We start from the raw sequence: 57,671 nt of genomic DNA on the forward strand, positions 1-57,671 counted from the left end.
CATATCCGCCTTTCAAAGGATTCTCCCTTTAAGACGGCGCAAAGATAGGTATAAATTCTGATTACACAAACCTTTTGCGAACTTTTTTATCCATCCACTTACTTATAGATCGCTTTCTTTCCCGCTAACAATGTGTTACGCATCAAAGAAATGATTGTCATAGGCCCTACGCCACCCGGAACCGGAGTGATATAGGAACATTTAGGAGCGACCTCGTTAAACAAGACATCTCCCGTTAACTTAAATCCGCTCTTGGTTACGCTGCTTGGCATACGGGTTGTTCCCACGTCAACGATCACGGCGCCTTCCTTCACCATATCCCCTTTCAAGAATTCAGGAACACCTAAAGCCACGATAATAATATCAGCAGACAAGCACATCTCCTTCAAGTTCTTAGAACGGCTATGGCATACGGTCACCGTACAATCGCCCGGATAAGATTTCTGCATCATCAAGGTAGCCATCGGCTTGCCGACAATATTGCTGCGTCCCAAAACCACGCAATGCTTTCCTTGCGTCTCGATATGATAACGCTTCAATAATTCCAAGATACCGGCAGGCGTAGCCGATACGAAACAAGGCAAACCGATAGACATACGTCCCACGTTAATCGGATGGAAACCGTCCACGTCTTTACGATAATCGATCGCCTCAATCACCTTCTGCTCGGATATATGTTTCGGAAGCGGAAGCTGTACGATAAAGCCATCCACATCCGGATCATTATTTAACTCATCGACCTTACGAAGCAATTCTTCCTCCGTAACATCCTCCTCAAAGCGAATTAAGGTAGACTTAAAACCAATCTCCTGACAAGTCTTGACTTTACTAGCCACATAAGTCTCGCTACCACCGTCATGGCCCACCAAAATAGCAGCCAAGTGAGGGATCTTACCTCCGGCAGCCTTGATCTGGGCTACCTCCTCAGCCATCTCCTTCTTCATCTGAGCGGAAACGGCCTTACCATCCAGCAATTGATAATGTTGTTCTTCCATATTATTGATTGTCTCCTGTTAATTAACGTCTGAACGAAGGCTTCATCGAAGGTAGCTTCATCTTCCCCGACTTTGCGGAAGTAAGCATACGCATCATCTTACGGGTCTCATCAAATTGCTTGATCAGCTTGTTCACCTCCTGGATGCTCGTACCGCTACCTTTAGCGATACGCTGACGGCGTGAGCCATTCAAGATAGCCGGGTTGCTGCGCTCATCCGGAGTCATCGAATAAATGATAGCCTCGATACTCTTGAACGCGTTATCATCGATATCCACATCTTTCAATGCCTTTCCTACACCCGGGATCATGGATGCCAACTCTTTCAAGTTACCCATCTTCTTGATCTGTTGGATCTGGGAGATAAAGTCGTTAAAATCGAACTGGTTCTTAGCGATCTTCTTCTGCAAACGTTTCGCTTCTTCCTCGTCATATTGCTCTTGCGCACGTTCCACCAAAGACACGATATCACCCATGCCTAAGATTCGATCCGCCATACGTTCTGGGTGGAAAATATCCAAGGCATCCATCTTCTCGCCCGTACCGACAAACTTAATCGGCTTATCAACAACCGTACGGATCGACAAAGCGGCACCACCACGGGTATCACCATCCAACTTCGTAAGTACGACGCCGTCGAAGTTCAGCCGCTCATTAAATTCCCTCGCGGTATTCACGGCATCCTGACCCGTCATGGCATCTACCACGAACAAGGTCTCATCCGGCTGGATAGCGCTCTTGATAGCGGCGATCTCGTTCATCATCTGCTCATCGATAGCCAAACGACCGGCGGTATCCACGATCACGACGTCATTGCCTTTAGCCCGTGCCTCGCGGATAGCGTTCATAGCGATCTCCACCGGATTCTTATTCTCCAATTCCATGTATACCGGAACACCTACCTGCTCTCCGACTACACGCAACTGCTCGATAGCTGCCGGACGATACACGTCGCAAGCGGCTAATAATGGTTTCTTATTTTTCTTGGTCTTTAATAAAGACGCTAGTTTACCAGTGAAAGTAGTCTTACCCGAACCTTGCAAACCGGACATCAATATAATGGCGGGATTTCCCTGCAAATTCACGTCGACTGCCGTACCTCCCATCAAGCTGGCCAACTCATCGTGAACAATCTTAACCATCAACTGACTAGGCTTAACCGATGTAAGCACGTTCTGTCCTAAAGCCTTCTCTTTTACCGTATCCGTAAAACTCTTGGCAACCTTATAATTGACGTCGGCATCCAACAACGCTTTACGCACATCCTTCAATGTTTCCGCCACATTGATCTCGGTAATCTTGCCTTCGCCCTTCAACAGTTTAAACGATCTGTCTAACCTTTCGCTTAAGTTCTCAAACATAATTCGTATGTGTATTTATATTATTTTCTACTGGATTAAGGGGCAAAGGTACGAAAAAGAGATGAGTATGCGATGAAAGCGATCTCGAAATTCTTCACTTCTCAACGTTTTAGTATACGGATCGAATTAAGAACCGCCAGCAAAGATACGCCTACATCCGCGAAAACAGCTTCCCAAAGCGTGGCAAAACCGAAGGCTCCCGCCACAAGGACTATCACCTTCACGCCAATAGATCCCACGATATTCTGACGGACGATATTCCGGGTAGCACGTCCGATAGAAATAGCTTCCGCTACTTTAGAGGGCTGGTCCGTTTGGATAACCACGTCCGCGCTCTCGATGGCCGCATCCGATCCCAATCCACCCATCGCAATACCGACATCACTTAAAGCCAGTACCGGCGCATCGTTCATCCCATCGCCCACAAAGGCAACCGACTTATCCGGCTCCGCCGTTAATCGCTCTATATAAGCGGCTTTATCCTCCGGCAGCAGATTACCATACGCTTTATCGACACCCAAACGCTCAGCGAATTGATTCACGATCTCTTGCTTATCCCCGGACAACAAGCAAATATCTTTAACATCCAGATCCTTTAACCGACGAATCGCATCCACGGCATCCTTCTTCAAGGTATCCGAAAGGAGAAGATGCCCCGCATATTTCCCATCGATCGCACAAACCACCACGGTAGAAACACTATCGGATAATTCCTTCGGGACAGGAATATCACGTTCGGCCAATAAACGAATGTTACCGACAAGCACCTGCCGACCGTTCACGATAGCCTCGACACCATGCCCTGCCAATTCCCGCATGTCAGTGATTTCCATCGGCACGCTATCTTGTTTTTCCGCATAGCGAACTACAGCCTGCGCTACCGGATGGGTACTTTTCCGCTCTACTGATAACAAAATACTCAAAAGATCAGAAACCGGGATCTCCGTGCTTTCCACCGTTGTGACCTCAAAACGCCCGGTAGTCAATGTACCGGTCTTATCGAACGCTACCGTATTTACCCGTGTGATCGCATCTAAATAATTACCGCCCTTAAATAATATCCCGGCACGAGAAGCGGCGCCTATACCACCGAAATACCCGAGCGGAACACTTATAACCAAGGCACAAGGACAAGAAATAACCAAGAAAACCAATCCCCTATATAACCAATCCGAGAAAACATACAGGAAAGAAGGCGTCACCATCCCTACCAAAGCAGGAACCGACACGATTAGAAACGACAGAAGAATCACGATTGGGGTATAAATCCGTGCGAAACGCCGAATAAACAATTCCGCCGGCGCTTTCCGCTCCGAGGCATCTTTCACCAAAGCCAAAATACGGGCCAAGGCACTTTGCTCGTACGGCCGATTCACTTGTATACGTACCGCCTGCCCCTGCACGATCATTCCGGCAAGCACCTCCTCACCCTCACGGATAGAACGAGGCATACTTTCCCCGGTTAATGCCGAGGTATCGAACTGTGCCTCGGCTTCCAATAAAACGCCATCCAAAGGCACACGTCCGCCGGGCTTCACCTCGATCCGCTCGCCTACTTTCACATCCTTCGGAGATACATTCATATATGTACCCGTCCGCCATACATCCGTTCGTTCCGGCCGGACATCTAATAAGTCACTGATATTCTTCGAGGCTTTATTCACGGCTAGAAGTTGCAACCTCTCTCCTACCGTATAGAAAAGCATCACGGCTACGGCCTCGGGATACTCCCCAATACAAAACGCCCCGATCGAGGCGATCGCCATTAACGAGAACTCACTAAAAAAGTCTTTCCGCAAAGCCGCTTCCCAAGCTTCTCGCATAACAGGAAGTCCTACCGGCAAAAAAGCGACCAGAAACCAAATGGCCTCTATCCAAGACTCAGCAAACCAACTTATCCCCGAGTACTTCCCGATAAGTCCTATCACCAACAAAACGAAAGAAACCGTCGGCATCCATAAACCGGAACTTCCGTGCGAATGGCAATGTTCGCATCCACATGTTGTACTCATAATCTTATCTATTTTAATTATTTACTTCTTGATTACGGTACAAAGGTAAGAGAAGGGAGTTGCAACTTGATTGCAAATTATCAGGGTTTCTGAAAACGTCGCTTATTACACAATGGGCAAACACCCTTTACCGTATAATTAATGGTATCCATTATATATCCTTCCGGCAATTGAGCGACCGGGATCTTGATATTATTTAAACAAGAGGTTTTACGGCATACCTCGCAGAAAAAATGAATATGCCTATCACCCACTGGGCATGTCTCCGAACGGCTCTGGCATATCTCATATTTTATAGAGCCACTACCATCTTCGAAAGAATGGATCGCATGATGTTCCAATAACAAGGCCAATGAACGGGAAATGGTCGATTTATCCAACGTCTCCAACTCCGCCTCCAATTCGAACAGGGAAGCCGGGCTGGTTCGTTCTGATAATTTTTGCAAGACAAGGATCCGTGCGGCAGTAGGCCGTACTCCTTTTCCTACCAACATATCTTCACATTGCTTCGTGGACATGAGTTACCTTTCTTATTTGATTACAATACAAAAATACGAACAATTTCCCAATATTCACAGTTCAAAAAAACACGTACATGTTTTTCAGAATTCACGTACGTGTTTTCGAAAAAAGACGTACGTGTTTTTTCCCCTCATATACTTATATTCTTTTATTTTGCCAAGAGGCTTTCTTTAAATAGATTACGCTAGCGACGAGCAATCCACTATAGTAAATAGCCTCTGTCAAGAAGCATACGGCTACCGGCAAACGCAAACGCATCCCCGCGACATATACAAAAAGCACATACAGAATCAATACCACCGCTTCCATAAAAAGCGCAGAACGTGTATTTCCCGTACCCGACACCCCGTTGAACGCCACATTAGCAACCGATCCGATCAATAAAGAACCGACAATCACGTAGACGGATGGAACCGAGGCCGCCACTAATGAAGCGTCATTCGTATAAACAGACACGACCCATCCCGGCATCAAACTGACAATAGCGGCAAACACGACCATAATGCCCAACGATAACTTACAGATCTTCCAGATAGTCGGTATAACTTGATTGATCGCTCCCGCCCCGATACTATTACTCACGAACGTGTTTGTCGTGGTCGCCAAGGAATTAACGGGAATCAACATCACGACGTAAATACTACGTACGATATTCGCCACCGCCAACTCCCGTTGCCCCAAATGCTCCACAGCGATAAAGAACATAAACCAAGTAGCGATAGACAAGAAATATTGCAGCATCGTGAACACGGAAATATCCAGCACCCGTTTCAACAAGCCAAAATCGAAAGAACGAATCTGATTAAGCGCATATTTACGTATATCTACGGTAAGTCTCGTGTAAACCACGAAAAAGAGAATCGATACCGCCTCGGCTATGACGGAAGCGATAGCCGCCCCTTGAATACCCATCTTTGGAAATCCGGCATGTCCGAAAATCAAAAGATAATCCAGTAAGACATTCGTCATTGCCATCAAGACAGCGTTCAATGTCAACACCTTTGTACGGGTAATACCAATAAAAAGAGCTCGGAACATCACGTTCACGAAAGAGAAGAAGAAGCCAAACACACGCCAATCCAAAAATTCCTCCGTGGCATTCAAGATAGCGTCCGAAGAAATCAATACACGCATCACGTCTCCCGCGAAAAAACGAGAAAACAAGAACAATATAGCAGCCAGCGACAATAGGAAGAAAACGCCTTGTATCATGACAGGCCCTATCTGGTCATAACGTCCCTCTCCGTTTCTACGGCCAATCACGATTTGAGATCCCGTACTAAAACCGAAGGCGATCGTAAAAGCGCAGATATAATAAAGTCCTCCCATAGCGGAAGCCCCCAACTCGACTTCACCAACCCTACCTAGAAAAGCCGTATCAGTCACGTTTATCACGTTTTGCGCCAACAAGCTCAAAAAGATCGGGTAGCTAACATTCCATATATTCCTGTTCGTGTACATAACTCGCTTATTACTTAAATTTATGAAGATAAAAAAAGCCCGCCGCATCCCGACGAGCTTTTCTTATGATTAGAGATCTCTACAAAGTCTAGTGTCTACTATATCAACTTATTTGTCGCCGTATCGGGAAATACCACGGAAGGCTTGAATGTTTTCGCCTCCTCGAAATCCATCATGGCATACGACATAACGATAATAATATCTCCGGGTTGAGCCTTACGGGCAGCCGCTCCGTTCAAGCAAACTACTCCCGAGCCACGTTCGCCCTTGATAATATACGTCTCAAAACGTTCTCCGTTATTATTATTCACGATCGAGACCTTCTCGTTCGCGATCAAATTAGCGGCGTCCAACAAATCCTCGTCGATAGTGATGCTACCGATATAGTTTAAGTTAGCTTCCGTTACCGTTACCCGGTGAATTTTTGACTTTACTACCTCTATAAACATGTATGACTTATAATTAGTATTTGATATTGTCGATCAAACGTACCTCTCCGCAATATACCGTGATGCAACCTACCGGATAATCGGTATCCGACCAGTTCTTGATAGACTCTAACGTATTGCCATCTACGATCTCGTAGTACTCAACTTCCATGACAGGATCGCTATTAATCGTATTGACAACATAGTCAATCACCTCTTGTACGCTTTTTTCGGGCACAAAGGTAGTACTTTCTTTTAACGTACGAGCAATTAACGGAGCTTTTTGACGTTGTTCCGGTGTCAAACGGGTATTCCGGCTACTCAAGGCCAAGCCATCGCCCTCACGAACGATCGGGCAAGCATTGATCGTTACAGGGATATTCAATTGTCTCACCATCGCCCGGATCACAGCGATCTGCTGGAAATCCTTTTCCCCGAAATAAGCGTTATCCGGCTCTACGATATAGAACAACTTACTTACTACCTGCGCTACACCGTTAAAATGCCCCGGACGCTTAGCGCCTTCCATTACCTCAGATACCGTTCCCAAATCAAACGTACGGGTATCTGGCTCCGGATACATCTCTTCTACAGAGGGAGCGAATACATAGTCACAACCGGCAGATTCTAATAACGCACAATCAGCCTCCAACGTACGGGGATACGTTTCCAAGTCGTGTTTGTCATTAAATTGGGTTGGATTTACAAAAACACTGACTACACATACATCATTGTTTTTCACGCAATGTTGTACCAAGCTAAGATGTCCATTATGCAGTGCTCCCATGGTAGGAACAAAGCCAATTTTCTTATTATCCTGCTTTGCCTCAGCAAGATAAGCCTTCAAATCTTTAATACTATTTACTATTTTCATCAGATAGATGCTTAATTGACGGTGCAAAGCAACTAAATAATTACCGTAAATAAAAGATTTTTCGTATCTTTGTAGCGTCTTTATAAAACTAGTTTACAGAATGGATGCAAAAAAAATCTTGTTTATAGCCCAAGAAATCACTCCCTACCTTCCCGAATCCGAGATCGCGACAATATGTAGAAATTTGCCGCAAGGAATTCAGGAGCGTGGTCGCGAAATCAGGACATTCATGCCAAAATTCGGAAATATCAACGAGCGCCGCAATCAGTTGCACGAGGTTATCCGTCTGTCTGGTATGAATCTTATTATTGACGACACGGACCATCCTCTGATCATTAAGGTAGCATCCATTCAATCGGCCCGGATGCAGGTTTACTTTATTGACAACGAGGATTTCTTCCAACGGAAATCCACGGTCAGCGATGAGAATGGAAATGAGTATGAAGATAATGACGATCGTTCGATCTTCTATGTACGCGGAGTATTGGAAACCGTAAAAAAATTGCGTTGGATTCCTGATGTAATCCATTGCCATGGCTGGATGTCAGCGTTAACGGCTCTTTACATCAAGAGAATGTATGCCGATGACCCGTGCCTGCGTAACGCGAAAATCGTTTATTCGATCTACAACGATGACTTCAAGAACCCGCTAAACAAAGATTTCGCGACAAAACTGAAGGCGGACGGAGCCAAAGAAGCTGACTTGAAGTTAATCAAGGCAGATACAAGTTTTGTGGGCCTAACCAAATTAGCGATTGATTTCGCTGATGGTGTAATCCAAGGTAGCGAGACGATCAATCAAGAAGTCCTTGATTATATCTCTGCCAAGAAAGATACTCCTTTCCTTCCCTATCAGTCACCGGAAACTTATATGGACGAGTTCAATAAGTTCTACGACGTGGTATTGGATTCTAACACGAAATAATAAATGTAGTAATGAAAATCAAGCTTTTAATACTTGGACTTGGCCTTGGTGCTAGCATTTTGGCCGGGTGTAATGATGATTTTAGTTCGATAGGAACAAGTATTCAGCCAGGCGACGATACAATTGCGGTATATATGGACACGTTCCAGATACAAGCCACTACGGTGCAATTAGATTCTATTTACGCAAGGTCTACTAGCGCCCAGTTGGGTGAACTCTACGATCCGCTGTATGGTAACCTTGTATCGGATTATATGTGCCAATTCTATTGTCCGAGTGATTTTCAATTTGCGCATACACCTTATGAGGGAAAAATTGATTCGGTGGAATTCAATATATATTATAATGGTTCCAATAAAAACGGTGTATGGGTAGGAGACTCCTTGGCGCCTATGCGTGCGGAGATCTTTAAAATTACAAGTCCGTTACAAAAGAATTTTTATACAAATATTGACCCTAAGCAATATTGCAATATGCAAGAGTCAATGGGTGCTCAAGCTTATACAGCTTATAACACAAGTATATCCGACTCCCTTAGAAACTCTGATGGTTACAGCCCTCATGTAAGCATTAAAATGCCTACTGAGTTCGGACAAAAATTTTATGATGAAACGATTAATAATCCGGGTACATTCAAGAATCAAGAAACTTTCAATGAGTTTTTCCCGGGGCTTTATGTAACAACTACCTTCGGTAGTGGTAATATATTGTCCGTGGCTAGCTCTGTCCTTAAGATATATTATAATTATGCGGTTAAAAGCACAGCAGGAAAAGACTCTTTAATAACCACGTGGGAAGCTTTCTCCGTCACTAAAGAGGTCATTCAGCTAAGTCGTTTCAAAAATACGGATATGAGTCAATTGCTACAACCGAACGACAGCTATGCATTCTTTAAGACTCCTGCCGGCGTTTGTACACGCATTGTTCTTCCGACAAAGGAAATCACTCCGATCATGAAAGAGCGTATCGTGAATAATTTACCACTCGAGTTAAAAGCGATGCCGCAAGAAGATTGGCAATATGCATTGGCTCCTCCTCCTTATCTATTAATATTGCCAGAGGATTCGGTAAAAAGTTTCTTTGAGGGTAGTCAGATTGACAATAATGTAACCTCGTTTCTATCCAATGCTTACGATGCGACTACTCGTACGTACTCATTCCCGAATCTTGCCAATTTATTAAAATATCAGATGGAGAATAATCCGGACAAAGATTTGAGTTTACTTCTTATCCCTGTTCAACGGACAACGACCACAGGCAACAGTTACGGTCAAAGTACAGTTGTTACAACAGCCATCACGAATTATCTAGCTCCCTCAGGTGTAAAGATACGAAAGGATGAAGAGGTGATGAAAATTGGTATTACATCATGTAAATATGTCAGATAGCAAAGAATCTATATAATAAAAAAGCGAGATGTTTTTCATCTCGCTTTTTTTATATCCGTATCTCTAAGGCAAAAAATAACGGGTCCCTAAAAGGACCCGTCACTCTCCAAAAATAGTCTAGTCAAATCAATTAACGACTTATTTCTTCGCCGCCTTCTTTTTTAATTTATCTAATTCTTTCTGTAGACTCTCGATTTCCTCTCCTTGATTCTTAATCGTAGAAAGCAATGAATTCAATTCCTCATTCTCTATATTCTCCGGGAATTCCGCATTCACACGAACAATGAAATCGGAAAGAACATTCATATAGTTATTAAATGCGTCATACGGATTATCGTAAGGGCTAAAGCCTCCCTGTCCCATATGCTTTGTACTCATATAATAGAAATGGTCACTGCTCTGCAGATAGTACCAGTCCTGACGGATACGACGAGTCTGAGACAAACGAACACGTTCACCGATCTCGTTAATCTTACGGAACGCTTCCTGCTGCAATACATTTCCTAACCAAGAACTACAATCTCTCTCCTCATCTACCCAAGAGATCGGATAAGGAACGGAGATAGAGTCTACCGGCTTGATCAATGTAAATACTTCCGATGGAGTAGAGAAACTAATCCCCTTATCCGCGGCAAAACGAGGCAAAGCCTTGAAGAACTCAAAAATACCGGTTGAAGCTGGATGCAAAGATCCCAGCACCTCATAATTCATAAACAAATTAATGATTTGCTCTGAATCCGGAGTAGCAGCAATCCATGACATATACTTATCGGCTGTCAAAGGATATTCATTCCAACTATAATCACTGAAACGGTTCGATAAATCCTCGCTGAAACGGTCATTCTTCAATAATAAGCTCAACTTCGGAGCTACGCAAGAAGAATACATATAGTTCGGACTCTTCCAACCTAAGATATGCTTAGCACCCTCCGTCAACATTCCCTTATAGCCCATCTCAGAAACCATAGCGGAAATATCATCCGAGTAAATCAACTCCGTATTACGGAACACTTTCGGTTTAACCCCGAATAAAGTCTTGATCTTATCTTCTTGTTTCTTTACTTGATGCTTGAACTCCTCCGGATCTCCCAAGGAAGAAAGAGAATGAGCATAAGTCTCAGACAAGAATTCCACATTCCCCGTAGCCGCCAATTCCTTAAAGCTATCGATCACTTCCGGAGTATAAATCTCCATCTGCTCCAACGCTACGCCGGAAATAGAGAACGCTACCTTAAACTTACCACCACTGGTCTTAATCATCTCCAAAATAGTCCGGTTAGCCGGCAAGTAACACTGTTCAGCTATACGATGGATAATCTCCTCATTCTGGAAATCATCGTAATAGTAATGGTCGTTACCTATATCGAAGAAGCGATATCTTTTTAAACGGAACGGCTGATGTATTTGAAAATAAAAGCAGATCGTTTTCATAATATTGTTTGTTTTATTTTTGTCTTGTCGTTAATTTATTTGTTACCTATCACATTGTCGTAAATACGACGAACCTTTTGTCCGGCATATTCCCATTTGATATTATCCACCTCTTTCTTACCTTCCACTTTCAAGAACTCATGCATGGCAGGATAAGTAATAATAGAATACATGGCATCCGCTAACGCCTCAATATCCCAATAATCCACCTTAATCGCATAATCCAAGATCTCGGCGCAACCGGATTGTTTAGAAATGATAGAGGGTACACCACATTGCATGGCTTCCAACGGAGAGATACCAAAAGGCTCAGAAACCGAAGGCATCACATATACGTCACTGGCTTTCAACACCTCATAGACCTGCTTGCCCTTCATAAATCCGGTAAAGTGGAAACGATCTGAAATATTACGTGCTGCGGCCAAACGAATCATTTGATCCATCATATCACCACTACCAGCCATCACGAAACGTGCATAAGGAGCCTTAGCCAAAACCTTGGCGGCAGCCTCAACGAAATATTCCGGCCCTTTCTGCATCGTGATACGACCTAAGAATGTAATAACCTTATCCTTTACACCCTTTTTATCTGGGATCGCTAAAATCTCAGGACTTAAAGGCTCTACGGCGTTATGTACGGTCGTTACCTTAGAGGGATCTTGATGATATTTCTCAATCACCGTCTGACGAGTCAAATTACTCACCGTTATGATATGGTCTGCATTGTCCATACCATTCTTCTCAATCGCATAGACATCCGGATTCACATTACCACGACTACGATCATAATCCGTAGCATGAACATGGATGACCAAAGGCTTACCACTCACATTTTTAGCGTGAATACCCGCCGGATAAGTTAACCAGTCGTGCGCATGGATGATATCATACTCTTCCGTACGAGCGATCACGCCTGCCACGATCGAATAGTTATTAATCTCTTCCAGCAAGTTATCCGGATAACGTCCGGAGAACTCAAGGCACCCTAAATCAGTCACATGACGATAACTGAAATCCGCATAAATATGATCCCTGTACTTATAATACTGGTCAGCGTTCATTCCCGCTTTGGAAACCCGTTGCTGCACATATTCACGGTCAACATCCTTCCAAACAATCGGAACTTGGTTGACACCCACTATCTTTAGAAAGCTCTGGTCTTCATCGCCCCAGGGCTTCGGTATACAAAAAGTAATATCCATATCGGGCTGCATTGCCATGCCTCGTGTCAAACCGAAACTGGCCGTTCCTAAACCGCCCAAGATATGAGGAGGAAATTCCCATCCAAACATTAATGCTTTCATAATGGTACTTAGTTTTATTCGGCGTTATACTTCTTCAACAAATCCACAACACGGAGGATAGCAGCAACGTTCATCGCAAATGAGACAGCTCCACGTCCGGTAAACGGCGGGTTACCATCAAACAATTCCGGGATCGTTCCTATACAATGCAATGACATCTCCTCCTCTAAGCTTATCAACATACGTTCAGCAAAAGCAACGCCACTCTTTCCAAATACACGCAAATAAGCTTCTAAATAGGCGCCTAACAACCACGGCCAAGCAGTACCTTGGTGATAAGCCAAATCACGTTCATATTGCGGCCCTACATAATACGGGCGATATCCTTCGCTCTTCGGACTCAAGGAACGCAAACCCTTCGGGGTAAGCAACTCTTTCGTCACGATATCCACCACGGCACGTTTCTGCATCCTCGTCAATGGGGAATAAGGCAATGCCACAGCGAAAATCATATTAGGCCGTACGCTCCAATCTACCGTAGAACCATTCACGGAATCGAACAAATAATTATACCCGTTCACAAAGGTTTCCGGGAACGATTTATCCATCGACTTGATAATCGGATCAATACCCTCGACAGGTACTCCCCCCATCAATTCCGTATAGAAACAAAGAGCATTATACCAAAGAGCGTTAAATTCCACTATATAACCGGAACGAGTTACGACAGGTTTTCCGTTTACGGTAGAATTCATCCAAGTAATCGCCTTATCTTTTCCATTAGCGAAAAGTAAACCATTCTCCATCAATTTCATATCGGGATGTTTCTGGTCCCGTATATAATCGATAACCTCTTTCACGAAATCGCCGTATAGCTCACGTGCCTTTTCAACGCCCTCATGTTTAGCATACTGTTGGATCGCCCAGATCGCCCATAAAAAGACATCCGGATGCTCGATCTCACGAATTACCGCATCGAAACGCCCATTCGCCATATACGCCCGCATCGCCGGCATCGCCGTATGCATGATCTTCTCAAAACGAACCGGATCATCGATAGACAACGTACTACCCGGAAGAGCTACGAACAAATCTCTCGCACGTACTTTAAACCATGGATAGCCCGCTAATAGATAAGCGTCGTCTTCCTTGGGACGAAAATAAAATTGCTGAGCGGAATTCTTCAAGCAATTGAAGAAGCTAGTACGAGGTGTACGAGCTACGACCTCATTCTCATACAGTGCCTTCAAGCGGGTAGTTGCCACTGCACTATCGCCAGCGCTGAAAATAATAGTCTCCCCTTTTTTGATAGGGACCTCGAAATATCCGGGAACATACAAATCCTCCTGATAAGGATATCCCCTCTCTTGTTCTTTCGGATACTCGATGCCATTGTACCAATACGGCTCATACACAAATTTAACTTTCTTGTTAAATTGCATATACAGTTCCGGATAACCGGGATACATACATGTCTTGATTCCGTTTGTGACTTCCTCGTAAGATTGGTTCACGTTACCATTGGCTTGCGTTAAGTTCTTCACGCTACGGAAAGCGAGGAAAGGACGGAAACGTAAGGTCGTAGCGGAATGAGCATCTTCCAACGTATACTTAATCATGATACGATTCTCGTACATGGAAAACACTTTCTCTTTCGAGAAGATCACACCTCCTACACGGTAAAGCGTACGAGGTACTGTCTCTGAGCTATACTCGCGGATGTACTTATGTCCCTTGGGACTGAAATTATCGCCTGCATATTTATGCAACCCAAGATTAAATTCGGCACCATGTTGAATTACCGTCTCATCAAAAGAAGACAGTAACACATGGTTGTCATCATCAATCGCAGGCACAGGCATAACGAGTAGTCCGTGGTATTTCCTGGTATTACAATCAACAACAGTAGTGCAGTGATAGGCTCCCAAACGGTTGGTTCGAAGCACCTCACGAGTCAGCGACTCTTCCAGGTTTATCATTACTGTTTTGTCAAATTTAAGATAACTCATATGTGTATTTGGGTTTTAAGTTACTTTCTTTAATATCAAAATGAAATTATTTTCGTTTCTGAGAATCAAAAGTATTATTTAATAACTAAAAAAACAAACTGTCTTTTATATTTATTTAGAAAAAAAGGCATCCTTCTTCTACGATAAACTTATAGATCAAGGCTTTAAAAAGAAAGGTGCTCTAAAGGAGTGTTTTCAAACATATAAATTTTTGTTAAATCAATCCTATTATCATATTCATCAAAGCTCAAAATCAAGGTACAGCCCCCCGAAAACAAGCCTCGGTTTAGTCATAGGAAATGTTCTATTTTTCATTTTAAATCAATCTGAATATAAAAACAGATGCCTATAATGTTCCTGTGATTAAAATGCCTACCTTTGCGGAAATTTTCAAACAATTTTTAATATGAGGAAGTTATTATATAATGTAGTAATTTTATTAAGCGCAATTCAAATGACACACGCAGCAAATAACCCTTTCTTCGGGAAGTTTAAAACACCGTTCGAGACCCCTCCTTTCGATAAGATCAAGATCGAGCATTATGAGCCCGCTTTCGACGAAGGAATCAAGCAAATGGAAAAAGAGGTGCAAGAGATCGCCAATAACCCGCAACCGGCTACTTTTGAGAATACGGTAGTAGCTCTGGAACGTAGCGGCAAATTATTAGAAACAGTCTCTTCTGTTTTTTTTAATGTATTAGGGGCAGAGGCTAACGACGAAATGATGGAAATCTCGCAACGTGTCTCCCCGAAGTTATCCCAGACATCCAATAACATCTTCTTAAATGAGAAGCTACTTGCTCGGGTCAAATCAATCTATGATAAAAAAGAACAATTGAACCTTTCTACCGAGGATGCTAAATTGCTGGAAGACCTTTACGAGTCGTTTAAAGCGAATGGGGCTACGTTAAATAAAGATGACAAGGAAAAATACCGCAAGCTAAGTATGGACCTAAGCATGTTAACCTTGCAGTTCGATCAAAACGCCTTGAAAGATAAAAACCGGTTCGAATTACTAATAACGGACGAGAACGAACTATCCGGCTTACCCGAAAGTGCTCGTGACGCAGCGGCCATGTTAGCCAAAAGTAAAGATAAAAACGGATGGTTATTCAATCTCTCGGCTCCGAGTTACATTCCATTTATGCGTTATTCCGACAAGCGTGATTTGCGAGAAAAAATGTATCGTGAATACATGAGCGTAGGAAATAAAGGGGATGAGTTCGACAATAAGGACATTATCAAAAAGATCGTTAATATCCGCCTAGAGATCGCCCAGTTGATGGGATTCAAGAATTACGCCGAATATGCGCTGGAACACACGATGGCTAAAAACTCAGCGAACGTATACAAATTATTGAATCAGTTACTCGAAGCTTATAAACCGATAGCGATCAATGAATACAATGCAGTAGAAGGATTCGCATTAGGTACAGAGAAAGAGAATATCACCGTTATGCCTTGGGACTGGAGTTATTATTCCGAGAAGTTACGGGATATCCGCTTCAAGGTAAACGACGAGATGACTCGCCCTTATTTCGAGTTAAGCAACGTAAAGAAAGGCGTATTCGGATTAGCTACCCAGCTCTACGGTATCACCTTTAAGGAAAACAAGAAAATCCCGGTTTATCATCCGGAAGTAGACGCTTACGAGGTATACGATGCTGATGGCAAGTTTCTAGCGATCCTTTACACGGACTTCTTCCCTCGTGACGGAAAACAATCCGGCGCTTGGATGAACAATATCAAGGCTCAATACAAAGATAAAGACGGAAAAGATAGCCGTCCTCAGATCGTTATCGTGATGAACTTTACCCGTCCGACAGACACGAAGCCCTCTTTGTTAAGTTTCGACGAGGTGAACACGCTCTTGCATGAGTTCGGGCACTCCTTGCACGGCATGCTAGCGCAAGGAACATATTCCAGCCTTTCGGGAACCAGCGTTTATCGTGATTTCGTAGAATTACCTTCCCAGATCATGGAGAACTGGTTGACTGAAAAAGAGTTCTTAGATCAGATCGCCGTTCATTACCAGACCGGAGAGAAAATCCCGCAAGAGATGATACAAAGCTTGGTAAACGCCTCTAACTTCAACGCCGGCTACCTTTGCTGCCGCCAATTAAGCTTTGGCTTGCTGGATATGGCATGGCATACGTTGGAGCAACCTTTCGACGGTGACGTAGCGGCATTCGAGAAAAAAGCTTGGGCTCCGACCGTAATCATGCCGGAAGTACCGGAAGCCTTGATGGGCACAAGCTTCGGACATATCTTCTCCGGAGGATATGCGGCAGGCTATTACGGATATAAATGGGCCGAGGTATTAGATGCCGATGCTTTCTCCGTTTTCAAATCGAAAGGAATCTTCAACAAAGAGGTCGCTAAATCTTTCCGTGACAATATCTTATCCAAAGGTGGTACAGAAGATCCCGCCGTGTTATACAAGCGTTTCCGTGGACAAGAGCCTACGATAGACGCCTTATTAATCCGTAATGGTATTAAGAAGTAATAATTTACCGGGCTTATCGCCCGGTAAATCTAAATAATCACTACCTTTGTGTCTGGATTAAAAGACAAAAGAGTAAACAAATGTGCGAGAAAACAGAAAAACAGCACGAATTAGATAAACGTTACCTGCGAATGGCCGCTATCTGGGCCGAGAATTCGTACTGTAAACGACGCCAAGTGGGCGCATTATTAGTAAAAGATAAAATGATCATATCCGACGGATACAATGGAACACCCGCCGGTTTTGAAAATGTTTGCGAAGACGAGAATAATGTCACCAAGCCTTATGTTCTACATGCGGAGGCTAACGCCATCACAAAAGTGGCAGCCTCATCGAACAGCAGTAAAGGAGCGACCATTTATGTTACCTCCTCCCCTTGCATTGAATGCGCGAAATTAATCATACAATCCGGGATCAAGCGAGTGGTCTATTCCGAGAATTATCGAATAGCAGACGGCTGTGAATTATTGAAGCGTGCCGGTATCATAGTAGATTATATAGATTTGAACGAATAAATAAAACGTTTTTATGGATAAAAACAAAAGACTGACCGTATGGCTCCCGGTTATCATCGCGGCTAGTATCGCTTTAGGTATCTTTATTGGGAACCATTATTTATCTATCAGTCAAGGAAAAAAACGGTCCTACTCCAGCGGTAACAAGATAAATGCCATCTTGGACATTATCGACGAGCAATATGTTGACACGGTTAGCATGTCTAAGCTGGTAGAGAGTACGATCCCGAAAATATTCAGTGAATTAGACCCTCACTCCGTATATATCCCCGCCGAAGACGCTTCCGTGGTGAATGAGGAGCTGGAAGGTTCTTTCAGTGGTATTGGCGTATCATTTAATATGCAAACCGATACGATCCTAGTGATCAGCGTAATTAGCGGTGGTCCCGCAGAGAAAGCAGGTTTACTGCCCTTCGACCGGATCATCTCGATCAATGATTCTATTTTCTCCGGTAAGAAAAAGAACCAAGGAGAGATCATGAAGACACTCCGGGGCGCAAAGAACAGTACGGTGAAACTAGGCGTACAGCGAGGAAATTCTCCTGAGTTGCTCTATTTTGACGTAACCCGTGGAGATGTCCCTGTTAATTCGGTCGATGTTTCTTTCGAAGCGGCTAAAGGTATAGGTTACATCAAGGTTAGCAAATTCGCCCGGAATACTTATAATGAGTTCATCACGGCGATCGCCAAGCTGAAACAAGCGGGCTGTACCTCTTTCGTGATCGACTTACGGGGTAATACCGGCGGATATATGGATGCCGCTATCAATATGATTAACGAGTTTATGCCGGAAGGACGCTTGATCGTCTACACGGAAGGTAAGTCATTCCCTCGTTCCGACGTATATGCGAACGGAACCGGAACTTGTAAAGACGCCCCGATCGTAGTATTGACCGATGAGATCTCGGCTTCCGCCAGTGAGATATTCTCCGGAGCGATCCAAGATAACGACCGTGGTACGATTATCGGACGAAGAACGTATGGCAAGGGTCTGGTACAAACTCAAATGTCATTGAGCGACGGTTCAGAGATGCGATTGACCATCGCCCGTTATTACACGCCGTCCGGTCGCTGCATCCAGAAGAAATATGAGATGGGTAATACGGACGCTTACGACCAAGATATCTATAACCGATATATGCACGGCGAGTTTGACTCGGCCGATAGCATCAAGATGGATGATTCCTTAAAATACCAGACCGTAGGCGGACGTACCGTATACGGCGGGGGCGGTATCATGCCAGATATCTTTATCCCTCGTGACACGAGTGGCGTTACCTCTTACTACTCTAATGTGGTAAATAGCGGCGTGCTTTACCTGTATGCGCTCGAGTACTCAGACCGCCATCGGGAGAAACTAGGCTCATTCAAGACTTGGGAGGAATTATATAATTACTTGCAGCAACAACCGCTCCTTTCCGACTTCGTGAACTTCGCGGCTACCAAGGGCATCAAGAGACGTCCCACATTAATTAATATATCCGGCAAGTTAATCGAGAACCAATTGCAAGCGTATATCGTAAGGAATTTCTTCGACGAGGCGGGCTTCTACCCCATTTTCCTAAAAGATGACGTTACCTTATTACGTGCGATCAAGATCTTGCAAGAGGGAAAATCCGTGCCGAATGCGGAACTATTAAAACAATCAGCGAATGGAGACTTACACAGCCAAGCAGGCCCTACGAAAAGATATGGCCTCTCGAAAGAAAGAATATTCGAGGATTACCTTGTGCGAGCTATCGGATAAGATCATGAACCACTTGGAACAGACGGAACTGTTCCAAGCGGCTTCTTGTATCGCCCTTTATCACGCTATAGCGGGAGAAGTACAGACCGCTGGCTTTATCGAGAAATGGTACCAAAAGAAAAAGCTTCTGTTGCCCTTGATAGTTGGTGATGATTTGAGATTGCTTCTTTACGAAGGACCGGAATCCCTAAAACCCGGACCTTTCGGGATATTAGAGCCTAAGGCGGACGGTATAGAAGTTCCAAAGAATGAGATCGACTTGATTATCGTGCCCGGAGTCGCCTTTGATAAAGACAAGAACCGCATGGGACGAGGAAGGGGATTCTACGACCGCCTTCTTTCCACGCTCAACGCTCCCAAGGTTGGCATATGCTTCGGGTTCCAGATGATACCGCAAGTCCCGGTAGAGCCACTCGACAAGAAAATGGATTACGTAATAACAGAAGACACCATCTATTGATCTCTCCGCAGAATATATACTTACTGGGTCAAGCCATATATACTTACCGGGGCTGGGCAGTATATGTTACTTGACCCAGTAAGTAATATTGCGAATGGTAAAGCCACACTCAATGAAAAACGATGTTGGTAATGACCGAGGCACCCGCGTAATCATTCAAGCTTTTCACCAACCGTTCCCGGCAAAGCGTCAACTCGCTACGAAGTACGGAGGAAGTCAATGAGACATGAAGCACCTTATCACGTACATATATATTACGTGTGTACTGCATGATCGTAGGCCCTAAAACTTCTCCCCACGCACGCAGAACCCGGATCTCCATCATTTTCTCGTACAACTCGGTATTATCCTCGAAAAAGTCACGAAGCACCTCACCCAATGTCTGTGTATTTCTTCTCTGCATCCTTATTCCTCCATAGGTTGTACCTCGCCACGTTCCACACGGAAGAGGGCATAGTCATGATTCATAGCCAATAAGATCTCATCCAGATACTTCCGGTTCGTATCCGTAATAAAAATCTGCCCGAAGCCATTCTCGCTGACCAGTTTGATGATCTGCTCCACACGGCTAGCGTCCAGCTTATCGAAAATATCATCCAACAGCAAAATAGGTGTAGTCTGTCCCCGTTTATTTAGGAAAGCGAACTGAGCGAGTTTCAAGGCGATCAGATACGTCTTATTCTGTCCTTGCGAACCAACCCGGCGAATCAGGTACCCGCCCAACGTCATTTCCAGCTCATCCTTATGGATACCGGAAGAGGTATAGCCCAATATACGATCCCGTTCCCGGCTCATCGCCAATTTACCGGCAAGCTCCGTTTCCTCCAATTGCGAGATATAATGTAGCCCTACCTCCTCGGCAGAGCCGCAGATCGTCTGGTAGTACTCATTAAAGATCGGGGTAAAATCCTCCACCAGTTTTTTCCGCTTCTCGTAAACGATTTGGCCGTACATACCCAGCTGCATCTCCAATACCTCATAAAGAGAGGCATCCATGCTCTGATCTTTCAGCAACGTATTCCGTTGGAGCAACGCTTTATTATATTGGATAAGCGCATGCAGATAAGGCTTGTCCTGCTGCGAGATGATTAAGTCCAAAAAACGGCGTCGCTCATCGCTCCCCCCTCGGATCAAGTCGGCATCAGCCGGAGAGACCATGACCAACGGTAATAGGCCGATATGCTCGGACAGCTTGTCGTACTCCTTCTTATTCCGTTTGAACTGTTTGCGTTGCCTACGCCGCATGGCACAGAAAATCTCCTCCTCACGTCCCTCATAATCATAGTTACCCTGCACCACGCAAAGATATTGATCACTGTTTATTATCTGGCTATCAGGCGTATTGACATGACTCTTGCAAAACGAGAGATAATGAATGGCATCCAATAGATTCGTCTTCCCCATCCCGTTATTGCCGAAAAAGCAATTCATCTTGGGCGAGAAAATAACCTCGGACTGAAGTATATTTTTGTAATTGAGAACAGAAAGCTTCTTTAGTATCATCTAAACCGTATTAATCGTACAAAATTAAAAAATATACTTCTAAGTATAGATTATATCAGCAAAAAAAACTACTTTTGCGCTTTGAATCGCCAACCGTATGGTATGGCTTAAAATCAGCGATAAAATTAATAAATAACTATAACACATTATGGCTACTAAAGAAAAGGACACCAACAAGGAGTTAGAAGTAGAAGAGATTGTCTCCAAATCGGAGCAATTCATTGAAAACAATTCAAAGAAGATTATTTACGGTATAATAGCTGTCGCACTCGTTGTTGGAGCTGTTTTGGGAATCAAGCATGGTTATTTAGTTCCTCAGGAGAAAAAAGCCGCCGCCGCCATGTTCAAGGGCGAGCAATACTTCGCCAGAGATTCTTTCGCCTTGGCTTTAAACGGCAATGGAGCTGACTATGAAGGTTTCGAGGCTATCATCGACCAATATGGAAGCACGGACGCCGGAAACTTGGCGAAGGCTTACGCAGGTATCTGTTACTACAAGATGGGCGATACACAGAAGGCGCTCGATTTATTGAAATCTTTCAGCGGAAAGGACCAAATGGTATCTCCGGCGGTTACAGGCTTGATCGGTGATTGCTACGTGAACATGGGTAATACGAAAGAAGGAATCAGCTATTTCGAGAAAGCCGCTAAGGAGGCCGACAACGAGGTAATCAGCCCGATTTACTTGAAGAAGGCCGGTATCGCTTACGAGAACTTGAAAGAGTATGACAAGGCTGTAAAGGCTTACACGACTATCAAGGACAAGTATTACACTTCCATGGAGGCATCCGATATCGATAAGTATATCACCCGTGCTTCGGCAGGAAAATAAATAAACAGTATATTATATAGTATAACAGAGGATGTCTCGGTCAAACAAGGCATCCTCTTCTTTTAAAGAGACAAGTATGGCTACAGCTTATCAGAATTTATCCGAGTACGACTTCAACAGCGTACCTGATGCTTCAGAGATGAACATCGGCATCGTAGTTGCTGAATGGAACAAGAACATTACCGAGAAGTTATTGGAAGGTGCTTGCAACACGCTTGAAAAGCACGGGGTGAAACCGGAAAACATCGTAGTTAAACGAGTTCCGGGTAGTTTTGAACTGACTTTTGGAGCCAAAAGATTGGCCGAGACTAAAGAATTAGACGCCGTGATCGTTCTGGGATGCGTCGTAAGAGGCGATACGCCACATTTTGATTACGTTTGTTCCGGCGTTACGCAAGGCATTACAGAATTGAATTTAATGTACGATATTCCTTTCATTTTCGGCCTGTTAACTACCGACACCATGCAGCAATCCGAGGATCGTGCGGGAGGTAGATATGGCAATAAAGGGGACGAGGCAGCGGTTACCGCAATAAAAATGGTAAATTTTTCTGCCTAAACGCTTGCAGGTTTCAAAATAAATCGTACCTTTGCACTGCAATTAAGAACAAGGGGGCAGTTACCAGAGTGGCCAAATGGGGCTGACTGTAACTCAGCTGGCTTTCGCCTTCGGTGGTTCGAATCCATCACTGCCCACCTTTTTAATTCGCAACAAATTATTGCGGAAGTAGCTCAGTTGATAGAGCATTAGCCTTCCAAGCTGAGGGTCGCGGGTTTGAGTCCCGTCTTCCGCTCTAGGAAAAGAGGAAAATCGAAAGGTTTTCCTCTTTTTTTATATCCTCGTATTACTATATATCCGGGATAATGTCTACTTTAGCCCCCAATACAACAAATAACAAAAAGAGAGATGAAGATGGTGAAAGGGATATACGTGTTGCTGACAATGTTCCTATTGATGGGATGCGCTACGGTAATGAATCCTTATAAAATGGACAACCGGATGCATAAGATAGAGCTAGGGATGACCAAGCAAAAGGTTATATCGATACTAGGAAAGGATTTTGAGTCGGCTGGCGCACGGATAACCCCCGACGGCCCGATAGAGAGTATCAGTTATAAGACGGTAACCATGACGATAGCCGACTACTCTGAAGGCTACTACATCCTAAGCTTCAAGAATGGGATACTAGTGGAGTGGTTCAAGGAAAAGACACCGATCAATAACAATACAGCGAACTAAGGTCTCCTTTTAGGCCACTAAAAACAAATAAGGCAGATGCCTCTGGGCATCTGCCTTCATTCTTTTACGATTATAAACTTTCTTCGATACATGAATCCGGTTATGACTGACCGGCCTGCCGTGGTTTTCTAACTCGGCCTCACGACTGCCTTTCCGGTTAGCCTTTATGTACTCGACTAACGGATCTTGCTTTTTTCTCTTTGTCTTCATAGCTTTATTGCTTTTATATCGCTTTCACGAGCGCAAAGATACGAAAAGAATTCATTTCACCTCACTATCGTCCCAAGGGTATTTTCTTTTCGGATTTCTAGGGAACCAACCTTTCTGCACACGCTCCTCCTGCTCGAAAATCTCCTTGATCGTCCAGAACGATGAGAAGGCGAATACGCCGCAAATAGCGGACACAAACACGCTGTCTATAAACAGGGAGGCTATCACTCCTAAAATCCCCAAGACAAGGAATATCCACCAGCATTTCGTCCCCCAATAATACTCGGCCTTCACGACTACCGGATGAAACAGACCGATAATCAAAAATGTAACGATACCGATCAACAACCCATCAAAATTTATCATATCCATATCTGAGTATTTATACTTATTACTATTATATGTAACAAATATACGAACAATATTCCACTTAACTGATCATTTCTTTCTATGAAGAGATAGAAGCCCCTATTCGCAATAATCGTCTCACAAAGATGAAACGATCTTTTCATATACGTGATACGATCTTTTCACCCTTGTGATACGATCTTTTCACATAGGTGAAAAGATTAAGAGATAAAGAAGCTTCCACTTAAAGTAGCACAAAAAAAAGTCACATCCATTGTTAGTGGACATGACTTCTATATTGTTTTCAAATAAGATTCTTATCTGTTGCTTTCCTCCGCAGGTGTAGTAGTAGCGGGAGTTTCCTCTGCCGGAACTGCCGGTTGTTGCGCTGTACCAAAGTCCGGAGCGATCGTGTTAGGATCGATAGAGACAGCGTCGTTCACTTGTTGCTTGATCTCTGATTGAGCAGCATGCTCAGTTCTGGGGATAAATGCGGTAATCACGATACTCAGTACGATTACGGCACCCGCCAAACTCCAAGTAGCTTTCTCCAAAAAGTCTGTGGTCTTACGTACACCCATGATTTGGTTAGAAGAAGAGAATCCTGAAGCCAAACCTCCACCTTTTGAGTTCTGGATCAACACGATCAAGATTAATAGTATAGAGGCAATCAGGATTAAGATAGAAATAAATACGTACATCTTAGTTTTATTTTTTAGTGTTAATAATCAACTTTTCCAAAAATCTGATTTGGTCTGCAAAGTAAACATTTTTTTCTGGATATTTCAAGCTTAAGTTTTTAATAATTTGCAAAGCCTTATCATATCGCTTCTGTTTTATATAAATCCGGGCTAAAGTTTCCGTAAGGCACGAGTCTTCCAGCGATTTGGACTGCTCATCATCCAAATCTTTCACCGACTCTGGAGTCTCCGCACGGCTGGTTTCCTCACGGATTTCCAGCCCACTACCCGGCATACGCTGTTGGTCATTTTTAATGAACGAATCGATCAAGTCGTGATGTCGAAGCCTATTCTCCGCATCCTCTCCAGATGGCTTCTCTTCTTCCTCTTTCGATAATGACCAAAACATATAATCTGACGATACCGATGGCTGGAACAGGAACGGGGCTTCTTTCTTAGGCTCCGGTTCCTCGTTACCGTTAGAGAGGAATGCGTCTATCAAGGAGAAAGTATCCTCTTTTCGCATATCCGGCTCATGCTCCACACGGGAGTTCAAGCCATATTTATCTCCCTCTATCAGTTGGAACAGCATTTTCCGGTCCGGCAAGAATATCGCCATCTTCTCCAGCTCCGAGGTAAAACTCATATCATTTAATACGGCCAGATTCTTTAGATACAACATCCGTGCCACTTGAAAATACGGGTAATCCTCCACGATTCGTCGCAACTCAAGAAGAGTCCCCTCGGTCAATTCCGAAGGTTCCTCCATCAAACGATATAAATCCTCCGCCCTCATTCTACCAATTGGCAACCGTAGCGTTATAGATTTGGTCTACTATTTCCTCTATGATCTCCTCGCATAATGTTCCCTCTACCTGCTGCGGCATCAAGTTACTGTCGAACTCGCGGTAAGCGGAGAACGACTGCTCAAAATCCTCATCCGGGTTAACCCGGTTGGAGTAACGAACCCGCACCGTGATCGTCAACCTCGTCTGCGAGGCGATAGCATCCTCCTTCACGGCCATTGGAGCGAAATCGTAACCAGTGATCTCACCCTCCAACTCAAGGTCGCCATTGCTCGGAACCAGTTGCAGACGAGTCTGACGGATGTAAATATCCTTCAAATCCTCCGTAAACTGCGGCGCAAGGGTCGGATTCACGTAGGGAGCTTGGTTCGTGAAGTCACGAATCGTAATGGTCTTCACCTTCGTATAATCAATAGAGGCTCCATTAAACTTATAGGAAATAGAGCAAGCCGTAGCCAATACCGTCAAAAATGAGAGTATAAGCCAATTGGCTGCCGACAAACGTATGTTGACAATCTTCTTTAGCATATTTTTATTCCAAATTGTATTCCTTGATTTTTCGATATAACGTACGCTCCGATATCTTCAAGTCGGCTGCCGCGTTCTTCCGTCGCCCGTTATGCTTCTCCAAAGCCTTACGGATCATCTCCTTCTCCACCTCTTCCAAGGATAAAGTCTCCTCTTCCACATCCTCGGCATCTTGGATCGTCGGGTGCATGGCATGAACCGCCGCCGGATGGATCGGATGCGCATAAGGGGTATCGTCCGCCACCGTTGGCATCGGGATATTCCCTCCCATGATATCATGCACTAATTTCTTTAGCTCGTTCACGTCCTTTTTCATATCGAACAAGACTTGATAAAGGATCTCCCGCTCGCTGTTAAATATCTTTTGATCCGGATCTTGCTTCACCAATACCGGATATTTCTCAACGTTCACGTTCGGCAGATAAAGGCGCAGGACATCCGCCGTTATATCCCGTGTCTCCTCGATCACGGAGATACGTTCCGTGATGTTTTTCAACTCACGCACGTTACCCGGCCAACGGTAAGAAACCAATAATTGACGGGCCTCATCATCCAAGCGGATCGGCGGCATCCGGTATTTCTCGGCGCAATCACTGGCGAACTTACGAAATAATAAGACGATATCTTCCGGACGCTCCCGCAAGGGAGGCACTTGAATAGGCACCGTATTCAAACGATAGTACAAATCCTCCCGGAATTTACCTTCCGAAACCGCCTGCACTAAATTCACGTTCGTAGCGGCAACGATACGAACGTTCGTCTTCTGTACCTTGGAGGAACCGACCTTGATAAACTCACCCGTCTCCAACACACGAAGCAAGCGTGCTTGCGTAGGAGTTGGCAGCTCTCCTACCTCATCCAAGAAGATCGTTCCACCGTCCGCTACCTCGAAATACCCTTTACGGTCGGCCAACGCCCCGGTAAAAGAACCTTTCTCGTGCCCGAAAAGCTCCGAGTCTATCGTCCCTTCCGGAATGGCGCCACAGTTTACGGCTATATATTGTCCATGCTTACGCTGACTGTTCTGGTGAATAATTTGCGGGAAAGTCTCCTTTCCTACTCCACTCTCTCCTGTAATAAGAACAGATAAGTCGGTTGGCGCTACCTGGAGCGCAACATCGATCGCACGATTTAATCCGGGGTTATTACCAATAATCCCAAAACGCTGTTTTATCTGTTGTACATCAACCTTCATCACTCTTTCACTTTTAAAATCTGTAATTATTTCAGTTACTCTGCCAAAATTACAAATCTTAATTCAAACTACCACTATTGATAACAGATTCTATCGGTCGTTTCTTATTTTTTAGCACCATATGTACGTTTATACAAGAACTCGGCAAGATCCTTGTCTTCCGGGATGGCGGCGATCTCTTCCGGCGAGATAGGCTCACCAATATATACATCCGCTTTCTTTCCACGCTTATTGAAAGCCTCTGCAGGAATACGCAAGGTACGTATTTGCCAGCTGATATTCCCTAGCCAATAGAAAAAATGGGTATTTTGCAAATCAAAATAAACAGGGTATACCGGTGCTTTCGCCTTACGAACTAAGCGGATCACGCTATGCGCCCACGATAAATCCCGTACCTGTTTCTCTTTTTTATTATAAAATGAGATCGCTCCAGCAGGGAAGAAACCCATCGGATGACCTTCTTTCAGGCGTTGCAGGGATAGTCGCACGCCATTGACATTCGCCGGATTCGCCCCTCGCTTGTGGGAATCGGGCACCACGGATATGAAATTATCCTCCATCGCCCCGATCTTCGTCAAGATGCCGTTCACCATCACCTTAAAGTCCGGACGGCGGGAAGCGAAAATATCAATCAGCATGATTCCATCCAACGACCCGATCGGATGGTTGGAAACGGTAACAAAAGCCCCTTCCGGCAGATGATCTAAAATCTCTTTATTATGAACCTCATAGCTGAGATCGATAATGGGGTCATGCAATAAAGCGGAAGTAAACTCAGCGCCCCGTAAATGACAATTCCGGGCATGTACCTTATTAACCAGATCCACACGTAAACACTTTATCAGCAACTTACCCAACCATGTCCCCACTCGCCCCTTGAAGAACGGGGCCATCTCTTGCAAATCGTAAATGTCAACAACACTCTTCTTCATACTTTATCCTAAAAACGAGGCACACATCTTCTCGTGTTTCCTCATCACTATCGCTAGTACGATGTTCAACACGATGATCTCGTATAGGTAATAAGCCCAGACCTGTCCCGTTAGTACGATCACAAACATAACCATCGTCCGGCCATTAAAGGTCAACAAGTCTATGTAACGCATTAAATGACGACTCTGTTTACGAAAGTCCACACGGATATTCTCCGGAATATTATCCCCATACTTCGCGTGCAAATTTTGTAACATACTCTGTAAGGTAGGCGTAGCTTTCACTTGCAACATCGTATACCAACGATATAAGAAGTAGAAAAACTTGTTAATGCCATACTTCATCTCCTTATGTTTCGCCTCCACCTGCTCCAAAGACTGAAACTCCGAGCCTTTATCCTTACTGATAAAATAAAGGTGAAGCGTCTTATAATAATCCGTGATATTCGCTTGGACTAAATGAGACAGACCGGATAAGACCGCCAAGGCAAAGAACCAATCCGTACCGTAATCATGAGACAGACGAAGAGCGAATCCGATATAGATCGAAGCGAACCAGATATCCCCGGCGAATCCGTCCAAGATACGCCCGATAGCGGACTTGATCCCTGTAAGACGTGCCAGCTGCCCATCCACGCAGTCGAGGATATTGGCAAATACCAACAATAATATACCGCAGATATTATATGTCAAATTATCGTGATAAAACATAAATCCGACCGCCGCACCCACGAAGATCGAGATAACCGTAATCATATTCGGGGTAATCCCCGTGCCTCGCAACATACGAGCAATACGAAATCCTATCGGACGATAAAAAATTCGGTCTATCTTATTTTCTGTTTCTATCGACTTTAACGATGCTTCGTATTCCTTATCCAACTCGCTCATTTGTTTCTTATTTATACGAGTAACCGCCATCCACAACGACTACCTCGCCATTAAAATAACTATTCTCTATCAACATTTTATAAACTTCCGCCAATTCATCCGGGTCGCAAAACCGTCCCAAAGAGACCTTGTTCTCTATATTCCGACGGATCTCGGCAGGCTTTGTTTTCTGCCATTCCGTATCGACAAAACCGGGAGCCACGGCATTCACACGCAGTTCATAGGGAACTAAGAACTTCACCATGTTTTTGACCAGCGCATGAACAGCACTTTTCGTCACCCCATATGCCAAGGATACCGAATGAGGCTGTATTCCCATCAAGGAACCCGTAAACACGATACTTCCCCCCTTATTAATCCGTCCAACAATCTTCTGTAAAAGGAAGACCGGGAAATGGATATTAGCAAAGAAAACCCGTTCCCAATCCTCGAATGAAAGTTCCTCAAAAGGATCCCGACAGGTCATTCCCGCATTGAACACAAGGCCGTCCAAACGTAGCCTATTCTCCTCCAAGAAAGAATCGATAACCCCGATCGTATTCCGATCCGAGATATCGGCCCGCAGAATAGAAACCTGTATATCGAAACGCCCCACCAACTCGCTACGTACCTCCTCGGCCGCCGCTTGGTCGGAAGCATAAGTCAGTATAAGGTTATATCCGGCCTTTCCTAAACAGGACGCTACCGCCTTTCCTATCCCTTTTGTCCCACCGGTAATTAAAATAAATTTATCCATGAAACTGATCGTTATTTAGCGGCAGATCCTTTCACTGTTTCCGGCTTCGCCTGACGTTGGGTTGTCAGATTCGCCTCATAAGAATCATGTATCGTTTTTTTCAGATTCGAGGAGGAAACCCCCGTTCCGTAAGGGAAATAAAATACCTGAACGCCTAAATCCTTCAGATAGTCGTACTTTCCGAACCAGTCATCACCTACCACGAAAGCGTCGATATTCAGCTTCTTCACGATTTCCGTATGATCCAAGGAATGTTGTGGTATAACGATATCGGGAGTCTTCAACGCCTCGATGATCTGCAAACGTTCATGGAACGGAATGATCGGCTTCGCTTTATAAGAAGAGACCAACTCATCTGTACTAACCCCGACGATCAATATATCCGCCAAACTACGGGCGTAATTGATCATCCTAAGATGATTATAATGGAACATATCAAACGTCCCGGATGTATATACTATCGTTTTGTCTTTAAACATAATCGTAATTTTCGTTTTAAACCGCAAACTTACGCAAACTTTTCCTATCTTAAAAGTTTAAAACCAAAAAGCGTCCCACGCCCCATACAAAAATGTCATGTCAATAACATCCATTCGTTATTAACATGACATTTTATGTATTTATTGAAACTTGTCAGGAAAGATATACTATAATCCGTCCGTATCGTCCTCTTTTGTCAAGTCCAGTTTCTCATTATCTCCCCCCCTATCGAAATATTGCTTACGCAATGGGTTGGCGGTAGCCTCTTGATAACGCAATCGGTTCCGGAAGATATCCAACGCCGCATATAAGGCTTGGCGGAACGACTCTTCCGAAGCCACGTTCTGCCCGGCTATGTCATAAGCTGTTCCGTGTGCCGGAGAAGTCCGCACGATCGGCAATCCTGCCGTATAGTTCACCCCGTCATCCATCGCCAACGTCTTGAAAGGAGCGAGCCCTTGATCATGATACATCGCTAAGACACCATCAAATTTATCATACATCTGCGAACCAAAGAAACCGTCAGCCGCATAAGGGCCAAATGACATTACGCCTTTTTTCTCCGCCTCTTGCATTGCCGGTATGATAATCGTCTCCTCTTCCGTACCCAGCAATCCGGCATCACCGGCATGAGGGTTTAAGGAAAGAACCGCGATACGTGGCTTCACAATACCGAAGTCTTGCTTTAACGACTGATTGAAAATACGCAGCTTATTCACGATATCGCCCACGTTGATGGAAGACGCAACTTGCGACAATGGAATATGCCCCGTCACCAAAGCGACACGAAGATCATCTTTCATCAAGATCATCAAGGCTTTTTTATCCAAGCCACCGAAGCATTTCTCCAAATACTCAGTATGCCCGGGAAAATGAAAATCCTCGTTCTGGATATTATGTTTATTGATCGGGGCGGTAAGCAGTACATCCACTACTCCCCGCTTCATATCCGTAACAGCCGCTTCCAACGCCTTGAAAGCCGACTCACCGGCAACCGGCGTAGATTTCGACAACTCCACCTTGGTCTCGTCCTCCACGCAGTTAATAATGTTCACCCGGTTTACTCCCGCATCCTCCGCATGTGAAATAATATTCATATTGATAGGAGGAAGCTCCAATGCCTTCCGGTGATAAGCGGCTATCTTGGACGAGCCATAGATAATCGGCGTGCAAAGCTCCGCCATGCGGGTATCGGAAAAGGTCTTTAATATCACCTCATAGCCGATACCATTTATATCTCCGTGGGTGATCCCCACTTTAATCAGTCGTTCTTCCATATATTTTGTTTGTTTATTACTTTTTCTCTTTTGGGATATCTAATGTCTCAGTTACCGGTTCATCAAATTCACCCGGCAAACGTAACGTAAATAAGGCAGCTTCTATTCTACGCATGAAATTACGCTTGTCTGTCTCCGGAGCATACACAAATCCCTCGGCTACAACCACACGATGATTCTTTTCATCCAAGCGGGTGTGGCTTACGAACGGGCCTCCCATCATATCGCCTTGCATTCTCCACAAACCGCGCATCACGCCGCAATATTTACCATTTAAGGTTATTGGCGTATACTCCACTCCCGCACGCGTTTCTGTTTGCATATAGGAACCCGGGAACGAACCCGGCAGATTCGCCTTCAATACAGAATCTCGTTTAGCGACCAGATATTCCTCCGTAAACGTATTCGGATCAGTATAAGGGAAAGTATATACGATTAAGTCCATACGGCCTGTGTTAGCGTTATTGGAAGACCAGAAGAAATCTGTCGTATCCTTATAGTACGTGAAGTTTGCCGGAGCGTTTAACATCACGTTCAGGTCGCTTTTCAGGTTATCCATAACCACCATACTATATTCCTTTTGTAATTGCTCTATCGCACGATTCATCTCCACCTTTACGAAGAAATCGACCAACGCCTTCTCATGGGTCTTTGAATACTCGACGATCGACTCCGTATTAGGAGCTTTCAGCGAAACAACCACCTGCCCTCTAGCCCAGACATTATTCTCGTAGCCTACAGAAACTTTCGTATAAGCGGTGGGGTCTATCGTAACCACTAATATATTCCTTACATACCGTAACAGACCTGTAAAATCCTTTGGTTGTACGTAGGTAATCTTCAAAGAAGGCTCGGCTTGCGGAAGTCCGGGCACCGAAGAGGCCAACTCAGACTTTATGGCTTCTCCCGCAGGGCCTTTCCAATCCTTTTGATCCATAACCACGACAACCTCATATGCGAAGCCCGTAGCTTGAGTCATCACAGAACCTGAATTACATGCTCCCATCAAAACAAGAAGCAGCAACATACCGATGAATAAAGAACGTGTTTTCATACCTGTGTGTTTTATATTATACAAATGTAACATTTTTCGCGGTAGAAAGCATTCCACAAGCGGCGAAAATATCCTCCCCACGTGATGCCCTTATCGTACATACAACTCCTTTGGCGTTTAAGAAATCCCGAAACGCCTCCATTTTAACGATATCGGAAGTCTCTAAAGACACATTCGGTATCGCATGAAAACGGATCAAGTTTACCCGACAAGGAATTCCACCTAATAAACAACTCAAAGCTTCGGCATGTTTCAAGCTATCGTTCAAATTTTTAAAAACAATGTACTCAAAAGAGACACGTCGTTGATGCGAAAAATCATATTGTTTGATTAAATCGATCACCTCCCTCGCTGGGAATGCCTTTTCAACCGGCATCAAGGAAAGACGTTCCATAGGATAGGGCGAGTGCAGACTTACGGCCAGATGACATTCGCTCTCCTCTAAAAAGCGTTTCAAGCCTTTCGTCACACCGATGGTTGAAACCGTGATACGCTTCGGGCTCCACGCATATCCATACGGGGCCGTGAGTATTTCCAAAACCTTGAAAAGCTCGTCTACGTTATCCAGTGGCTCCCCCATTCCCATGAAAACGATATTCGTCAATGAATCGTTTTCCGGCAAGGACTGGATCTGGTTCAATATTTGGTTCGCTGTCAGGTTTGCCGTGAAACCTTGTTTTCCCGTCATACAAAACAAGCAATTCATTTTGCATCCGACTTGAGAAGAGACGCAAAGAGTCGCCCGATCATCCGTAGGAATATAAACAGACTCAACAAAACGCCCCGGTCCGGCAGCATATAGATATTTGATCGTACCGTCTTTCGACTTTTGATACTCAGATGGCGGATAAGCCCCGATCTCGAATGAATCCTCTAATAAAGCACGTTTGGCTACCGCTATATTCGTCATCTCCGAAATCCGGGTTATTTTCTTCTTATAAATCCAATCGGCCATTTGCTTAGCCGCATATGCGGGAAGACCCACCTCAGACGCTACACCTTTCAGTTCCTCCAAGGTCATCCCTAATAATTGTCTTTTGTCAACCATGCTATCGATATTTTCTTATTCGCGAAAGTACGAGAAATATTCCACAAAATAAAGATCCCCTATTTTGCCGTCAAAATAAATATATCTTGACGACAAAACAGGGGATCTTTTTTATCTTAAGTATAAATACTCTTTATTAATAGAAACGGATACGGTTGTCTTCCACCTTAGCGTTGTTGACCATAGATTGGATAGCTTGGAATCCTACACGATATGCGTTCGAAGCATCCAACGCACGGATTTCCTCAGCCTCGTTGAACTCCTTACCATCTTTATTTCTTGCGTATACCTTGAACACATATACACCGTTGTTACCTTTAACCGGAGCACTTACTTGGTCAACTTGAGCCATAGAAACCATAGCGTTCAAGTTCGGTTCGATACCGATACCAGCGATACGGCGAGTACCAAAGTTCACGAACTTTACAGAGTCTACAGAAGAACCCATCGTTTCAGCATATGCCTCAACTGAAGTTAAATTCTTAGCAGCCAATTCCTGAGCGATCTTATCGCCTTTCTTCTGGGCAGCCAATTCAGCTCTCAAAGCCGGAGCGACCATATCAACCGGACGATACCCCTCGGAAATACTTCCTTCTACAGCAGCCACGACAAATTTATCACTACACTCGAAGATCTCAGAGATAGAACCTTTATCGTTCTGGAACGCCCAACGAATTACCGGACGTGAATTCTTGATAGAACCTAACAACTGATCATCCGTAGTAACCGTTGCACCTGAAATCAAGTTATAACCGGCTTCCTTCGCATTCTCCTCCAATTTAGCCATAGAGTTGTTCTTCGATACGAACTGATTCAACTCATTGTAGATGTTGCTATAGGTCTTAGAGCTAGGAGATACAGTCATGTCGATATCTGCAATCTTATATTTTTCAACATTTCCTGTTTTCTCTGTTACTTTTACAAGGTGAGTACCATATAAAGATTTCACAACCGCTACCTCATTCAATGGAGTTGAGAAGACAGCCTTCTTAAAATCATCATTCACACCTCTCAAAGCGGTAACCTCTGTAAACCAACCTAGTTCACCACCATTCTCGGCGGCTTGGTCTGCTGAGTATTTCTTAGCTAATTCAGCGAAATTAGCGCCACCTTTCAACGCCCCCATCAAGCTATCAGCCAAAGCAGTTGTCTCAGCCTCAGATTTACCGGCCAACATGATGTGGCTAACTTTTACTGAGTCCGGAGCAACCGTCTTATCGACTAGCTTAAACATTCTGTATTTGTCATTCTCGAATACAGGACCATAAACAGCGCCAACCTCAGAAGTCGTAGCGAATTGTTTCATCTCCGGATCCAAAGCCTTCTCCGTGAAGAAAGCGTCAACATAAGGAACCTCAGAGTTCTCGTTTACTACATCAGCCACTCTTTCAGACGTAGCCAGCTCCTCTTTCAAGCTCTCGATCTCGGCCTGTGCCTTATCATAATCCTCTTTACTCGGACGGATATCTACGGCGATATATTTAATTACCTTAGATTCTTTTTGTTTATAAAGCTCCTTGCGTTGGTTATACAATTTCTCGATCTCGCTCTTGCTTACCTCAATCGTTGAATCCGGAATCGTAGCATATGATTGCATAGCGTAAATGATATCCGAATTCTCGGCATTATCATTATAAGCTTCCTTAGCGTCCAATGAGTTCGCGGAAATAGCCTTGCTCAATAATGTCGTATATTTTTGCTCCAAACGTTGACGTTTGATGTTCTTCTCCCAGAACAACCAGAAGTTCTTAGCTTGAATCAGCTGTGCCTGTTGATCTGCCGGATAGCTAGCGATATTATCGGAATCGATTTGTTTCAAGAAATTCAACAAAGCGGCCTTATCAAAAGCACCAGTCTGAGGATTCGTAAACATTTGCATTTGTTGGATCAACGGAGAGATATTCTCACCTTGAACCATATCGAACAATTCTTCCGGACTTACTCCCATACCTAATTTAGCAGTAGCCTCGTCCAACACAACCTCTTGTACCATCGCATCGAATACGGACTGGCGAATCTGTGTCATATATTCCTCGGGCAGGCTGGCTGAACCGGATTGCATCTTATACATCTCGGCCATCTCATCAACGCGACCTTGATAATCTTGAATTTTTACAACCTCTCCATCAATCTCGGCGATCCGTTCCTGTGATTGCCTAAAATAAGTAGAACCAGAGTTTAAAAAGTCTCCAATGATAAAAGCGAACAATGCCAAACCCACCACGAGTACCAGCAGTCCTGCTTTGCTTCTAATTTTTTCCAGCGTAGCCATTTATCTTTATTATTTTTTAAAGTTTATTATTTCACATTTTAAGGGCACAAAGATATGAAAAAAAGGAAATTCCACAGCATATAATCCTTTTTTTTATCAAATCCCTACTTTCATACGTACAAGTTCGATCTTCGTAGCCGTTACTTTGATTATCTTAAACGAATATTTATCGATCTGGACAGTCTCGTTCAATTTCGGGAATTTTTGATAGAAGTGCAAGATAAAACCGGCGATGGTGACATAATCATCCGACTCCGGAAGATCCAACCCGAACATTTCGTTCAAGGTATCAATCTCCATTCTACCCGACAGCAAATACTCATTGTCCGATACTTTTTTAGCCACATGCGACTTCATATCGTGCTCGTCCTCAATCTCTCCGAAAATCTCCTCCACCAAATCCTCAAGTGTCACGATACCCGACGTACCGCCAAACTCATCCACGACAACAGCCAAGCTCTTCTTCTCTTGCATCAGCAGTTTCATCAGTTTATTCGCCGCCATCGTCTCCGGAACGATCGATACGCTACGGATATGCTGGGTCCAATCCTCCGGATTCTTGAAAAGCTCGGAAGAATGGATATACCCGATAATATCGTCAATATTCTCGTTATACACCAATATCTTCGAAAGTCCTGTCTCGATAAACTTAGAACGCAATTCCTCTATCGTAGCCGACGTATCACAGGCTACAATCTCCGTCCGGGGCACGATACAATCCCTCAAACGGACATTCGAGAAGTCTAAGGCGTTTTGGAAAATCTTAACTTCCGTATCCATATCCGAATTTTGCGGAGCATCTTCCAGACTTTGCTGTATAAAATAATCCAAGTCTACCTTGCCTAATGCCTGAGGTGAACTTTTCAAGTTCTTCACGCCCCCTAACTTCAAAATCAAAAAAGATAGCAAGGATGAGAACTTGGAGACCGGATACAGGATGATATATATGATAAATAATGGTATCGCAAATATATTGAGTGATAAATTAGGATTCAACTTAAATATGGTCTTGGGAATAAACTCCCCGGCAAACAAGATCAAGATCGTAGATATCACGGATTGGATAAAAACGATCAATGCCTCATTCGCAACCACCTTGGCTATAAACGGCTCCAATACGATTGCCATCTGAAGACCATAAACGACCAACGCAATATTATTTCCTACCAACATGGTAGAGATAAACAAATTTGGATTACGATAGAAAACACCCAGTATCTTACTGGATAGACTACGTTCCTTCTTATCCAGCTCGAAACGAAGCTTATTGGAGGAGATAAAAGCGATCTCCATCCCGGAAAAGAATGCGGAAAATGCGAGGGAAATTAAAATATAAGTCAGCGTCCCCACCTTAATTACTTTTTATTGAATCTATTTGTGACACATCTACCCGGGCACTATCCCCCTGAGCTGTCCGTGTCGTATCGGCCGGAGCATCGCTCACCGGGAAAATACCCTGTGAGTTAAATATCTTATACTGAGTCATATCTTGGTTCGACTCAAAACCTATACCTGTTATGATCTTATCTTCTTGCTCGATACGCATAAACTTATCAGAATAAACCTTCTCTTGCTTCTGGTCCCAGAACAATTGGGAAGTCTCAAAATGCTCCCCTTGCAGACTTTCCACCTCTACATTACCGATCAGCTCCCAAAGCCCTTTTTTATCATAATAATAGGCTGTATCCGCCTTAATACTCGCTTCTGTCTGGAATAAGGTATCGAACTTCTCCACGTAGATCCCCTCAGGGAAATACCAATGGGGTTCCGCCGCCTTCCCATAAATCTGCCACTCTTTCGCTTTCAAGCGATATCTCGTGATACCAGAATCGGAGATCAAGGATGACACATCCGTAGCCTTCATCGTATAAGTCTTGTCCGGGTCAAACTCAACATCAACCACCTCCTTATGCTCCTTACTGCAAGAGGCAGAAAACAAAAGAAGCATAACAACCACCACGAAGGTAGTTGTTATGCCCATATTTTCCGTTTTACAATGAAAACGATTTCCTATCATAATTACCGAATCGTTGTACGCTCTCCGATCCAACCACCGACAGTGAAAGGTTTGCCCTTCTCCAAATCCGGGTGCATGAAGATCTCCTCCGTAGAAGGAAGGTGAGCACGATAAGATGATATCAAAGTATTAGCCTCTTCAGCAACACTCGGATCTACCTGTTTCGCTTTCTCAAATTTATCGATAGCGGCATTATAAGCAGCTCTTGCCAATACTCCGTCGTTCGGGAAAACAGACTTGGAAGTAGCGGCATACATCTTACCGATCAATAAATAGGCATTGCCATAATTAGGATTTGCCTCCAAAGCTTTCTGGCAATATTGTCTAGCCTTTGAATAAGCATTTTGCTCAAACAGCAACAATGCGATCATATAATAATCATCAGCTTTTGAAGTCGCGTCCGTTTCTAAATTTGCGGCCTCATCAAAGTATTTAATAGCCGTATCATAATCCTTTATCTTAACGGCTTTCTTTCCTAGCCCAACAGCTGCCTCGGCACTAGGTTCTTGACGATAAGCATAGTCTGATGCCAAAAAGTAAGCCTCGATTTCTTGGCAACCTGTTCTTCTCAACAAGGATATAGTCTCTTTCAAATAAGGTAAGTTGTCCTTATTCTCCTCGATCTTAGCAGCATACAAATTCTGCAAAGTCTCGCAATCGGCAGCACCACTATTCGCAAAGGCATTATCAACACCACTCTTATATGCGGTCAAGGCATTCACTTCTTTTTGATTGTTTGCAGCCTGCGCAGCTTTTAATTGAGCATCCAAGCCACCAGAAACCTTCAAATAATCTTGAATATACTGTTCTTTGAAGTTCGGATCGTTAACCATTTTCTTCATAGAAGAGAAACTAAACAAGGAGAGACCTAGAGCCTCCGTATCAGCACCTTTCTCATCAACGATCTCCTTCAACCAAGTATAGGCCTGATTATAGTCGGCATTATCGCCAGTTTGCGCTAAATAATCTTGCACTTTTCGAGCAACGATCCAGTCTTTTCCATACCGGCGATCATTTCCAAAATATTTCACACGCTTGTCGTAAACTCCCATCAAATCATCAATAAGAGCTTTCTTCTTAGCGGGATCTTTCTCTTGGGCGATCTTCCAGCCCATAATTTTCACACCGTACAAATAGATATCTTTTGTAGCGGCAGGACACTCATCGTACACGATCTTCCAGAAATCAAAGGCGTCTTTGAAGTTTCCGGCTTTCGCATAAGGAACGAACAAGCTGATATTGGTAATACAACGCACGCTATCCTCACCGGAACCGAACTGTGTACCATTATCTACTCCTTTCTGCGCATAAGCGCCTAACGTACCCATAGTACATCCAAGCGCTAGTAATAAAACTTTGATCTTCATATCTCTTTCTATTAAAGTTAGCTATAATATTTATATTCCTTCAAAAAAGTATCATACTCATTAGACCCTTTCGGCCATTCCCGGTTTAATCCACTTTTCGTTTAAAAAACCATAATTCGTTAAATGTATAGTTCACCGTAAACCGGAAATACTGCTCATCAATCATTGTACGTAATTCCGGACGGATCTTCACGTATTCAAATGACAGGTTCACTAATGAACGGTTATCGATCAATGGAAGCCCAAAACCGACACTCGCCCCATATTCATTATAACCATGTCCTTTATAACCATTCTCCTCGGAGCGACTGACTCTTAAGTACGAATTGCTATAATGAAAACCGGCACGGTATCTGATACGTCCCAGATAATTACGATTATCATAACGAGGAATAAATTCGGCACCAGCCGCTACACGTGTACGATTCTTGAATTGACCTTTCTCGTTATCAAAATAAGCGTTCGCCCAGTCCTCATATAAGAAGTCTGCGGCTAATGTCAACCGATTCTCTTTCACATAGGAGATACCCGCTCCGTAAGAGTTCGGCATATCAAACCGATAATTCTTAATTGTATCGTTCCTTGTATATCCGGATGTAGCCGAAGAACCGACAAGCTGAGTATCATACACAGTCGTATTCAACTTTTTTCCGGGAGAGTAAACGAAACCTACCGTGACATGCTCCGTCTTACTCAAAGGATGCGTATATTGAATACCAAAATCTAACTTTAAATCACGAATCTCATAACGTTGGTTTCTATACACATTGTCCGCCCCTGTCGAGCTGGGAAAAATCAAGTTACGGGAATGTGTAATATTTCCAAATAAAAATCCGGCGTTTACACCAATGGAAAGACGCTTCTTCCAAATATCATAGGAGAGCCCTAAATAGGCATCGCTTAAGCCACCTTCGCCACTAAAGCTTTCTCCCCAACTTAAACCGCCCTCGGTACGGCTCTCGCCGAAATCATATCCTACATATGAATAAGGTAATAAACCAATACTCATCGCTAAACGCCGGGTGATCGGAAATTGCATGGCGATATACTCCACGTTTCCATTCATCTGTCGTTGCTTGTTCGTACCGTCATAGAACCAAGACACCTGACCGGACGCACCAAAATCAAAAAGGAATGTCAACGAGTCCATGCAACTATAAGATGCTGGATTTAATGGATTTATCTGTTTAGAGGACCTTAATCCATAACCGACTCCACCCATCGCCCTTCCGGCACCAAAAGATCGATCCGCCAACTCTCCATATCCAAATCGCGTATAAGGCGAGTTCGTGTTATTTTGAGCCCACAATGGCAATTGTGTAAAGATAAGAAAACTTATTATTACTACCTTATTAATTTTCAACATTATACTCTAAGATTCTGTTTAATCCTGTCAACACTAAATTAATGTCTGCAAAGATGGAGTTTTTTAGCCGTCTTTCAAAATAAAACGAATGACCGCCTGTTAAAAAAACCAAAAGATCCGGATATTTTACTTTCAGCTCGTCAATATATCCGTCCATCTCGTAAACAATCCCATTCACCACACCCGCTTGGATAGCCGTTTCCGTACTTCTCCCGATAAGCGGTATATCACCCTCTTCCGTTACCAAAGGCAGCTTCTTCGTAAACTGGTTCAACGCTCGAAAACGAGTAGTCATCCCCGGAGAGATATTCCCCCCCAGAAAGATACCCGGCGCTTCTATCACCTCATACGTGATAGCGGTACCGGCATCGATAACCAGCAGATTTTTTCCCGGCCGCAAATAATTCGCCCCCACGACAGCGGCCAAACGGTCCTTGCCTAGCGTTTTCGGCGTCCCATATTCCACCTTGATCGGTAAAGCTACATGTTCATCCAGAAAGACAAAACGCTGAAGCTTATTTTTTAGATAAGCGATCAACTCATCGTCCGTATCTATCACCGTCGATAAAATGCCTTGCGTAAAAGCGTACTTCTCAAAAAGAGCAGCGACCACAGATACACCGAATTGCTTGTATACAAAAGAAGCCTCTATATGCCCATTTTTATACACAGCGACCTTTGATGACGTGTTACCTTGTTCTATAATAAGATTCACTTCTCTGATATTTTCCGCAAAGAAAAACAAAAATGATGAAATAACACGCAAAAACATCGTATAACCTCTAAAATTCTTCTTGAACAAAAAGGATCGCATCTCTGTTTGAAGAAAAATCTAAATAAAAAACAAGTTATGAATTACGGGATTAGTGTCTTATTCAGGGCGATTCCATTGCTAATGGCCCTCTTTTGTTTCGGTTATGGATTTTTTGTCTTTAACTATGGAGTGGACTCCAGCAGATTCGTCGCCGGACCTGTCGTATTCTCTCTTGGCTTTATTTGTATAGCTTTGTTCGCTACGGCAGCGACCATTATTCGTCAAATTATCCATACATATAATAATGTAGCCAGATTCGCTTTGCCTATCCTTGGATATCTCTCGGCAACCATCACTTTTCTGGCGGGCTTTATCTTACTCATGTCCTCACCGACGCCAGCAGACTTTGTCGCGGGCCATGTCATTTGCGGGGTGGGCCTTATAACTGCATGCGTAGCGACAACGGCTACCGCCTCTACCCGATTCACCTTAATACAAATGAACGCCAAAAGCGACGATCCCAGAATACCAGACAAAGCGTTCAACTTTTGGCAAGGGATATTCTTGATCCTTGTAGCATCATTTATATCCATAGTCGCATGGATTTGGGCTTACCGGTTGCTAGCGCATAGCGACGAGCATTCCCAATACTTTGTCGCCGGGCACGTGATGGCCGGACTAGCATGTATTTGCAGCAGCTTAATCGCTTTAGTCGCCACGATCGCCCGACAAATAAGAAACACATATTCCCGATTGGAAAAAAGGCTATGGCACCGTTTTGTCATCCTGATGGGATCTATCAGTCTGATATGGGGTCTCTTCGTATTAGGAGATAGCGACCCGGCTAATGCCTCAACCGGATATATCATGATCGGCCTTGGATTAGTTTGCTATAGTATCTCCAGCAAGGTGATCTTGCTGTCTAAAATATGGAGGGAAGAATTCAAGCTTGCCAACCGGATTCCATTGATTCCTATATTCACGGCTTTATTCTGCCTTTTCCTCTCCGCTTTCCTTTTCGAGATGGCGGCCGAGCATAGTTATTATGCCATTCCCGCACGGGTATTGGCCGGACTGGGAGCGATCTGCTTTACGTTGTTCTCCATCGTCAGCATATTGGAAAGCGGAACCTCTTCCAAGTAAACTGTTTTTTCATCGTGATGAAAATACTTTTTCTTCACGGTGAAAATACTTTTTCTTCATGATGAAAATGTTTTTTCCTCACAATGAAAAAATCAACATTCTTTGATAAACCATCGGCCACAACACATAAAACATTCTTTAACACTACCAAAAGCATAAGGTTTTCAATTCTTTATAAACAATTATCATCCCAAGAGTAAGAAAACGCTTGCAAAGTAAAAAATAATATCTACTTTTGCACCCGGGTAAGTCCTACACGGCATGCTCCCTCGGAATCCCCCAGGGCTTGACCGCAGCAAGGGTACTTGGTTGTAGCGGCGCGATGTAGTAAGCTTACCCACCTGCCTCTTTAGCTCAGTTGGCCAGAGCACGTGATTTGTAATCTCGGGGTCGTTGGTTCGAATCCGACAAGAGGCTCAGATAAAACACAACTTAAAAGGAAGCTTATACGTAGGCTTCCTTTTTTCTATTTTAGACATAATATAGTTGCGCATTTGCATTAATATATTAACTTTGCTGATAAGAATTCAAAACAGCAACATCATGGAAGAGAATAAGAATTTACTTTTAAAAGGCGCTATGACTTATGGTTTGGCCATGGGTATATATTGGGTAGTGAAATACATCTTTTTCATCTTCAGCGTTTCAGTCCCCTCCTTGAGTCTTGTCTATTGGCTATTGACGCTCGCCGTCCCTTTCATCGCCTACTACATGACGAAAAGATATCGGCACGACATCGGTGGAAGGATCAGTTTCTTTCATGCATGGAGATTCGGCACGATGTTGTATTTTTTCGCCGCATTGATCGTCTCGCTTGAATACTTTGTCTTTTATCAGTTCATCGCCCCACCTGATTTCGTGGCAAATGCGATCGGGCAATTAACGACTGCATTAAAAGATAGCCAAGTTAACTCGGATATGCTCGACTCGCTCAGCAATATTCGCATCTCGCCAATCCATATGGCCATACAAGGAATATTTAATAACGTATTTTACGGCATCATACTTTCTATACCGGTAGCGGCTCTCTTGTGCAGGAACAATTCGACTGGTTCCATCACTGAAAACCGCTAAAAAGTTAATTACAGACAAATAATGGACATATCAGTTGTTATCCCGTTGTATAACGAAGCCGAGTCTTTACCCGAGTTATTCTCGTGGATAGAGCGGGTGATGAAAGAACATAATTATACCTACGAAGTCATTTTCGTGAATGACGGTAGTACGGATAATTCTTGGGAAGTGATCGAGGAGTTGAAACAACGTTCTCCACATATCCGGGGAATCAAGTTCCGTCGCAACTACGGCAAGTCGCCGGGATTGCACTGCGGATTCCAGCGGGCTAAAGGTGACGTAGTCATTACCATGGACGCCGATCTACAGGACAGCCCGGATGAGATACCCGAACTTTACCGGATGATCACCGAAGACGGGTACGATCTGGTATCCGGTTGGAAAAAGAAAAGATATGACCCGTTGTCTAAAACGATCCCCACGAAATTATTCAACGCGACAGCTCGTAAATTCTCGGGAATAAAGAACTTACACGATTTCAACTGCGGATTGAAAGCGTATAAGAATGTTGTCATTAAAAATATAGAGGTGTATAACGATATGCACCGTTACATACCTTATTTAGCTAAGATTGCCGGATTTCACAAGATTGGCGAGAAAGTAGTGAAACATCAAGCCCGCAAGTACGGAACTACTAAATTCGGGTTGGATCGCTTCGTGAACGGTTATCTTGATTTGATCACGCTTTGGTTTACTTCCAAATTCGGAAAGAAACCGATGCACTTCTTCGGTTTATGGGGAAGCGCTATGTTCTTCATTGGTTTTATCGCTCTAGTAATCGTACTCAGCATGAAATTGATCTCGATGTACTCTGGAGATCTAAGACCTTTGGTTACAAGTTCCCCTTATTTCTATATTTCATTGACAGCGATGATTCTGGGAACCCAGATGTTCCTAGCGGGCTTTATCGGGGAGTTGATTTCCCGTAATTCTCCGAATCGCAATAACTATAAAATAGAGGATGAGATATGAGTTTCCTAGAATTAGCGAGAAAACGTTGCTCTATCCGAAAGTATGCCCCCAAAAACGTAGAGCAAGAAAAGATTGATTATATCCTAGAAGCAGCTCGTTTGGCCCCTTCGGCGGTAAATTATCAACCTTGGTATTTTGTATGGGTTCAAAGTGCGGAAGGAAAAGCTAAATTACAAGAATGCTATCCCCGGGAATGGTTCAAGCAAGCGCCTTATTACTTGATCGTTTGCGGAGATCATCAGCAATCTTGGAAACGGGGCGATCATAAGGATCATATGGATATCGATACGGCTATCGCTACGGAACACATTTGTTTAGCCGCTACCGAACAAGGATTGGGAACTTGTTGGGTTTGCAATTTCGACACGGAGCTTTGCCGTAAACATTTTAAAATTCCGGAAACGATCGAGCCTGTTGTATTGATACCGTTCGGCTATCCTTCCGACCCGGCATTATTCGATGAGACTCCAAAGAAACGTAAGCCCATAGAAGAAATTATTAAACGGGAATCATTCTAGTATGTTATACATTGAAGTTCTGCTACTAGCGATCGGCTTATCCATGGATAGCCTAGCAGTATCAGTTACCGGCGGCGCAGTTCTTAAGAACAACTGCACCGCCGGTAATATTATAAAGATAGCGAGCGTGCTCGGTATATTCCAAGCCGGAATGACCGTGATCGGTTATACGATGGGATTAGGATTCGAAAAATACATTTGCGCCTTCGACCATTGGATCGCATTTACCCTCTTGCTTTACTTAGGTGGAAAAATGATATACGATAGCACGAAGGAAGAGGAGGAAGACGGGAAATTCGATCCTCTATGTAACCGGACATTATGCGGATTGGGAATAGCGACAAGTATCGATGCCCTCGCCGTAGGAATCTCTCTGGCGATCTTAAAATCACCGCTCTTGCTGCAAGCCTCGACTATCGGTGTTGTCACCTTCGCTATCTCTGCCTTCGGTGTCTATTTCGGTAACCGATTCGGCAAGAGAATCGACTTGAAGCTGGACCTCATCGGAGGTTTAATCTTAATCGGTATCGGTACAAAGATTTTGATAGAGCATGTATTCTTTAGCTAGGGATACCTTATTGAATAAATAACCTTATACATTAATTAATAGACATGAAAAGCCAGCAATTACGAAAACTAGCGCCGGAGCTGGATTCACTCCGGCTAGGCAGCGGTTGGAAAATCGACGAATTGAGTAAACCGCAAATCATTGTAGAAAGCAGTTACGGACATAGCCATCCGGGAAGCGCCCATCTGGATAAATTGGTGGACGAGGCAGGAATCGGTATAAAGGAAAAGGGGGGACGTGCCGCAAACTACTTCGTCACTGATATTTGTGATGGAGAGGCGCAGGGACACGATGGTATGAACTACTCATTAGTCTCCCGTGATATCATGGCCGCCATGATGGAGATTCATGTAAAAGCGACTCCTTTCGACGCTGGTGTCTTTATAGCCAGTTGCGACAAATCCGTCCCTGCGCATTTGATGGCGATAGCCCGGCTAGATATGCCTGCTATATTCATGCCCGGTGGTATAATGAAAGCCGGTCCCAACCTACTCACGTTAGAACAAATCGGTACCTATAGCGCCCAATACGAGCGAAAAGAAATAACGGAAGAACAATTCATGGTTTATAAGCGTGACGCATGTCCGGATTGTGGAGCTTGCTCTTTCATGGGTACCGCCTCTACGATGCAAGTAATGGCAGAAGCGCTTGGCATCGCTTTACCGGGCTCCGCCTTGATCCCCGCCCATTTACCCGAGTTAAAAGAAACCGCCCGTAAAGCCGGAGAACATGCACTCGGACTAGCGAAAGAAGAGTTAAAACCCTCCGATATCATGACGATACAAGCGTTTGAAAATGCGATCATGGTACATGCCGCCATAGCGGGTTCCAGCAACAGCCTGCTTCATCTTCCAGCTATCGCCCACGAACTGGGAATCCAGTTATCACCGGATTTGTTCGACAAGATACATCGTAAGATCCCCTACCTTTTAAATATACGTCCCAGCGGTTTTTGGCCCGGCGAATATTTCTGGTATGCGGGAGGCGTACCGGCGATCATGGAAGAAATCAAAGAATTCCTCCATCTCGACGTCATGACTGTTACCGGCAAAACATTGGAAGAAAACTTAAAAGATTTACAACTCAACGGCTTCTATAAGAATTGCCATAAATATCTTCCTGCCCTAGGAGTAAAGGTTGGCGATATTATCAAACCTCTTCATACACCGATCAAGGCACAAGGAGCCATCGCTATATTGAAAGGAAATTTAGCGCCCGAAGGGGCAGTCGTAAAACATTCGGCGATTTCACCCCGCTTGATGCAAGTCACCCTGAAAGCGAGGGTATTCGATTGTGAGGAGAACGCTATTGAGGCGGTATTACAAAAGAAAATCCATCCGGGAGAAGCGGTATTTATCCGTTATGAAGGACCGAAAGGAAGTGGAATGCCAGAAATGTTTTATACGACAGAAGCGATCGCCTCCGATCCTGAGTTGGTAGAGACCATCGCATTGATCACCGACGGTCGTTTCTCCGGAGCGACCCGAGGCCCGGCGATCGGACATGTATCCCCGGAGGCTTCCGAGGGGGGACCAATCGCCTTGGTCGAAAACGATGACTTGATCCGTATCGATATTCCAGCGAGAACATTGGATATAATCGGTACCGACAGTATTGAGAGAAGCGTGGAAGAGATAGAAAAGATCCTATCCGAAAGGCGTGCACATTGGATAAAACCAGAGTCACAATATAAAAAAGGAATCCTTGATATTTATACACACAATAGCGTCTCCCCCATGAAAGGGGCATATATGGAATTTTTTATGTAAGTTCGCGACATAAAATTTCATAATGATGCGCAAGAATATTACCATATTAGTCAGCCTGTTGATCTTATCGCATACGGCTTGCTCGGACAAGGGCCAATATTTCGAAGAGAGTGGTTCTGTTTTTCATACAAGTTACCACATCAAATACAAGGCCAAGCAAATCCTAACCGATAAGATCGACAGCGAGCTGCAACGTTTTAACCTCTCCTTAAATCCTTTCAACCCCAACTCCACGATCGCGAAAGTCAATAATAACGAGGATGTGGAGGTAGACGAATGGTTTACCGAAGTATTCAATAAGGCGGAAGAAATCTCCAAAAAATCAGGAGGAGCTTTTGATATTACTTGCGCTCCATTAATTAATCTATGGGGATTCGGATTCAGTAAGATGGACAGCGTAACCCCGCAGATGATCGATAGCATCAAGGCTTTCGTCGGTTATCAAAAAGTAAGATTGGAAGGAAAGAAAATCATCAAAGAAGATCCCCGGATTCTATTGAATTGTTCGTCCATAGCAAAAGGTTATGCTTGCGATGTTATCGCCCGCCTGCTGGAAAAGGAAGGCGTAAAGAACTACATGGTAGAAATAGGTGGTGAGGTCACCATGAAAGGCGTAAATCAACAAGGTGACTGTTGGCGAGTCGGCATCAACAAGCCGGAAATAGGGACAAGTGGCGTAACAAATGATGTTGAAGAGATCGTACAATTATGCCAAAAAGGGGGTGTGGCTACTTCTGGCGACTACCGAAACTTCTACATCAAGGATGGTAAGAAATATGCCCATACGATCAATCCGGCGAACGGTTATCCCGCTGGACAAAATATTCTTAGCGCGACCATCGTGGCGGAAGATTGTATGACAGCAGACGCTTACGCTACGACTTTCATGGTTTTGGGAGTCGAGAAAGCGAAGCTACTGGCACAATCCATCCCCCAAATAGAGTATTTCATTATTTATGCGGACAACAACGGACAACAGAAAGTCACCTACTCAAAAGGTATGTTGGAATACCTTCCTAACAGAAAAACATTGGCTATCCTCGAAAATCCTTAAGTTCCTACATGAAGCGTTATCTAAATCAACTTGAATGCAAAATACTGAGAGCCGGAGATTCCCTGTTTAATACCACAACCACGGATAACCTATTAATCTTCGTATTTTCGGGAAAACTTATTATTTACAGCCAAGAAGGGACACATATAGCGGAAGTGGCAAAAGATCATTTCATGCTACTTGCGCAAAACACCAATCATAAGGTTATAGCCTCAGCCCCTACCCGCCTTATCTTAATACATGCGGGCAGTCTATCCGACATGATCATAAATGACCCGGAATGGAATGTGGAGAAACCGGTCGTCTTACCGATTCCCCCAGCCTTAGCGCACACATTAAATCAGATAGAATATTATATGAAGGATAAATACTTTACCTTGAATTGAGATTAAAAATGTTTCAATTCCTGATAAAGCTTTTGCACAGGTAATCCCATCACGTTATAAAAGCTACCATTGATAGCCTCTACCCCAATATAACCGATCCACTCCTGAATGCCATACCCTCCCGCCTTATCATAAGGTTTATATTTATCCAAATAATAATTAATCTCTTCATCACCCAATTTAGCGAAACAAACCGCAGATTCGACGGAAAAGCCTACATTTTTGTCCTTCGTCATGATACAAACACCGGTTATTACCTGATGTACATGATCCGACAAAGCATGAAGCATAGCATAAGCTTCCTCTCGATTCGCAGGCTTTCCCATAACCCCGTCAAACGTCCAAACGATCGTATCTGCCGTGATTAGCAATTCATCATCCGCCATAGTCGGTTTATAGGCCTCCGCTTTCGAACGGGCAATATATAAAGGGATCTCCATGGAGTCAATAGAATCCGGGTAAGACTCGTCAATATCCGAAATTACCCTCACCTCGAAGTCGATATCCAGACCAGATAACAAATTCCGTCGTCTCGGAGAATTAGAGGCTAAGACGATCTTGTACTTTTTTAAATTCTCTAACATAACCTATTCGATTAAGCGTTACACATTCACCAAAATTTTACCACCCAAAAGCCTCCTCGCCGAACCAGTGTCCTTGCGCCCGCATCGTTTGCTCGATCACGTCCCTAGCTACGCCTTCGCCACCTCGCCGGGAGGATATATATTTCGCTACCTCCTTGATCTCCGGAGCCGCATCCGCAGGTGCCACCGGCAATCCGACTCGCGTCATTACCTCATAATCAGGAATATCATCACCCGCATACATGATTTGCTCAGGAGACAAGCCCGTTTTTTCCATGAAATCCTTAAAGTCATGCACCTTTACAGCGCTACGCATATAAATATGCTGTATACCCAAACGAGAAAAGCGAATCTGTACGGCTTCCGTATATCCGCCCGTAATTATAGCGACCTCATAACCTTTCTTCACGGCCAATTGCAAGGCATAGCCATCCTTGATATTGACCGTACGCATCGGATCGCCATTCGGGTGAAGCGGAATCACATCGCAGGATAGCACCCCGTCTACATCAAAGACAAAAGCCTTTATTTTTCTCAAATCATAGTTTATACTACTCATGTCGAGCCTCCTTATGTATACTTCGGCTAATCAGCTCATATAGATTTCGCATATCCGGATCTTTAAGCATAGCCATATGTTTGTTTATCACATTCTCGTCATATCGTATAGCTGGTCCCGTTTGGGCTTGCGCCGGCGACATTACATGTACCTTAGCGGCTGTCTCGTCTATCAAAGGTAACAAGACCTCTCCCTGTATTTGCTGTTCTTCCAAGATCTTTTCAGCTAGCGCATACATATGATTCGTAAAATTACAAGCGAAAACCGCCGCTAAATGTAAGTTCTTTCGCTTCTCGGAGGAGAGGAAACGGACATCACTGGAGAGCGCCCTAGCCACCTCGCCCAGCACCTTCTCATCTTCAGACGAGTTCGCCTCTAAAAAGAACGGTATTTTCTTGAAATCCACCTCCCTACTCTTACTAAACGTTTGTAACGGATAAACCACCCCATATCTAGCCGTAAGACCTTCAAATACAGAGATTGGCATACACCCTGCCGTATGCACCCACAAACCGTTATTCGGTTTTACACGGGCGATAACATCTTGGAGCACGGCATCTTTCAAAGAGAAAACATACAAGTCGGCATCTTCCACAATCTCTTCCGGGACAACAGTCCACCCACATCCCAATTCATCGGCTAAAATCTTAGCATGCTCACTTGTGTGACTATACACTTGCCCGATACTCATTCCGGACTTACGCATTTCCAACGAAAGCCGGGTAGCTAAGTTTCCGGCACCAACAAATACGACTCTCATTCTCCCGTCTCTTTATTTTCTTCCGGAAGAGAGAACTTTCCTATATGTATCTTCTCCCATTGTAAATGGGATTCATCAAAAGGCTTACGAACCTGATCCTTATAACCGATACCAATGATAGACAAGACATCCAATTGATAAGGGATATCCAGCAACGAACGAACATAATTATTCGAATCCGCCTCGTCCTCTGTTACCCGGTTCCGGATCTGACACCAGCAACTGCCCAATCCCAAATCCTCTGCTTGCAATTGCATATAAATAGAAGCGACCGAAGCGTCCTCGATCCAAACATCGCTTTCCATCACATTCGCCAAGACAACCACGGCCAAGGCACAACCCTCCAGAAAAGCGGAACCATTTTTCTTACACCCGGCAAGTTTCTTCAACATTTCCTTATCTTCCACGACCACGAACTGCCAAGGATTACTACGTTTTGAGGCCGGAGCCATCAACGCCGCTTTCAAGATCAGTTCTACCTGCTCGGGTGAAAGTAGTTGTTCGGTAAACTTACGTGTACTTCTTCTATTTTGTATAAGTGTTGCAAAACTCTCCATTTTTTTCGTTCTTTGTACTCTTTTAATATTAAGATTCGCAAATATAAATATAATTTTTTGCACCCATATATACGTATCGTTCTTTTTTCTCGTTAGTATTTTTATAATTGAACAATAGATTATGAAGATTCGTGCGATAGCCGCGCTGCTATTTATACTTATTTCCGTGAGTGCCTTTGGCGAGGGCCGCATAAAAATCACTGGTTATGTCCGTGACGCCGACGGTAACCCTCTGGAATTAGTGAATGTCCGGGTTAAGAACACGTTGATCGGCTCCATGACCAACGAGAAGGGATATTATTCCTTTTCCATATCGCCGGGAGACTCTATCTCCATTATTTACTCCTGTCTGGGATATAATAAAGCCGAGCGTATCATTCCCTCGGCACAAGCCGACATGCGCCTGAACGTACAGATGAACAATACCTCATTTGATTTAGGGGAAGTATCCGTTACTGCCATCCGCAAGCAGACCACGACCATGGAGTCCTTAAATGCGGACAGAATTAAATTATTGCCCGATCCCTCCGGAGGTAGTATAGAGAGCTTGGTCGTTACGTTTGCCGGCGTATCGTCCAATAACGAGCTAAGTTCCCAGTATTCCGTACGTGGAGGTAGTTATGATGAAAATATCGTTTATGTGAATGGGATCGAGGTATTCCGTCCGCTTCTGATTCGCTCGGGACAACAAGAGGGCCTTAGTTTTATCAATCCGGACCTGACGGAGGCGGTCAATTTCGCCGCCGGTGGCTTCGAGGCTCGTTACGGAGACAAGATGAGTTCCGTGCTGGATATTACCTATAAAAAGCCTAAGATATTCGAAGGCTCGGCTTCCGCGAGCTTGTTGGGAGCGAATGCTTATGTAGGCAGTTCTATCGGTAAATTTACCCAAGTAACGGGTTTCCGCTTTAAAAGCGGTCGGTCTATTTTGGGTACCATGGATACAGACGCTGAATACGACCCTAAATTTATCGATCTGCAAACTTACATCACGTACCAATTGGCCCCTAAATGGGAAATCAATTTCTTAGGAAACCTCGCTAACAATAATTATAAATTCACCCCTTATAGCCGGGAAACCTCTTTCGGTACAGCCGAGCATCCCAAGAACTTCAAAGTCTATTTCGACGGAAGGGAAAGAGACCGTTTCCAAACCTTATTCGGTGCGCTTACATTGAAACACAACCCCAATGAGAACACAGAGTTGGGACTTCAAGCCTCCGCTTTCAAAAGCAAGGAAGAAGAGGGATACGATATCGCCGGAGAATATTGGCTGAGCGAGAACGGAGCGGAAAATCCGGATGACGACGCGTCAGCCGCCATGTCCGTAGGCCGTTATCACGAGCACGCACGAAACCGTTTGAACTCCACCGTCATGAATGTCGGGCACTATGGGATGGCCCGCCTTTTAAACAATACGTTGAAATGGGGAGCCACGGTACAAATGGAGAAAATCAATGATAAGATCAGTGAATGGGAAAAAAGGGATTCCTCAGGTTATTCTTTGCCCCAAACCGGTAATAACGTAAGTGTATATTCGAACCTCTTTTCTGATAATCAGATAGAAAGCACACGCTTTTCCGCTTATGCGCAAGACGCATTCAAATTCAGGACCAAGCAAGGTCTGTTCACGTTAGTCGCAGGGGTTAGAGGTAGTTATTGGACTTATAATAAGGAGTTCCTTTTCAGTCCCCGTGCCTCATTGGGCTTTATCCCGAACTTCGACCAAGACTTGACGCTCCGTTTCGCCACCGGACTGTATTATCAATCGCCCTTCTACAAGGAATTACGTAGAGTAGACAAAGATAAGAACGGCAATAATATCACGGTATTGAACAAAGATCTAAAGTCACAACGCTCCATCCATTTCATATTGGGAGGAGATTATACGTTCCGTGCCGTAGACCGGAATTTCAAGGTGACCGCCGAGATGTACTATAAAAAGCTGGACAATCTGAATCCCTACACCGTAGATAACGTCAAGATCCGCTATTACGGTGAGAACTGCGCCAAAGGTTACGCCATGGGACTCGATGTCAAATTCTTCGGAGAATTCGTACCGGGTACCGACTCATGGATCAGCTTCTCCTTGATGAAAGCCCAGCAAACCATCCGGGAAACAACGACCGTACCTATGGCCAATAGCCAAGGCTACAACATCTCACTCTTCTTCCAAGATTATTTCCCGGGCTATAAACGAGTCAAGCTAAATCTGAAAGGAGTTCTATCCGGAGGACTTCCCCAGACAATCCCGGGCAAAGGATACGAAGCCGGCTATTTCCGTACGCCCGCCTACAAACGTGTAGATATCGGCCTCTCCTATCAATTGGCAGGAGGCACGGACGCTATCATGGACAGGGGCTTCTTCCGCCATTTGAAAAACATTTGGCTAGGTCTGGATGTATTTAACATATTAGACATCAAAAACGTTAGTTCCTACTATTGGATAACAGATGTATATAATGTCCAATACGCAGTTCCAAACTATCTGACCGGACGTCAATTGAACGTTCGTCTGATTGTCGATTTTTAATAAAATGTATCTTTAAACACATTTACTGGGAGATAAAAACAAAAAATTATTTCCTCATTCATAAAAAGTAGTGTACATTTGCACACAATAGAAACAAACATTTACTAAATCTTTAAATTATTATTGACATGGAACTTACACATATCGAACATTTAGGTATCGCAGTGAAGAGTATCGAGGCTTGTTTACCCTATTATGAAGGCGTTCTTGGATTAAAATGCTACAATATCGAAGTAGTAGCAGACCAAAAAGTAAAAACCGCATTTTTCAAGGTAGGACAGACTAAGATTGAATTACTAGAGCCGACCAGCGAAGATAGCACGATCGCAAAATTTATCGAGAAAAAAGGTGAAGGTATCCACCATATCGCATTCGCGGTACCTGATGTACAGGCAGCTTTGAACGAGGCTGAGGAAAAAGGCGTTAAATTAATCGATAAAGCTCCCCGTGGTGGCGCAGAAGGCTTGAACATCGCTTTCCTTCACCCGAAATCAACTTGCAGCGTATTGACAGAGCTTTGCATGCCGGGCAACAAATAATTAATCCGTTCATTTCTAACAACAAATCAAAATACAATGAGTAACCAGCTTGAAAAAGTAAAAGAGCTCATCGCACTTCGTGAGCAAGCTCGCTTGGGTGGAGGAGAGAAAAGAATCGAATCACAGCACAAAAAAGGCAAATATACCGCTCGTGAGCGTATCGCCATGTTGCTTGACGAAGGTAGTTTCGAGGAATTCGACATGTTTGTTCAACACCGTTGTACAAACTTCGGTATCGAGAAAACTAAATATTTAGGCGATGGTATCGTAACAGGTTATGGTACGATCGACGGACGTTTGGTATATATCTTCGCTCAAGATTTCACCGTATTCGGTGGAGCCTTGTCTGAGGCTTTGGCTATGAAGATCTGTAAAGTAATGGATCAAGCCATGAAGATGGGCGCTCCCGTTATCGGTTTGAACGACTCCGGTGGAGCTCGTATCCAAGAAGGAGTAAATGCCTTGGCAGGATACGCTGAGATTTTCCAACGTAACATCTTGGCTTCCGGTGTTGTTCCCCAGATTTCCGGTATCTTCGGCCCTTGCGCCGGTGGAGCCGTTTATTCTCCGGCTTTGACAGACTTCAACATCATGACACGTGGTACCAGCTACATGTTCTTGACTGGCCCGAAAGTCGTAAAAACCGTAACAGGTGAGGATGTAACCCAAGAGCAGTTGGGTGGAGCCAGCGTACACACTACCAAATCGGGTGTAGCCCATTTCGCTGTCGATACAGAAGAAGATGGTTTGCAATTGATTCGTAAATTGCTCAGTTTCTTACCTCAGAACAACTTAGAGGAAACGCCGTTAGTTGAGTGCAAAGACCCGATCGATCGTCTGGATGATGTATTGAACGATATCATTCCCGATAACGCCAACCAATCTTACGATATGTATGAGGTTATCGGTACGATCGTCGATAACAACGAGTTCCTAGAGGTCCATGCGGACTACGCTAAGAATATCATCGTAGGTTTCGCTCGTTTCAACGGACAATCCGTCGGTATCGTAGCTAACCAGCCGAAGGTTATGGCAGGATGCTTGGATAGCAACGCATCTCGTAAAGCAGGTCGCTTCGTTCGTTTCTGCGACGCTTTCAATATTCCTTTGGTAACATTGGTTGACGTTCCGGGATTCCTTCCGGGTACAGGTCAGGAATACAACGGTGTAATCCTTCACGGCGCTAAATTGCTTTACGCTTATGGTGAGGCTACCGTTCCTAAGATTACCGTTACATTGCGTAAGTCTTACGGTGGAGCTTATTGCGTGATGAGTTCTAAACATTTACGTGGTGATATGAATTACGCATGGCCGACAGCCGAGATCGCCGTTATGGGCCCGAGCGGTGCCGTAGAGGTTATCTTCGCCAAGGAAGTAGCAGCCGCTGAAGATCCGAAAGCATGCGCAGCAGAGAAAGAAGCTGAATATAAGAAAGCATTCGCTAATCCTTATAACGCAGCTCAATACGGTTATATCGACGATGTTATCGAACCGCGTAACACTCGTTTCCGTATTATTCGTGCTTTGCAGCAATTGCAGACTAAGAAGTTAAGCAATCCTGCTAAGAAACATGATAACCTGCCTCTATAATCCGTAAAACAGGAGATGAATATGATAAATAAGAAAATAGGGGTATTGCTACTGTTCGCTTTGCTCATTTCATTCGGGGCAAAGGCACAGCGCGCAACCTCCATGCGTATTAATGAAGTATTGGTTATCAACGAGGATAACTTCGTTGATGACTATGGCAAACGTCATGGCTGGATTGAGTTGTTCAACACTTCGGCCGGAACGGTAAATATTGCGGGATGTTATTTGACAGACGACAAAAACAATCCCATGAAATATCCGATCCCGAAGGGAGACGTATTGACTCAGATCCAACCCCGCCAGCACACACTATTTTGGGCTGACGGACAGCCGGGCAGAGGTACATTCCACGTTAACTTCGTATTAGATCCCTCTAAGGAGAATTATATAGCTCTGTATGATGCAGATGGTAAAACATTGATCGACGAAGTTACGATCCCTGCCGGACAAATGGCTGATATCAGTTACGGTAGAGTGATCGATGGTAAAGATGAATGGGCACAGCTGAAGAAAGTTACTCCCAGTACGAATAACCTAACATTGGATTCTAATGAGAAAATCGATAATTTCAAACAGAATGACTCTTTAGGTATCGGTATGACCATTACCGCTATGGCTGTAGTGTTCTTGGGATTATTTTTGTTATACATCATCTTTAAGCAGATCGGTAGATTGTCTATATCCGCGAGCAAACGTAACGCTCAAAAAGCTGCGGGAACAACAAGTGTATCGGTTGACGCCGGACAAGAGTCTGGTGAGATCTTTGCCGCTATCGCTACCGCTTTGTACGAGATGAGTGATGACAATCATGACATCGAGCACACGGTTCTTACGATCCACAAGGTACAAAGGACTTATTCTCCTTGGAGTTCAAAACTCTACGGTTTGCGTCAAACCCCACATAAGTAATTATCTAAAAACGAACAAAGAATGAAAAGTTTTAAATATACCATTAACGGTAACGTATATAAAGTACACATCAATTCTGTAGTGGATGACATCGCAGATGTTGAAGTAAATGGTACACCTTATCAAGTAAAATTAGAGAAACCGGCGAAGAAACAAATGGTTACATTGAAACGTCCGGCTCAAGCACCGACAACAGCAAGTGGCGACCCTGTAGTTACTCGTCCGGCAGCCTCTACTACACAAGGCGCTGTTAAGACTCCGCTGCCAGGTGTTATCTTGCAGGTTAAGTGCAACGTAGGTGATACCGTGAAGAGAGGTCAAACATTGATTATCCTTGAGGCTATGAAGATGGAGAACAACATCAACGCAGACCGTGACGGTAAGATTATAGAAATTAAAGTACACAAGGGAGACTCTGTGCTAGAAGGTGCTGATCTCGTAGTAATCGGATAAGACTATGCAAGAGAGCTTTTTAACATTCTTAGGTGAGAACTTACAACTGTTCCTTACCTATACAGGTGTATACAACGCTACTCCGGGACATCTCATCATGATTCTGGTAGGTCTGTTGTTTATATTCCTGGCGATTAAATATGAGTTTGAACCGATGCTTTTGATCCCTATCGGATTTGGTATCTTGATCGGTAATATCCCTTTCAAGGACGCAGGTCTTCAGGTAGGTATTTATGAGCAAGGGTCTGTACTGAACATCCTCTATCAGGGTGTGACCTCTGGATGGTATC

Annotated in this window: 58 protein-coding genes and 3 tRNA genes (1 of these 61 cut by a window edge); 26 read left to right on the forward strand and 35 right to left on the reverse strand. The window is 44.1% G+C overall.

The window, feature by feature from the left end; translation table 11 throughout:
- Positions 1-98: 98 nt before the first annotated feature.
- From folD to panC, 7 genes are all read right to left on the reverse strand, one after another.
- Positions 99-995, reverse strand: coding sequence for a bifunctional methylenetetrahydrofolate dehydrogenase/methenyltetrahydrofolate cyclohydrolase FolD (gene folD, locus ACESPU_RS14175; protein ID WP_005865864.1), 897 nt, complete (start codon positions 993-995; stop codon positions 99-101).
- A 22-nt stretch (positions 996-1,017) separates the two neighbouring features.
- Positions 1,018-2,355 (reverse strand): signal recognition particle protein, encoded by a 1,338-nt coding sequence (gene ffh / locus ACESPU_RS14180; protein WP_005861632.1) that lies wholly within the window; start codon positions 2,353-2,355, stop codon positions 1,018-1,020.
- Positions 2,356-2,456: 101 nt separating this feature from the next.
- The gene (locus ACESPU_RS14185) at positions 2,457-4,367 is read right to left on the reverse strand and encodes a heavy metal translocating P-type ATPase (protein ID WP_057327079.1); all 1,911 of its coding nucleotides are present in this window, start codon (positions 4,365-4,367) and stop codon (positions 2,457-2,459) included.
- An 80-nt stretch (positions 4,368-4,447) separates the two neighbouring features.
- Positions 4,448-4,885 (reverse strand): Fur family transcriptional regulator, encoded by a 438-nt coding sequence (locus ACESPU_RS14190; RefSeq protein ID WP_005865860.1) that lies wholly within the window; start codon positions 4,883-4,885, stop codon positions 4,448-4,450.
- Positions 4,886-5,027: 142 nt separating this feature from the next.
- Positions 5,028-6,350 (reverse strand): MATE family efflux transporter, encoded by a 1,323-nt coding sequence (locus ACESPU_RS14195; protein WP_122114970.1) that lies wholly within the window; start codon positions 6,348-6,350, stop codon positions 5,028-5,030.
- Positions 6,351-6,448: 98 nt separating this feature from the next.
- On the reverse strand, positions 6,449-6,799 hold the full coding sequence (gene panD, locus ACESPU_RS14200) for an aspartate 1-decarboxylase (protein ID WP_005861624.1): 351 nt from the start codon (positions 6,797-6,799) through the stop codon (positions 6,449-6,451).
- Between the two features lie 13 nt (positions 6,800-6,812).
- Entirely contained in the window at positions 6,813-7,652 is an 840-nt protein-coding gene (panC, locus tag ACESPU_RS14205; RefSeq protein ID WP_122114962.1) for a pantoate--beta-alanine ligase, read from the reverse strand.
- Positions 7,653-7,752: 100 nt separating this feature from the next.
- Between panC and ACESPU_RS14210 the strand changes: the two genes are divergently transcribed.
- Both ACESPU_RS14210 and ACESPU_RS14215 read left to right on the forward strand, forming a co-directional pair.
- Positions 7,753-8,577, forward strand: a complete 825-nt coding sequence (locus tag ACESPU_RS14210; protein ID WP_005861620.1) for a glycogen/starch synthase — start codon at positions 7,753-7,755, stop codon at positions 8,575-8,577.
- Positions 8,578-8,588: 11 nt separating this feature from the next.
- The gene (locus ACESPU_RS14215; RefSeq protein WP_122114963.1) at positions 8,589-9,965 is read left to right on the forward strand and encodes a DUF4270 domain-containing protein; all 1,377 of its coding nucleotides are present in this window, start codon (positions 8,589-8,591) and stop codon (positions 9,963-9,965) included.
- 138 nt (positions 9,966-10,103) lie between these two features.
- On the opposite strand, the gene ACESPU_RS14220 is transcribed toward ACESPU_RS14215, so the two are convergent.
- The 3 genes from ACESPU_RS14220 to ACESPU_RS14230 are packed head-to-tail and all read right to left on the reverse strand — an operon-like array spanning position 10,104 to position 14,649.
- Positions 10,104-11,396: a glycoside hydrolase family 57 protein gene (locus ACESPU_RS14220; protein ID WP_005861616.1), complete on the reverse strand. Its 1,293-nt coding sequence runs from the start codon at positions 11,394-11,396 to the stop codon at positions 10,104-10,106.
- A 35-nt stretch (positions 11,397-11,431) separates the two neighbouring features.
- Positions 11,432-12,700: a glycosyltransferase gene (locus ACESPU_RS14225; RefSeq protein ID WP_005865850.1), complete on the reverse strand. Its 1,269-nt coding sequence runs from the start codon at positions 12,698-12,700 to the stop codon at positions 11,432-11,434.
- Positions 12,701-12,714: 14 nt separating this feature from the next.
- A complete protein-coding gene (locus ACESPU_RS14230) occupies positions 12,715-14,649 on the reverse strand; it encodes a glycogen debranching enzyme N-terminal domain-containing protein (RefSeq protein ID WP_008774108.1) in 1,935 nt (644 codons plus the stop codon).
- Between the two features lie 406 nt (positions 14,650-15,055).
- Between ACESPU_RS14230 and ACESPU_RS14235 the strand changes: the two genes are divergently transcribed.
- The 4 genes from ACESPU_RS14235 (at position 15,056) to ACESPU_RS14250 (ending at position 19,877) form a co-directional block, all read left to right on the forward strand.
- Positions 15,056-17,155: a M3 family metallopeptidase gene (locus ACESPU_RS14235; RefSeq protein WP_008780785.1), complete on the forward strand. Its 2,100-nt coding sequence runs from the start codon at positions 15,056-15,058 to the stop codon at positions 17,153-17,155.
- An 80-nt stretch (positions 17,156-17,235) separates the two neighbouring features.
- Positions 17,236-17,670, forward strand: coding sequence for a dCMP deaminase family protein (locus ACESPU_RS14240; protein WP_008778036.1), 435 nt, complete (start codon positions 17,236-17,238; stop codon positions 17,668-17,670).
- Positions 17,671-17,683: 13 nt separating this feature from the next.
- Positions 17,684-19,417 carry a S41 family peptidase gene (locus tag ACESPU_RS14245; RefSeq protein ID WP_158532818.1) on the forward strand — a complete coding sequence of 578 codons (1,734 nt, stop codon included), beginning with the start codon at positions 17,684-17,686 and terminating at the stop codon, positions 19,415-19,417.
- Complete coding sequence (locus ACESPU_RS14250) at positions 19,362-19,877, forward strand: 5-formyltetrahydrofolate cyclo-ligase (RefSeq protein ID WP_005865844.1); 516 nt, start codon at positions 19,362-19,364, stop codon at positions 19,875-19,877. Before ACESPU_RS14245 ends, ACESPU_RS14250 begins: the two co-directional genes overlap by 56 nt.
- 109 nt (positions 19,878-19,986) lie before the next feature.
- Here the strand turns inward: ACESPU_RS14250 and ACESPU_RS14255 are convergent, their stop codons facing one another.
- Both ACESPU_RS14255 and ACESPU_RS14260 read right to left on the reverse strand, forming a co-directional pair.
- A complete protein-coding gene (locus tag ACESPU_RS14255; protein ID WP_158532817.1) occupies positions 19,987-20,280 on the reverse strand; it encodes a DUF721 domain-containing protein in 294 nt (97 codons plus the stop codon).
- Positions 20,281-20,282: 2 nt separating this feature from the next.
- Complete coding sequence (locus tag ACESPU_RS14260; RefSeq protein WP_373133465.1) at positions 20,283-21,380, reverse strand: DNA replication/repair protein RecF; 1,098 nt, start codon at positions 21,378-21,380, stop codon at positions 20,283-20,285.
- A gap of 148 nt (positions 21,381-21,528) precedes the next feature.
- Between ACESPU_RS14260 and ACESPU_RS14265 the strand changes: the two genes are divergently transcribed.
- From ACESPU_RS14265 to ACESPU_RS14285, 5 genes are all read left to right on the forward strand, one after another.
- Entirely contained in the window at positions 21,529-22,212 is a 684-nt protein-coding gene (locus tag ACESPU_RS14265) for a tetratricopeptide repeat protein (RefSeq protein WP_005861596.1), read from the forward strand.
- Positions 22,213-22,288: 76 nt separating this feature from the next.
- Positions 22,289-22,771, forward strand: coding sequence for a 6,7-dimethyl-8-ribityllumazine synthase (gene ribH, locus ACESPU_RS14270; RefSeq protein WP_008774114.1), 483 nt, complete (start codon positions 22,289-22,291; stop codon positions 22,769-22,771).
- 54 nt (positions 22,772-22,825) lie between these two features.
- A tRNA-Tyr gene (locus ACESPU_RS14275) sits at positions 22,826-22,908 on the forward strand.
- A gap of 25 nt (positions 22,909-22,933) precedes the next feature.
- Positions 22,934-23,006 (forward strand) — tRNA-Gly (locus ACESPU_RS14280).
- Positions 23,007-23,119: 113 nt separating this feature from the next.
- Positions 23,120-23,452: a hypothetical protein gene (locus ACESPU_RS14285; protein ID WP_008774115.1), complete on the forward strand. Its 333-nt coding sequence runs from the start codon at positions 23,120-23,122 to the stop codon at positions 23,450-23,452.
- 9 nt (positions 23,453-23,461) lie between these two features.
- Here ACESPU_RS14285 and ACESPU_RS14290 read toward each other — a convergent pair whose 3' ends face one another.
- The 19 genes from ACESPU_RS14290 to ACESPU_RS14380 all read right to left on the reverse strand — a co-directional run bounded on the left by ACESPU_RS14290 (position 23,462) and on the right by ACESPU_RS14380 (position 41,473).
- Positions 23,462-23,662 (reverse strand): hypothetical protein, encoded by a 201-nt coding sequence (locus tag ACESPU_RS14290; protein ID WP_005861590.1) that lies wholly within the window; start codon positions 23,660-23,662, stop codon positions 23,462-23,464.
- 51 nt (positions 23,663-23,713) lie between these two features.
- Positions 23,714-24,034 carry a DUF4491 family protein gene (locus tag ACESPU_RS14295; RefSeq protein ID WP_008774116.1) on the reverse strand — a complete coding sequence of 107 codons (321 nt, stop codon included), beginning with the start codon at positions 24,032-24,034 and terminating at the stop codon, positions 23,714-23,716.
- A gap of 293 nt (positions 24,035-24,327) precedes the next feature.
- Positions 24,328-24,711, reverse strand: coding sequence for a preprotein translocase subunit SecG (gene secG / locus ACESPU_RS14300; RefSeq protein ID WP_057329097.1), 384 nt, complete (start codon positions 24,709-24,711; stop codon positions 24,328-24,330).
- A 7-nt stretch (positions 24,712-24,718) separates the two neighbouring features.
- Positions 24,719-25,486, reverse strand: coding sequence for a hypothetical protein (locus tag ACESPU_RS14305; RefSeq protein WP_158532815.1), 768 nt, complete (start codon positions 25,484-25,486; stop codon positions 24,719-24,721).
- Between the two features lies 1 nt (position 25,487).
- Positions 25,488-26,024, reverse strand: coding sequence for an LptE family protein (locus ACESPU_RS14310; protein WP_005861582.1), 537 nt, complete (start codon positions 26,022-26,024; stop codon positions 25,488-25,490).
- A gap of 4 nt (positions 26,025-26,028) precedes the next feature.
- The gene (locus ACESPU_RS14315) at positions 26,029-27,219 is read right to left on the reverse strand and encodes a sigma-54-dependent Fis family transcriptional regulator (RefSeq protein WP_005865833.1); all 1,191 of its coding nucleotides are present in this window, start codon (positions 27,217-27,219) and stop codon (positions 26,029-26,031) included.
- A gap of 104 nt (positions 27,220-27,323) precedes the next feature.
- A complete protein-coding gene (locus ACESPU_RS14320) occupies positions 27,324-28,151 on the reverse strand; it encodes a lysophospholipid acyltransferase family protein (protein ID WP_158532814.1) in 828 nt (275 codons plus the stop codon).
- 3 nt (positions 28,152-28,154) lie between these two features.
- Positions 28,155-29,042, reverse strand: coding sequence for a CDP-alcohol phosphatidyltransferase family protein (locus ACESPU_RS14325; RefSeq protein WP_005861576.1), 888 nt, complete (start codon positions 29,040-29,042; stop codon positions 28,155-28,157).
- Between the two features lie 7 nt (positions 29,043-29,049).
- Positions 29,050-29,778 (reverse strand): SDR family NAD(P)-dependent oxidoreductase, encoded by a 729-nt coding sequence (locus ACESPU_RS14330; RefSeq protein ID WP_005865829.1) that lies wholly within the window; start codon positions 29,776-29,778, stop codon positions 29,050-29,052.
- An 11-nt stretch (positions 29,779-29,789) separates the two neighbouring features.
- Positions 29,790-30,257, reverse strand: coding sequence for an adenylyltransferase/cytidyltransferase family protein (locus ACESPU_RS14335; RefSeq protein WP_005861572.1), 468 nt, complete (start codon positions 30,255-30,257; stop codon positions 29,790-29,792).
- Positions 30,258-30,425: 168 nt separating this feature from the next.
- Positions 30,426-31,535 (reverse strand): 4-hydroxythreonine-4-phosphate dehydrogenase PdxA, encoded by a 1,110-nt coding sequence (gene pdxA, locus ACESPU_RS14340; protein ID WP_005865827.1) that lies wholly within the window; start codon positions 31,533-31,535, stop codon positions 30,426-30,428.
- A 16-nt stretch (positions 31,536-31,551) separates the two neighbouring features.
- On the reverse strand, positions 31,552-32,589 hold the full coding sequence (locus ACESPU_RS14345) for a DUF4837 family protein (RefSeq protein WP_008774122.1): 1,038 nt from the start codon (positions 32,587-32,589) through the stop codon (positions 31,552-31,554).
- Positions 32,590-32,605: 16 nt separating this feature from the next.
- Positions 32,606-33,637, reverse strand: a complete 1,032-nt coding sequence (rlmN, locus tag ACESPU_RS14350; RefSeq protein ID WP_005865823.1) for a 23S rRNA (adenine(2503)-C(2))-methyltransferase RlmN — start codon at positions 33,635-33,637, stop codon at positions 32,606-32,608.
- A gap of 136 nt (positions 33,638-33,773) precedes the next feature.
- Complete coding sequence (locus ACESPU_RS14355; RefSeq protein ID WP_005861564.1) at positions 33,774-35,909, reverse strand: SurA N-terminal domain-containing protein; 2,136 nt, start codon at positions 35,907-35,909, stop codon at positions 33,774-33,776.
- A gap of 96 nt (positions 35,910-36,005) precedes the next feature.
- A complete protein-coding gene (locus ACESPU_RS14360; protein ID WP_121961620.1) occupies positions 36,006-37,259 on the reverse strand; it encodes a hemolysin family protein in 1,254 nt (417 codons plus the stop codon).
- 1 nt (position 37,260) lies between these two features.
- On the reverse strand, positions 37,261-37,926 hold the full coding sequence (gene lptC / locus ACESPU_RS14365; RefSeq protein WP_008774124.1) for an LPS export ABC transporter periplasmic protein LptC: 666 nt from the start codon (positions 37,924-37,926) through the stop codon (positions 37,261-37,263).
- Positions 37,927-37,928: 2 nt separating this feature from the next.
- Complete coding sequence (locus tag ACESPU_RS14370) at positions 37,929-39,293, reverse strand: lipopolysaccharide assembly protein LapB (protein WP_121961293.1); 1,365 nt, start codon at positions 39,291-39,293, stop codon at positions 37,929-37,931.
- An 85-nt stretch (positions 39,294-39,378) separates the two neighbouring features.
- Entirely contained in the window at positions 39,379-40,659 is a 1,281-nt protein-coding gene (locus ACESPU_RS14375; protein ID WP_227713759.1) for a hypothetical protein, read from the reverse strand.
- On the reverse strand, positions 40,646-41,473 hold the full coding sequence (locus ACESPU_RS14380) for a type III pantothenate kinase (protein WP_121961618.1): 828 nt from the start codon (positions 41,471-41,473) through the stop codon (positions 40,646-40,648). Before ACESPU_RS14380 ends, ACESPU_RS14375 begins: the two co-directional genes overlap by 14 nt.
- Positions 41,474-41,509: 36 nt before the next feature.
- On the opposite strand from ACESPU_RS14380, the gene ACESPU_RS14385 reads away from it, so the two are divergent.
- The 9 genes from ACESPU_RS14385 to ACESPU_RS14425 all read left to right on the forward strand — a co-directional run bounded on the left by ACESPU_RS14385 (position 41,510) and on the right by ACESPU_RS14425 (position 48,897).
- Entirely contained in the window at positions 41,510-42,556 is a 1,047-nt protein-coding gene (locus ACESPU_RS14385) for a DUF2776 domain-containing protein (protein WP_373133466.1), read from the forward strand.
- Positions 42,557-42,899: 343 nt separating this feature from the next.
- Positions 42,900-42,973 (forward strand) — tRNA-Thr (locus ACESPU_RS14390).
- A 126-nt stretch (positions 42,974-43,099) separates the two neighbouring features.
- The gene (locus ACESPU_RS14395) at positions 43,100-43,630 is read left to right on the forward strand and encodes a DUF4199 domain-containing protein (RefSeq protein WP_005865810.1); all 531 of its coding nucleotides are present in this window, start codon (positions 43,100-43,102) and stop codon (positions 43,628-43,630) included.
- Between the two features lie 21 nt (positions 43,631-43,651).
- Positions 43,652-44,602 (forward strand): glycosyltransferase family 2 protein, encoded by a 951-nt coding sequence (locus ACESPU_RS14400; protein ID WP_005865808.1) that lies wholly within the window; start codon positions 43,652-43,654, stop codon positions 44,600-44,602.
- Positions 44,599-45,120, forward strand: coding sequence for a nitroreductase family protein (locus ACESPU_RS14405; RefSeq protein WP_121961616.1), 522 nt, complete (start codon positions 44,599-44,601; stop codon positions 45,118-45,120). Before ACESPU_RS14400 ends, ACESPU_RS14405 begins: the two co-directional genes overlap by 4 nt.
- A gap of 1 nt (position 45,121) precedes the next feature.
- Positions 45,122-45,688: a manganese efflux pump MntP family protein gene (locus ACESPU_RS14410; RefSeq protein ID WP_008774127.1), complete on the forward strand. Its 567-nt coding sequence runs from the start codon at positions 45,122-45,124 to the stop codon at positions 45,686-45,688.
- Between the two features lie 44 nt (positions 45,689-45,732).
- Complete coding sequence (gene ilvD, locus ACESPU_RS14415) at positions 45,733-47,457, forward strand: dihydroxy-acid dehydratase (RefSeq protein ID WP_122144261.1); 1,725 nt, start codon at positions 45,733-45,735, stop codon at positions 47,455-47,457.
- Between the two features lie 22 nt (positions 47,458-47,479).
- Entirely contained in the window at positions 47,480-48,511 is a 1,032-nt protein-coding gene (locus tag ACESPU_RS14420; RefSeq protein ID WP_122144260.1) for an FAD:protein FMN transferase, read from the forward strand.
- An 8-nt stretch (positions 48,512-48,519) separates the two neighbouring features.
- Positions 48,520-48,897: a hypothetical protein gene (locus ACESPU_RS14425; protein ID WP_005865798.1), complete on the forward strand. Its 378-nt coding sequence runs from the start codon at positions 48,520-48,522 to the stop codon at positions 48,895-48,897.
- A gap of 2 nt (positions 48,898-48,899) precedes the next feature.
- Here ACESPU_RS14425 and ACESPU_RS14430 read toward each other — a convergent pair whose 3' ends face one another.
- Genes ACESPU_RS14430 through ACESPU_RS14445 form a run of 4 tightly spaced genes read right to left on the reverse strand, consistent with a single transcriptional unit; the run spans position 48,900 to position 51,357 of the window.
- Positions 48,900-49,481, reverse strand: coding sequence for a Maf-like protein (locus ACESPU_RS14430; protein ID WP_005861534.1), 582 nt, complete (start codon positions 49,479-49,481; stop codon positions 48,900-48,902).
- Between the two features lie 37 nt (positions 49,482-49,518).
- On the reverse strand, positions 49,519-50,040 hold the full coding sequence (locus ACESPU_RS14435) for an HAD family hydrolase (protein ID WP_122144259.1): 522 nt from the start codon (positions 50,038-50,040) through the stop codon (positions 49,519-49,521).
- Positions 50,033-50,800 carry a Rossmann-like and DUF2520 domain-containing protein gene (locus tag ACESPU_RS14440; protein ID WP_122297350.1) on the reverse strand — a complete coding sequence of 256 codons (768 nt, stop codon included), beginning with the start codon at positions 50,798-50,800 and terminating at the stop codon, positions 50,033-50,035. Before ACESPU_RS14440 ends, ACESPU_RS14435 begins: the two co-directional genes overlap by 8 nt.
- A complete protein-coding gene (locus ACESPU_RS14445) occupies positions 50,797-51,357 on the reverse strand; it encodes a nitroreductase family protein (RefSeq protein ID WP_122144257.1) in 561 nt (186 codons plus the stop codon). The genes ACESPU_RS14440 and ACESPU_RS14445 overlap by 4 nt, the downstream gene beginning before the upstream one ends.
- 121 nt (positions 51,358-51,478) lie before the next feature.
- On the opposite strand from ACESPU_RS14445, the gene ACESPU_RS14450 reads away from it, so the two are divergent.
- From ACESPU_RS14450 to ACESPU_RS14475, 6 genes are all read left to right on the forward strand, one after another.
- Positions 51,479-53,890 carry a TonB-dependent receptor gene (locus ACESPU_RS14450; RefSeq protein WP_122144256.1) on the forward strand — a complete coding sequence of 804 codons (2,412 nt, stop codon included), beginning with the start codon at positions 51,479-51,481 and terminating at the stop codon, positions 53,888-53,890.
- Positions 53,891-54,018: 128 nt separating this feature from the next.
- Entirely contained in the window at positions 54,019-54,429 is a 411-nt protein-coding gene (gene mce / locus ACESPU_RS14455; protein ID WP_005861524.1) for a methylmalonyl-CoA epimerase, read from the forward strand.
- 36 nt (positions 54,430-54,465) lie between these two features.
- On the forward strand, positions 54,466-56,019 hold the full coding sequence (locus ACESPU_RS14460) for an acyl-CoA carboxylase subunit beta (RefSeq protein WP_005861522.1): 1,554 nt from the start codon (positions 54,466-54,468) through the stop codon (positions 56,017-56,019).
- A 21-nt stretch (positions 56,020-56,040) separates the two neighbouring features.
- Complete coding sequence (locus ACESPU_RS14465) at positions 56,041-56,928, forward strand: OadG family transporter subunit (protein WP_005865789.1); 888 nt, start codon at positions 56,041-56,043, stop codon at positions 56,926-56,928.
- A 21-nt stretch (positions 56,929-56,949) separates the two neighbouring features.
- Complete coding sequence (locus tag ACESPU_RS14470; RefSeq protein WP_005865787.1) at positions 56,950-57,381, forward strand: biotin/lipoyl-containing protein; 432 nt, start codon at positions 56,950-56,952, stop codon at positions 57,379-57,381.
- A 4-nt stretch (positions 57,382-57,385) separates the two neighbouring features.
- Positions 57,386-57,671, forward strand: partial view of a sodium ion-translocating decarboxylase subunit beta gene (locus tag ACESPU_RS14475; protein WP_005861516.1) — the 5' portion only. 875 nt of this gene lie beyond the right edge of the window; only the first 286 of its 1,161 coding nucleotides appear in the window; the start codon lies at positions 57,386-57,388; its stop codon lies off the right edge, out of view.

Source organism: Parabacteroides sp. 20_3 (assembly GCF_964238835.1).
GTDB lineage: Bacteria > Bacteroidota > Bacteroidia > Bacteroidales > Tannerellaceae > Parabacteroides > Parabacteroides distasonis.

Excerpts from the sequence above, each read along its gene's own strand:
- folD (WP_005865864.1), bottom strand. The coding sequence starts at position 995 with ATGGAAGAACAACATTATCAATTGCTGGATGGTAAGGCCGTTTCCGCT.
- ffh (WP_005861632.1), bottom strand. The coding sequence starts at position 2,355 with ATGTTTGAGAACTTAAGCGAAAGGTTAGACAGATCGTTTAAACTGTTG.
- ACESPU_RS14185 (WP_057327079.1), bottom strand. The coding sequence starts at position 4,367 with ATGAGTACAACATGTGGATGCGAACATTGCCATTCGCACGGAAGTTCC.
- ACESPU_RS14190 (WP_005865860.1), bottom strand. The coding sequence starts at position 4,885 with ATGTCCACGAAGCAATGTGAAGATATGTTGGTAGGAAAAGGAGTACGG.
- ACESPU_RS14195 (WP_122114970.1), bottom strand. The coding sequence starts at position 6,350 with ATGTACACGAACAGGAATATATGGAATGTTAGCTACCCGATCTTTTTG.
- panD (WP_005861624.1), bottom strand. The coding sequence starts at position 6,799 with ATGTTTATAGAGGTAGTAAAGTCAAAAATTCACCGGGTAACGGTAACG.
- panC (WP_122114962.1), bottom strand. The coding sequence starts at position 7,652 with ATGAAAATAGTAAATAGTATTAAAGATTTGAAGGCTTATCTTGCTGAG.
- ACESPU_RS14210 (WP_005861620.1), top strand. The coding sequence starts at position 7,753 with ATGGATGCAAAAAAAATCTTGTTTATAGCCCAAGAAATCACTCCCTAC.
- ACESPU_RS14215 (WP_122114963.1), top strand. The coding sequence starts at position 8,589 with ATGAAAATCAAGCTTTTAATACTTGGACTTGGCCTTGGTGCTAGCATT.
- ACESPU_RS14220 (WP_005861616.1), bottom strand. The coding sequence starts at position 11,396 with ATGAAAACGATCTGCTTTTATTTTCAAATACATCAGCCGTTCCGTTTA.
- ACESPU_RS14225 (WP_005865850.1), bottom strand. The coding sequence starts at position 12,700 with ATGAAAGCATTAATGTTTGGATGGGAATTTCCTCCTCATATCTTGGGC.
- ACESPU_RS14230 (WP_008774108.1), bottom strand. The coding sequence starts at position 14,649 with ATGAGTTATCTTAAATTTGACAAAACAGTAATGATAAACCTGGAAGAG.
- ACESPU_RS14235 (WP_008780785.1), top strand. The coding sequence starts at position 15,056 with ATGAGGAAGTTATTATATAATGTAGTAATTTTATTAAGCGCAATTCAA.
- ACESPU_RS14240 (WP_008778036.1), top strand. The coding sequence starts at position 17,236 with ATGTGCGAGAAAACAGAAAAACAGCACGAATTAGATAAACGTTACCTG.
- ACESPU_RS14245 (WP_158532818.1), top strand. The coding sequence starts at position 17,684 with ATGGATAAAAACAAAAGACTGACCGTATGGCTCCCGGTTATCATCGCG.
- ACESPU_RS14250 (WP_005865844.1), top strand. The coding sequence starts at position 19,362 with ATGGCCTCTCGAAAGAAAGAATATTCGAGGATTACCTTGTGCGAGCTA.
- ACESPU_RS14255 (WP_158532817.1), bottom strand. The coding sequence starts at position 20,280 with ATGCAGAGAAGAAATACACAGACATTGGGTGAGGTGCTTCGTGACTTT.
- ACESPU_RS14260 (WP_373133465.1), bottom strand. The coding sequence starts at position 21,380 with ATGATACTAAAGAAGCTTTCTGTTCTCAATTACAAAAATATACTTCAG.
- ACESPU_RS14265 (WP_005861596.1), top strand. The coding sequence starts at position 21,529 with ATGGCTACTAAAGAAAAGGACACCAACAAGGAGTTAGAAGTAGAAGAG.
- ribH (WP_008774114.1), top strand. The coding sequence starts at position 22,289 with ATGGCTACAGCTTATCAGAATTTATCCGAGTACGACTTCAACAGCGTA.
- ACESPU_RS14285 (WP_008774115.1), top strand. The coding sequence starts at position 23,120 with ATGAAGATGGTGAAAGGGATATACGTGTTGCTGACAATGTTCCTATTG.
- ACESPU_RS14290 (WP_005861590.1), bottom strand. The coding sequence starts at position 23,662 with ATGAAGACAAAGAGAAAAAAGCAAGATCCGTTAGTCGAGTACATAAAG.
- ACESPU_RS14295 (WP_008774116.1), bottom strand. The coding sequence starts at position 24,034 with ATGGATATGATAAATTTTGATGGGTTGTTGATCGGTATCGTTACATTT.
- secG (WP_057329097.1), bottom strand. The coding sequence starts at position 24,711 with ATGTACGTATTTATTTCTATCTTAATCCTGATTGCCTCTATACTATTA.
- ACESPU_RS14305 (WP_158532815.1), bottom strand. The coding sequence starts at position 25,486 with ATGAGGGCGGAGGATTTATATCGTTTGATGGAGGAACCTTCGGAATTG.
- ACESPU_RS14310 (WP_005861582.1), bottom strand. The coding sequence starts at position 26,024 with ATGCTAAAGAAGATTGTCAACATACGTTTGTCGGCAGCCAATTGGCTT.
- ACESPU_RS14315 (WP_005865833.1), bottom strand. The coding sequence starts at position 27,219 with ATGAAGGTTGATGTACAACAGATAAAACAGCGTTTTGGGATTATTGGT.
- ACESPU_RS14320 (WP_158532814.1), bottom strand. The coding sequence starts at position 28,151 with ATGAAGAAGAGTGTTGTTGACATTTACGATTTGCAAGAGATGGCCCCG.
- ACESPU_RS14325 (WP_005861576.1), bottom strand. The coding sequence starts at position 29,042 with ATGAGCGAGTTGGATAAGGAATACGAAGCATCGTTAAAGTCGATAGAA.
- ACESPU_RS14330 (WP_005865829.1), bottom strand. The coding sequence starts at position 29,778 with ATGGATAAATTTATTTTAATTACCGGTGGGACAAAAGGGATAGGAAAG.
- ACESPU_RS14335 (WP_005861572.1), bottom strand. The coding sequence starts at position 30,257 with ATGTTTAAAGACAAAACGATAGTATATACATCCGGGACGTTTGATATG.
- pdxA (WP_005865827.1), bottom strand. The coding sequence starts at position 31,535 with ATGGAAGAACGACTGATTAAAGTGGGGATCACCCACGGAGATATAAAT.
- ACESPU_RS14345 (WP_008774122.1), bottom strand. The coding sequence starts at position 32,589 with ATGAAAACACGTTCTTTATTCATCGGTATGTTGCTGCTTCTTGTTTTG.
- rlmN (WP_005865823.1), bottom strand. The coding sequence starts at position 33,637 with ATGGTTGACAAAAGACAATTATTAGGGATGACCTTGGAGGAACTGAAA.
- ACESPU_RS14355 (WP_005861564.1), bottom strand. The coding sequence starts at position 35,909 with ATGGCTACGCTGGAAAAAATTAGAAGCAAAGCAGGACTGCTGGTACTC.
- lptC (WP_008774124.1), bottom strand. The coding sequence starts at position 37,926 with ATGATAGGAAATCGTTTTCATTGTAAAACGGAAAATATGGGCATAACA.
- ACESPU_RS14370 (WP_121961293.1), bottom strand. The coding sequence starts at position 39,293 with ATGAAGATCAAAGTTTTATTACTAGCGCTTGGATGTACTATGGGTACG.
- ACESPU_RS14375 (WP_227713759.1), bottom strand. The coding sequence starts at position 40,659 with ATGTTGAAAATTAATAAGGTAGTAATAATAAGTTTTCTTATCTTTACA.
- ACESPU_RS14380 (WP_121961618.1), bottom strand. The coding sequence starts at position 41,473 with ATGCGATCCTTTTTGTTCAAGAAGAATTTTAGAGGTTATACGATGTTT.
- ACESPU_RS14385 (WP_373133466.1), top strand. The coding sequence starts at position 41,510 with ATGAATTACGGGATTAGTGTCTTATTCAGGGCGATTCCATTGCTAATG.
- ACESPU_RS14395 (WP_005865810.1), top strand. The coding sequence starts at position 43,100 with ATGGAAGAGAATAAGAATTTACTTTTAAAAGGCGCTATGACTTATGGT.
- ACESPU_RS14400 (WP_005865808.1), top strand. The coding sequence starts at position 43,652 with ATGGACATATCAGTTGTTATCCCGTTGTATAACGAAGCCGAGTCTTTA.
- ACESPU_RS14405 (WP_121961616.1), top strand. The coding sequence starts at position 44,599 with ATGAGTTTCCTAGAATTAGCGAGAAAACGTTGCTCTATCCGAAAGTAT.
- ACESPU_RS14410 (WP_008774127.1), top strand. The coding sequence starts at position 45,122 with ATGTTATACATTGAAGTTCTGCTACTAGCGATCGGCTTATCCATGGAT.
- ilvD (WP_122144261.1), top strand. The coding sequence starts at position 45,733 with ATGAAAAGCCAGCAATTACGAAAACTAGCGCCGGAGCTGGATTCACTC.
- ACESPU_RS14420 (WP_122144260.1), top strand. The coding sequence starts at position 47,480 with ATGATGCGCAAGAATATTACCATATTAGTCAGCCTGTTGATCTTATCG.
- ACESPU_RS14425 (WP_005865798.1), top strand. The coding sequence starts at position 48,520 with ATGAAGCGTTATCTAAATCAACTTGAATGCAAAATACTGAGAGCCGGA.
- ACESPU_RS14430 (WP_005861534.1), bottom strand. The coding sequence starts at position 49,481 with ATGTTAGAGAATTTAAAAAAGTACAAGATCGTCTTAGCCTCTAATTCT.
- ACESPU_RS14435 (WP_122144259.1), bottom strand. The coding sequence starts at position 50,040 with ATGAGTAGTATAAACTATGATTTGAGAAAAATAAAGGCTTTTGTCTTT.
- ACESPU_RS14440 (WP_122297350.1), bottom strand. The coding sequence starts at position 50,800 with ATGAGAGTCGTATTTGTTGGTGCCGGAAACTTAGCTACCCGGCTTTCG.
- ACESPU_RS14445 (WP_122144257.1), bottom strand. The coding sequence starts at position 51,357 with ATGGAGAGTTTTGCAACACTTATACAAAATAGAAGAAGTACACGTAAG.
- ACESPU_RS14450 (WP_122144256.1), top strand. The coding sequence starts at position 51,479 with ATGAAGATTCGTGCGATAGCCGCGCTGCTATTTATACTTATTTCCGTG.
- mce (WP_005861524.1), top strand. The coding sequence starts at position 54,019 with ATGGAACTTACACATATCGAACATTTAGGTATCGCAGTGAAGAGTATC.
- ACESPU_RS14460 (WP_005861522.1), top strand. The coding sequence starts at position 54,466 with ATGAGTAACCAGCTTGAAAAAGTAAAAGAGCTCATCGCACTTCGTGAG.
- ACESPU_RS14465 (WP_005865789.1), top strand. The coding sequence starts at position 56,041 with ATGATAAATAAGAAAATAGGGGTATTGCTACTGTTCGCTTTGCTCATT.
- ACESPU_RS14470 (WP_005865787.1), top strand. The coding sequence starts at position 56,950 with ATGAAAAGTTTTAAATATACCATTAACGGTAACGTATATAAAGTACAC.